General features: G+C 70.0%; 53 protein-coding genes (2 of these 53 cut by a window edge). 31 read left to right on the forward strand and 22 right to left on the reverse strand.

The features are described from left to right. Positions 1–655 carry the 3' end of a DUF5719 family protein gene (locus tag ITJ66_RS18185; protein WP_194645522.1) on the forward strand. The gene continues 779 nt to the left of window position 1, outside the view, so the window shows 655 of its 1,434 coding nt (coding positions 780–1,434); the start codon falls outside the window, past its left edge; its stop codon occupies positions 653–655. 16 nt (positions 656–671) lie between these two features. Here the strand turns inward: ITJ66_RS18185 and ITJ66_RS18190 are convergent, their stop codons facing one another. Next, entirely contained in the window at positions 672–1,109 is a 438-nt protein-coding gene (locus tag ITJ66_RS18190) for a metallopeptidase family protein (protein WP_064295223.1), read from the reverse strand. A 107-nt stretch (positions 1,110–1,216) separates the two neighbouring features. Here ITJ66_RS18190 and ITJ66_RS18195 point away from each other — a divergent pair, with 107 nt between their 5' ends. Continuing rightward, on the forward strand, positions 1,217–1,426 hold the full coding sequence (locus ITJ66_RS18195; protein ID WP_369808449.1) for a DUF3499 family protein: 210 nt from the start codon (positions 1,217–1,219) through the stop codon (positions 1,424–1,426). Positions 1,427–1,508: 82 nt separating this feature from the next. Further along, on the forward strand, positions 1,509–2,999 hold the full coding sequence (gene ahcY / locus ITJ66_RS18200) for an adenosylhomocysteinase (RefSeq protein WP_121292048.1): 1,491 nt from the start codon (positions 1,509–1,511) through the stop codon (positions 2,997–2,999). 22 nt (positions 3,000–3,021) lie between these two features. Here the strand turns inward: ahcY and ITJ66_RS18205 are convergent, their stop codons facing one another. After that, complete coding sequence (locus tag ITJ66_RS18205; protein ID WP_085513390.1) at positions 3,022–3,882, reverse strand: RDD family protein; 861 nt, start codon at positions 3,880–3,882, stop codon at positions 3,022–3,024. Positions 3,883–3,949: 67 nt separating this feature from the next. Between ITJ66_RS18205 and ITJ66_RS18210 the strand changes: the two genes are divergently transcribed. Beyond that, positions 3,950–4,945 carry a stage II sporulation protein M gene (locus ITJ66_RS18210; RefSeq protein ID WP_079707261.1) on the forward strand — a complete coding sequence of 332 codons (996 nt, stop codon included), beginning with the start codon at positions 3,950–3,952 and terminating at the stop codon, positions 4,943–4,945. A gap of 3 nt (positions 4,946–4,948) precedes the next feature. Here the strand turns inward: ITJ66_RS18210 and ITJ66_RS18215 are convergent, their stop codons facing one another. After that, positions 4,949–5,344, reverse strand: a complete 396-nt coding sequence (locus tag ITJ66_RS18215) for a DUF5997 family protein (protein WP_056012681.1) — start codon at positions 5,342–5,344, stop codon at positions 4,949–4,951. Positions 5,345–5,442: 98 nt separating this feature from the next. Between ITJ66_RS18215 and ITJ66_RS18220 the strand changes: the two genes are divergently transcribed. Next, positions 5,443–6,309 (forward strand): LysR family substrate-binding domain-containing protein, encoded by an 867-nt coding sequence (locus tag ITJ66_RS18220; protein WP_137243353.1) that lies wholly within the window; start codon positions 5,443–5,445, stop codon positions 6,307–6,309. Between the two features lie 49 nt (positions 6,310–6,358). Here the strand turns inward: ITJ66_RS18220 and ITJ66_RS18225 are convergent, their stop codons facing one another. The 5 genes from ITJ66_RS18225 to ITJ66_RS18245 are packed head-to-tail and all read right to left on the reverse strand — an operon-like array spanning position 6,359 to position 11,980. Next, positions 6,359–7,666: a DUF58 domain-containing protein gene (locus ITJ66_RS18225; protein ID WP_137243352.1), complete on the reverse strand. Its 1,308-nt coding sequence runs from the start codon at positions 7,664–7,666 to the stop codon at positions 6,359–6,361. After that, positions 7,667–8,656 (reverse strand): MoxR family ATPase, encoded by a 990-nt coding sequence (locus ITJ66_RS18230; RefSeq protein ID WP_137243351.1) that lies wholly within the window; start codon positions 8,654–8,656, stop codon positions 7,667–7,669. After that, the gene (locus ITJ66_RS18235; RefSeq protein WP_194645523.1) at positions 8,653–9,870 is read right to left on the reverse strand and encodes a DUF4350 domain-containing protein; all 1,218 of its coding nucleotides are present in this window, start codon (positions 9,868–9,870) and stop codon (positions 8,653–8,655) included. The genes ITJ66_RS18230 and ITJ66_RS18235 overlap by 4 nt, the downstream gene beginning before the upstream one ends. Next, on the reverse strand, positions 9,867–10,535 hold the full coding sequence (locus ITJ66_RS18240; RefSeq protein ID WP_086474019.1) for a DUF4129 domain-containing protein: 669 nt from the start codon (positions 10,533–10,535) through the stop codon (positions 9,867–9,869). Before ITJ66_RS18240 ends, ITJ66_RS18235 begins: the two co-directional genes overlap by 4 nt. Continuing rightward, positions 10,532–11,980: a hypothetical protein gene (locus ITJ66_RS18245; protein ID WP_194645524.1), complete on the reverse strand. Its 1,449-nt coding sequence runs from the start codon at positions 11,978–11,980 to the stop codon at positions 10,532–10,534. The genes ITJ66_RS18240 and ITJ66_RS18245 overlap by 4 nt, the downstream gene beginning before the upstream one ends. Positions 11,981–12,143: 163 nt before the next feature. On the opposite strand from ITJ66_RS18245, the gene mtrA reads away from it, so the two are divergent. From mtrA to hpf, 5 genes are all read left to right on the forward strand, one after another. Beyond that, complete coding sequence (mtrA, locus tag ITJ66_RS18250; protein ID WP_064295232.1) at positions 12,144–12,827, forward strand: MtrAB system response regulator MtrA; 684 nt, start codon at positions 12,144–12,146, stop codon at positions 12,825–12,827. A gap of 6 nt (positions 12,828–12,833) precedes the next feature. Then, complete coding sequence (gene mtrB / locus ITJ66_RS18255) at positions 12,834–14,525, forward strand: MtrAB system histidine kinase MtrB (protein WP_194645525.1); 1,692 nt, start codon at positions 12,834–12,836, stop codon at positions 14,523–14,525. Next, complete coding sequence (locus tag ITJ66_RS18260; RefSeq protein ID WP_194645526.1) at positions 14,518–16,251, forward strand: LpqB family beta-propeller domain-containing protein; 1,734 nt, start codon at positions 14,518–14,520, stop codon at positions 16,249–16,251. The genes mtrB and ITJ66_RS18260 overlap by 8 nt, the downstream gene beginning before the upstream one ends. 290 nt (positions 16,252–16,541) lie before the next feature. Continuing rightward, positions 16,542–17,048 carry a ComF family protein gene (locus ITJ66_RS18265; protein WP_161578603.1) on the forward strand — a complete coding sequence of 169 codons (507 nt, stop codon included), beginning with the start codon at positions 16,542–16,544 and terminating at the stop codon, positions 17,046–17,048. 141 nt (positions 17,049–17,189) lie between these two features. Beyond that, positions 17,190–17,834, forward strand: coding sequence for a ribosome hibernation-promoting factor, HPF/YfiA family (gene hpf / locus ITJ66_RS18270; protein ID WP_064295235.1), 645 nt, complete (start codon positions 17,190–17,192; stop codon positions 17,832–17,834). On the opposite strand, the gene ITJ66_RS18275 is transcribed toward hpf, so the two are convergent. Continuing rightward, the gene (locus tag ITJ66_RS18275) at positions 17,809–18,429 is read right to left on the reverse strand and encodes a PadR family transcriptional regulator (RefSeq protein ID WP_194645527.1); all 621 of its coding nucleotides are present in this window, start codon (positions 18,427–18,429) and stop codon (positions 17,809–17,811) included. The genes hpf and ITJ66_RS18275 overlap by 26 nt on opposite strands. A 226-nt stretch (positions 18,430–18,655) precedes the next feature. On the opposite strand from ITJ66_RS18275, the gene secA reads away from it, so the two are divergent. Further along, entirely contained in the window at positions 18,656–21,484 is a 2,829-nt protein-coding gene (gene secA / locus ITJ66_RS18280; RefSeq protein WP_137243342.1) for a preprotein translocase subunit SecA, read from the forward strand. Between the two features lie 93 nt (positions 21,485–21,577). On the opposite strand, the gene ITJ66_RS18285 is transcribed toward secA, so the two are convergent. Continuing rightward, positions 21,578–22,078, reverse strand: a complete 501-nt coding sequence (locus ITJ66_RS18285; protein WP_193555848.1) for an Rv3235 family protein — start codon at positions 22,076–22,078, stop codon at positions 21,578–21,580. 147 nt (positions 22,079–22,225) lie between these two features. On the opposite strand from ITJ66_RS18285, the gene ITJ66_RS18290 reads away from it, so the two are divergent. Then, positions 22,226–22,816 (forward strand): hypothetical protein, encoded by a 591-nt coding sequence (locus tag ITJ66_RS18290; protein WP_194645528.1) that lies wholly within the window; start codon positions 22,226–22,228, stop codon positions 22,814–22,816. Between the two features lie 33 nt (positions 22,817–22,849). Here ITJ66_RS18290 and ITJ66_RS18295 read toward each other — a convergent pair whose 3' ends face one another. Then, positions 22,850–23,146 carry a helix-turn-helix domain-containing protein gene (locus ITJ66_RS18295; RefSeq protein WP_064295239.1) on the reverse strand — a complete coding sequence of 99 codons (297 nt, stop codon included), beginning with the start codon at positions 23,144–23,146 and terminating at the stop codon, positions 22,850–22,852. A gap of 189 nt (positions 23,147–23,335) precedes the next feature. On the opposite strand from ITJ66_RS18295, the gene ITJ66_RS18300 reads away from it, so the two are divergent. The 4 genes from ITJ66_RS18300 (at position 23,336) to ITJ66_RS18315 (ending at position 27,441) form a co-directional block, all read left to right on the forward strand. Beyond that, positions 23,336–23,992, forward strand: coding sequence for a hypothetical protein (locus ITJ66_RS18300; RefSeq protein ID WP_194645529.1), 657 nt, complete (start codon positions 23,336–23,338; stop codon positions 23,990–23,992). Next, positions 23,992–25,257: a P-loop NTPase gene (locus tag ITJ66_RS18305; protein WP_194645530.1), complete on the forward strand. Its 1,266-nt coding sequence runs from the start codon at positions 23,992–23,994 to the stop codon at positions 25,255–25,257. The genes ITJ66_RS18300 and ITJ66_RS18305 overlap by 1 nt, the downstream gene beginning before the upstream one ends. 209 nt (positions 25,258–25,466) lie before the next feature. After that, a complete protein-coding gene (locus ITJ66_RS18310) occupies positions 25,467–25,802 on the forward strand; it encodes an Lsr2 family protein (protein WP_085513359.1) in 336 nt (111 codons plus the stop codon). Between the two features lie 139 nt (positions 25,803–25,941). Further along, positions 25,942–27,441: a sensor histidine kinase gene (locus ITJ66_RS18315; protein ID WP_079002802.1), complete on the forward strand. Its 1,500-nt coding sequence runs from the start codon at positions 25,942–25,944 to the stop codon at positions 27,439–27,441. Positions 27,442–27,518: 77 nt separating this feature from the next. Here ITJ66_RS18315 and ITJ66_RS18320 read toward each other — a convergent pair whose 3' ends face one another. Further along, positions 27,519–27,767, reverse strand: coding sequence for a WhiB family transcriptional regulator (locus ITJ66_RS18320; RefSeq protein WP_056012627.1), 249 nt, complete (start codon positions 27,765–27,767; stop codon positions 27,519–27,521). Between the two features lie 193 nt (positions 27,768–27,960). Here ITJ66_RS18320 and ITJ66_RS18325 point away from each other — a divergent pair, with 193 nt between their 5' ends. Beyond that, positions 27,961–28,386, forward strand: a complete 426-nt coding sequence (locus ITJ66_RS18325) for a hypothetical protein (RefSeq protein ID WP_137243338.1) — start codon at positions 27,961–27,963, stop codon at positions 28,384–28,386. A gap of 38 nt (positions 28,387–28,424) precedes the next feature. Here ITJ66_RS18325 and bcp read toward each other — a convergent pair whose 3' ends face one another. From bcp to aroA, 3 genes are read right to left on the reverse strand one after another with little or no spacing between them, the layout of a single operon-like run. Further along, positions 28,425–28,904 (reverse strand): thioredoxin-dependent thiol peroxidase, encoded by a 480-nt coding sequence (bcp, locus tag ITJ66_RS18330; RefSeq protein WP_194645531.1) that lies wholly within the window; start codon positions 28,902–28,904, stop codon positions 28,425–28,427. A 13-nt stretch (positions 28,905–28,917) separates the two neighbouring features. Continuing rightward, the gene (gene rsgA, locus ITJ66_RS18335) at positions 28,918–29,979 is read right to left on the reverse strand and encodes a ribosome small subunit-dependent GTPase A (protein ID WP_064295360.1); all 1,062 of its coding nucleotides are present in this window, start codon (positions 29,977–29,979) and stop codon (positions 28,918–28,920) included. Positions 29,980–29,983: 4 nt separating this feature from the next. Beyond that, positions 29,984–31,333, reverse strand: a complete 1,350-nt coding sequence (gene aroA / locus ITJ66_RS18340) for a 3-phosphoshikimate 1-carboxyvinyltransferase (RefSeq protein ID WP_137243336.1) — start codon at positions 31,331–31,333, stop codon at positions 29,984–29,986. A 43-nt stretch (positions 31,334–31,376) separates the two neighbouring features. Here aroA and ITJ66_RS18345 point away from each other — a divergent pair, with 43 nt between their 5' ends. Further along, the gene (locus tag ITJ66_RS18345; protein WP_079707243.1) at positions 31,377–32,066 is read left to right on the forward strand and encodes a sigma-70 family RNA polymerase sigma factor; all 690 of its coding nucleotides are present in this window, start codon (positions 31,377–31,379) and stop codon (positions 32,064–32,066) included. Next, positions 32,063–32,314 carry a zf-HC2 domain-containing protein gene (locus ITJ66_RS18350; protein ID WP_079707242.1) on the forward strand — a complete coding sequence of 84 codons (252 nt, stop codon included), beginning with the start codon at positions 32,063–32,065 and terminating at the stop codon, positions 32,312–32,314. The genes ITJ66_RS18345 and ITJ66_RS18350 overlap by 4 nt, the downstream gene beginning before the upstream one ends. A 16-nt stretch (positions 32,315–32,330) precedes the next feature. On the opposite strand, the gene ITJ66_RS18355 is transcribed toward ITJ66_RS18350, so the two are convergent. Both ITJ66_RS18355 and ITJ66_RS18360 read right to left on the reverse strand, forming a co-directional pair. Next, the gene (locus ITJ66_RS18355; RefSeq protein ID WP_085513347.1) at positions 32,331–34,034 is read right to left on the reverse strand and encodes a sodium:proton antiporter; all 1,704 of its coding nucleotides are present in this window, start codon (positions 34,032–34,034) and stop codon (positions 32,331–32,333) included. A gap of 136 nt (positions 34,035–34,170) precedes the next feature. After that, on the reverse strand, positions 34,171–37,941 hold the full coding sequence (locus ITJ66_RS18360; RefSeq protein WP_191941436.1) for a multifunctional oxoglutarate decarboxylase/oxoglutarate dehydrogenase thiamine pyrophosphate-binding subunit/dihydrolipoyllysine-residue succinyltransferase subunit: 3,771 nt from the start codon (positions 37,939–37,941) through the stop codon (positions 34,171–34,173). A gap of 134 nt (positions 37,942–38,075) precedes the next feature. Between ITJ66_RS18360 and ITJ66_RS18365 the strand changes: the two genes are divergently transcribed. Continuing rightward, positions 38,076–39,515, forward strand: a complete 1,440-nt coding sequence (locus ITJ66_RS18365; protein ID WP_071262471.1) for a GuaB1 family IMP dehydrogenase-related protein — start codon at positions 38,076–38,078, stop codon at positions 39,513–39,515. Between the two features lie 48 nt (positions 39,516–39,563). Further along, positions 39,564–39,863 carry a hypothetical protein gene (locus ITJ66_RS18370; RefSeq protein ID WP_194645532.1) on the forward strand — a complete coding sequence of 100 codons (300 nt, stop codon included), beginning with the start codon at positions 39,564–39,566 and terminating at the stop codon, positions 39,861–39,863. A 15-nt stretch (positions 39,864–39,878) separates the two neighbouring features. On the opposite strand, the gene ITJ66_RS18375 is transcribed toward ITJ66_RS18370, so the two are convergent. Then, positions 39,879–40,724 carry a LysR substrate-binding domain-containing protein gene (locus ITJ66_RS18375; RefSeq protein ID WP_079003972.1) on the reverse strand — a complete coding sequence of 282 codons (846 nt, stop codon included), beginning with the start codon at positions 40,722–40,724 and terminating at the stop codon, positions 39,879–39,881. 203 nt (positions 40,725–40,927) lie between these two features. On the opposite strand from ITJ66_RS18375, the gene ITJ66_RS18380 reads away from it, so the two are divergent. From ITJ66_RS18380 to ITJ66_RS18390, 3 genes are all read left to right on the forward strand, one after another. After that, positions 40,928–42,241, forward strand: coding sequence for an MFS transporter (locus tag ITJ66_RS18380; RefSeq protein WP_085513339.1), 1,314 nt, complete (start codon positions 40,928–40,930; stop codon positions 42,239–42,241). A 149-nt stretch (positions 42,242–42,390) separates the two neighbouring features. Next, complete coding sequence (locus ITJ66_RS18385; RefSeq protein WP_137243333.1) at positions 42,391–43,710, forward strand: hemolysin family protein; 1,320 nt, start codon at positions 42,391–42,393, stop codon at positions 43,708–43,710. Beyond that, positions 43,707–44,756, forward strand: coding sequence for a hemolysin family protein (locus ITJ66_RS18390; RefSeq protein WP_064295254.1), 1,050 nt, complete (start codon positions 43,707–43,709; stop codon positions 44,754–44,756). The genes ITJ66_RS18385 and ITJ66_RS18390 overlap by 4 nt, the downstream gene beginning before the upstream one ends. Positions 44,757–44,831: 75 nt before the next feature. On the opposite strand, the gene ITJ66_RS18395 is transcribed toward ITJ66_RS18390, so the two are convergent. Continuing rightward, on the reverse strand, positions 44,832–45,908 hold the full coding sequence (locus ITJ66_RS18395; protein ID WP_137243332.1) for an NADH:flavin oxidoreductase/NADH oxidase: 1,077 nt from the start codon (positions 45,906–45,908) through the stop codon (positions 44,832–44,834). A gap of 140 nt (positions 45,909–46,048) precedes the next feature. Here ITJ66_RS18395 and ITJ66_RS18400 point away from each other — a divergent pair, with 140 nt between their 5' ends. The 7 genes from ITJ66_RS18400 (at position 46,049) to ITJ66_RS18430 (ending at position 53,106) form a co-directional block, all read left to right on the forward strand. Next, complete coding sequence (locus ITJ66_RS18400; protein WP_137243331.1) at positions 46,049–46,912, forward strand: ADP/ATP-dependent (S)-NAD(P)H-hydrate dehydratase; 864 nt, start codon at positions 46,049–46,051, stop codon at positions 46,910–46,912. Positions 46,913–47,061: 149 nt separating this feature from the next. After that, positions 47,062–47,589, forward strand: a complete 528-nt coding sequence (locus ITJ66_RS18405) for an FMN-binding protein (RefSeq protein WP_194604983.1) — start codon at positions 47,062–47,064, stop codon at positions 47,587–47,589. 20 nt (positions 47,590–47,609) lie between these two features. Continuing rightward, positions 47,610–48,497 (forward strand): FAD:protein FMN transferase, encoded by an 888-nt coding sequence (locus ITJ66_RS18410; RefSeq protein ID WP_194645533.1) that lies wholly within the window; start codon positions 47,610–47,612, stop codon positions 48,495–48,497. Positions 48,498–48,555: 58 nt separating this feature from the next. Continuing rightward, positions 48,556–50,097, forward strand: a complete 1,542-nt coding sequence (locus ITJ66_RS18415) for an FAD-dependent oxidoreductase (RefSeq protein ID WP_194645534.1) — start codon at positions 48,556–48,558, stop codon at positions 50,095–50,097. Positions 50,098–50,186: 89 nt separating this feature from the next. Then, positions 50,187–51,416: a glycosyltransferase 87 family protein gene (locus ITJ66_RS18420; protein ID WP_228501984.1), complete on the forward strand. Its 1,230-nt coding sequence runs from the start codon at positions 50,187–50,189 to the stop codon at positions 51,414–51,416. 2 nt (positions 51,417–51,418) lie between these two features. Beyond that, positions 51,419–51,727, forward strand: coding sequence for a thiamine-binding protein (locus ITJ66_RS18425; RefSeq protein ID WP_064295260.1), 309 nt, complete (start codon positions 51,419–51,421; stop codon positions 51,725–51,727). Positions 51,728–51,804: 77 nt separating this feature from the next. Further along, positions 51,805–53,106, forward strand: a complete 1,302-nt coding sequence (locus ITJ66_RS18430) for an MFS transporter (RefSeq protein ID WP_191941432.1) — start codon at positions 51,805–51,807, stop codon at positions 53,104–53,106. A gap of 203 nt (positions 53,107–53,309) precedes the next feature. On the opposite strand, the gene ITJ66_RS18435 is transcribed toward ITJ66_RS18430, so the two are convergent. The 3 genes in view from ITJ66_RS18435 to ITJ66_RS18445 are tightly spaced (each overlapping or abutting the next) and all read right to left on the reverse strand, a layout consistent with a single transcriptional unit that may run on beyond the window. Beyond that, a complete protein-coding gene (locus ITJ66_RS18435) occupies positions 53,310–53,960 on the reverse strand; it encodes a response regulator transcription factor (protein ID WP_056012577.1) in 651 nt (216 codons plus the stop codon). Then, positions 53,957–55,189, reverse strand: coding sequence for a hypothetical protein (locus tag ITJ66_RS18440; RefSeq protein WP_194645536.1), 1,233 nt, complete (start codon positions 55,187–55,189; stop codon positions 53,957–53,959). The genes ITJ66_RS18435 and ITJ66_RS18440 overlap by 4 nt, the downstream gene beginning before the upstream one ends. Further along, a protein-coding gene (locus tag ITJ66_RS18445) for a sensor histidine kinase (RefSeq protein WP_194645537.1) crosses the window boundary here: on the reverse strand, positions 55,186–55,707 show its final stretch. 636 nt of this gene lie beyond the right edge of the window; the window shows 522 of its 1,158 coding nt (coding positions 637–1,158); its start codon lies beyond the right edge, outside the window; the stop codon is at positions 55,186–55,188. The genes ITJ66_RS18440 and ITJ66_RS18445 overlap by 4 nt, the downstream gene beginning before the upstream one ends.

The raw sequence follows: 55,707 nt of genomic DNA on the forward strand, positions 1-55,707 counted from the left end.
GCCGTCGACCGACCTCGTGATCCCGGGCGTCGTCGTCACGGCCCCGGCGGCCGCAGGGGCGAGCTCCGACACCGCGTCCGTCGACGACCGGGCCACGGCCCTCAGACTGTTCGCGCCGGGATCCGAGCCCGCCGACGTCGTCATCACCGCCACCCGCGAGAACGCGAAGGACGAGCCGATCGTCATCGACGCGACCATCCAGCCGGGCGTTCCCGGTGAGATCGCGCTCGCCGAACTCCCGGCCGGCGAGTTCTCGCTGGAGGTCACCTCGACCCGACCGGTGGTCGCGGCGGCCAGGACGAACTCGCGCGGCGGAACGCTCGAGGACTTCGCCTGGTTCGGAGCGACACCCGCACTCGACGACACCGCAGCCTTCACGGTCCCCACCGGGCCGGGGCAGAAGCTCCACGTCTTCAACCCGTCTGGCTCCGAGGCCGAACTCACGTTGACAGGGGCTGACGGCAAGGAGACCACGGCGAAGGTCGGAGCCGGCGCGGCGGTGACGCTCGGCGTCGGCTCGGGTCAGAGTTACGTCGTCGCCGGGGCCGACGGCCTCCACGCCTCGATCAGTCTCGCTGCGGCGGGGCGGCTCACGTCGCTCCCGGTCACGCCGCCGAACCCGCTGGCGGCTCCGATCAGCGTCTATCCGCGTTGACCGCGGCGGCCTCGGGTCAGAGGAACCGGTAGCGTTCCGGCCCGAGGTCCCAGGGGTCTTTGCCGAGGAGCTCGGCGACGGCGCGGAACACGCAGCTCTCCACCATCATGCGCTGGTGCAGCTCGTCGTTCCGGTGGAGCTTGCTCATCCGCTGGATGGGCAGCCGGTACAGGATGATGCGACGGCGTGCTCGGTCGACGAACCAGCGGTCGACGCCGTCCGTCCCGGAGTTCTGCGCCGGCATCGCGCCGACCTCGAACCGGACGTCGGCGAGTTCGGCGGGCCAGGCTCCGCGGAGGTAGTCGGCGGTGGTGGCGACCGTCAGGTCGAACTGGTCGATCCGGGTATCGATCGGTGGCACGTCCGGTCCGACGACGCTTGAACGACCGTTGCGACCGTGCCGTGATCGGCGGCGCGAGAGGGCGCCTCGCGTCTCCTCGTCAGCCTGCGCCATGCGTCCAGTCTAGGTGTGGTCGGCGGCCCGGTTCAGACCCGCTCGACCGGCGAGCCGGACGGTGCCGCCGGCGCCCGCGGGCTACGCTGGGGCAAATGGTGGACAGGATGTGTTCGAAGGTCGGCTGCTCGCGCGAGCCCGTGGCGACGCTGACCTACGACTACCGTGACTCGATGGCCGTCCTCGGTCCGCTGAGCATCGAGAAGAGCCCGCACAGCTACGACCTGTGCTCCATCCACGCCGTGCGGCTGAGCGTGCCGCAGGGCTGGAGCGTCGTGAAGCACAGCGTCCTCGGCGACGTCGGCTACGGCTCCTGACCAGCGGCATTCCACCGCGCCGTGCCGATCTCGGGGCCGACATGAAGGTCCACGACGCGTGACGGTCTGCGAGAATGGCGTCATGAGTTCTTCCGCACCGTCTGCCCCCACGACCACCCTGCCCTACAAGGTGGCCGACCTGTCGCTCGCCGAGGCCGGCCGACACCAACTCCGCCTCGCCGAGAACGAGATGCCCGGCCTGATGGCCCTCCGCGAGGAGTTCGGCGCGAGCCAGCCCCTCGCCGGCGCCCGTATCGCCGGTTCGCTGCACATGACGGTGCAGACCGCGGTGCTCATCGAGACGCTCGTCGCGCTCGGTGCCCAGGTCCGCTGGGCGAGCTGCAACATCTTCTCGACCCAGGACGAGGCGGCGGCCGCCGTCGCCGTCGGTCCGCACGGGACCGTCGAGGCACCGGCCGGTGTGCCGGTCTTCGCCTGGAAGGGCGAGACGCTCGAAGAGTACTGGTGGTGCACCGAGCAGATCTTCGACTGGTCGACCGAGGCGGCCACGGCCGGCGCCGAGTGGACCGGCCCCAACCTCATCCTCGACGACGGTGGCGACGCGAGCATGCTCGTCCACCAGGGCCGTCGGTTCGAGCTGGCGGGAGCGGTCCCCGACACGACGGACGCCGACAGCCACGAGTACAGCATCGTCCTCGACGTGCTCCGTCGCTCGCTCGCCGGCAGCAGCGACCGTTGGACGAAGGTCGCCGCCGACATCCTCGGCGTGACCGAGGAGACCACCACCGGTGTCCACCGCCTCTACGAGCTGGCGAAGCAGGGTGAACTGCTGTTCCCCGCGATCAACGTGAACGACTCGGTCACGAAGAGCAAGTTCGACAACAAGTACGGCATCCGGCACTCGCTGCCGGACGGCCTCAACCGCGCGACCGACGTGCTCATCGGTGGCAAGGTCGTCTTCGTCGCGGGCTACGGCGACGTCGGCAAGGGCGCGGCCGAGGCCCTCCGCGGCCAGGGCGCTCGGGTCATCGTCTCCGAGGTCGACCCGATCTGCGCCCTCCAGGCGTCGATGGACGGCTTCCAGGTCGCGACCCTCGAGAGCGTCGCCGACCAGGTCGACATCATCGTGACGTGCACCGGCAACTTCAACGTCGTCACCCTCGATCACATCCTCGCGCTCAAGCACCTCGCGATCGTCTCGAACGTCGGGCACTTCGACAACGAGATCGACATGGCCTCGCTCGAGGCGCTCGAGGGGGCCGAGAAGATCGAGATCAAGCCCCAGGTCCACGAGTGGCGCCTCCCCACGGGGCGCAGCGTCCTCGTGCTCAGCGAGGGACGCCTCATGAACCTCGGGAACGCGACGGGGCACCCCTCGTTCGTGATGAGCAACTCGTTCACGAACCAGGTGCTCGCACAGCTCGAGCTCTGGACGCGGATCGAGGAGTACCCGATCGGCGTGTACGTGCTGCCGAAGCACCTCGACGAGAAGGTCGCACGCCTGCACCTCGACGCGCTCGGCGTGCAGCTGACGACGCTCACGGGCGAGCAGGCCGACTACATCGGCGTGCCGGTCGAGGGCCCGTACAAGGTCGACCACTACCGCTACTAGGCGGTGCCGCCGGTTCCCCGCCTCAGCGGTCGGGGAACCGGTGCGGCTGACCGCTCAGCACCGGCTGGAGGAGTGACAGGCGCTGACGGGCCGCGAGCTGGGCCTGGTACTCGCGCTCCCGGCGGATGACGGAGACCCCGACGAGGAACGCCTCCGGCGGAGCGATCGGCAGGGGCGACACGAATCGGGACACCTCTGCCGCGAGTTCGGCCGCCAATCGGGTCCTCGTGGCCGGGGTGAGCGATCCGGCCTGCTTGAGGAACTGGGTGACGCGCCGCGCCAGCGGGTCGGGCAGTCGGGCCACGTCGGCGCCGCCGGCCCAGGCGGCGAGCTGCGGCGGGATCATCGCGACGGGCTCCACCACCCGCGGCAGACGCTCACGTTGGCTGTAGGTCCCGGCGAGCACGTCGCCCAGACGCTTCGAGCGAGCACTGAGCAGGCCGGTGAGTGCGGCGATGCCGCCGGCTGTGGCGTAGATCTCGAAGTACCCGGTGAGGGCACGGATGAACGCGTGCCGGAAGCCGGGTGCACCCCCGTCGTCTCGGACGATGCGGGCACCGACGACCAGTCTGCCGAGCGACCGTCCGCGGGTGGCGATCTCGACCGCCGCAGGCAGGACGACGAGGCAGAGCACCGTCAGGCCGAGCACGATGGCGGTGAACATCGCGGTGTCCATGGCGACCCCGGACAGGATCCAGGAGAACATCGCGAGCATGAGGCCGACGAACACGAGGATCGACACCACGTAGTCGATGATGGCGCCCGCCGCGCGCAGGATGAATCCGGTGGGCCGCACGTCGAGGGCGACCGCCTCGCCGGTGATCAGCTCGGTGCCGTCGTCCAGCGTCGTCTCGTGCAGCGGGACCCGGGCCGGTTCGGACATGTGCTCCATTCAAGCAGATGCGCGGGGGACCGGCCATGGAGCGCCACCAACGCGTAGCATGGCTGCGATGGACCTCGACGCCTACTCCGCAGCCCACCGCCAGGAATGGGACCGCCTCGACGCGCTCGGCAAGCAGCGGTTCTTCAGCGGGCCGGAGGCCGATGAGCTGATCGACCGCTACCAGGCCGGAGCGACCCAGCTCTCCGCGATCAAGACGACGGCCGGATCGACCCTCGTCGGCGACCGCCTCTCGGTGTCGCTGTCGCGGGCGCGCCTCCGGTTCACCGGCGCCAGCGCGAACGTGTTGTCGAGTGTCCCGCGGTTCTTCGTCCTGGCGCTGCCGGCCGCGCTCTACCGGGTCCGGTGGGTGACCCTCGCGGTCGCGGTCGCGACGGTCGTCATCGCGACCCTCTACGCCGTGTGGATCGCCGGCAACCCGCAGGTCCTCGCGAACCTCGGTACCGACGCCCAGCTCAAGCAGTACGTCGAGGACGACTTCGTCGCCTACTACTCCAACAATCCGGCGGCGAGCTTCGCCGGTCAGGTGTGGACCAACAACGCGTGGATCGCAGCGCAATGCGTCGCGTTCGGCATCAGCGGTGTCTGGGTCCCGTACATCATCGTCACCAACGCCCAGGGGGTCGGGCAGGCCGCAGGGGTGATGTTCGCCTACGGCAAGGGCGACGTGTTCTTCGAGTACATCCTCCCGCACGGCATGCTCGAGCTCACTGCGGTGTTCGTTGCGGCGGCGGCGGGTCTCCGCATCTTCTGGGCCTGGGTGGCACCGGGGCCACGGACGAGGGGCCAGGCGCTTGCCGAGGAGGGCCGAGCGCTGTTCACGATCGCCATCGGGCTGGTGATCGTGCTCTTCGTCTCGGGGCTCGTCGAGGGCTTCGTGACGCCGGCACCGTGGCCGTGGGCGGTCAAGATGCTCATCGGCGGGGGAGCGCTCGCCGCGTTCCTGACCTACATGTGCTGGTGGGGCGGTCGCGCGTACCGCTCGGGGGAGCGGGGCGACCTGGCTGAGTTCGAGGCCGGCGCGAAGCGGATCGTCGCCGGCTGACGGCTACTCGCCGGCTTCGGATCGTGCGCGGCGCTCGGCGTTCCTGGCGTTGACCCGGGCGTTCTCGGCGTTCACCTCAGCATGGACGGCGCGCTCCTGCACGAGCCAGGCGGGCAGCGTGCGGAGGAGCTCTTGGATCTGTTCGGTGGTCAACGCCTCGGTGATTTCGGCGCGAGCCAGACCGGAGGTCGACACGCCCAGCTTGCGGGCGACGACGTCGCGCGGGTGCGGTCCGTTCTTGCGGAGCTCGACGAGCCAGTCCGCCGGGTTCGCCTGCAGTTCGAGGAACGCCGACCGCGTGATCGGCTCCTCCTGGAACGACGCCGGGGTCGCCGGCAGGTAGACCCCGAGCTTCTTCGCCGCGGTCGCCGGTTTCATGATCTGTTCGCTCGCACCCATCCGCTCAGCGTACCTCGCTGCGGTGTCCTCGCCCAACCGGCCGGATCACCCGTCGACTGAGCTGCAGTAGTGTGGCAAGCCGAGCAGTGGAGGCTTCGATGGACAGGCAGGACGACCAGGTCGACGGGATCGAGGTCGGCGACGACGGGATCGGTGCCGACACGGTGCCGGAGATCGTCCCGCCGGCGCTGACCGTCGCCTACGCGCGCGGTGTGAACCCGGGGAAGTGGGCGCGCATCTGGAGCGAGCGCCGTCCGGAGGACGAACTCCGCCTGATCCGAGTGGACCTCGACGAGCAGCGAGCGGTCCTGGCCTCCGGTGCGGCGGACGTCGTGCTCGCCCGGGTCCCGATCGACCAGGACGGGCTGAACACGATCTCCCTGTTCGAGGAGCTCCCCGTCGTCGTCTTCGCCAAGGGCGCTGCCCTCGGAGCCGAGGACACGGTCGGGATGGCCGCGCTCGCCGACGAGCAGCTGATCATGACGCCGCTCGTCCTCGAATGGGCCGAACGTGCCGCCGTACTCGGGTTCGACGCCCCGGCGGCCCCGTTGACCGACGACCCGGAGGCAGCGGTCGAACTGGCCGCGTCCGAGGTCGGGATCGTCGTGGTCCCGCAGTCGGTCGCGCGACTGCACCAGCGGAAGGACGTGGAGTACCGTCCGATCGTCGGTCTTCCATCGATCCCGGTCGTGCTGGTCTGGCCGCAGGACCGCGAGGACGAAGCCGTGGAGGAGTTCATCGGCATCGTGCGCGGACGCACGGCCAACAGCTCGCGACGGTCCGCCCCGACCGAGCAAGCCGCCGCTCCTGCACCGCAGCAGGCTGCGAGACGACGGAAGAAGCCGAAGGCCGGTTCGACCCAGGGCACCGCCGCCGGGACGAGCCGAGGCGCCCAGCTCGCCGCGCGGAAGGCCAAGCAGGAGGAGCTCGCCCGGGAACGCCGCAAGAAGCGCAAGGGCCGCTGATCCGTCCTCCCGGGTCCCGCCGGCACGCGGAGGGACCCGACCGATCGGGCTAGAGCCGACCGGAGGCCTTGAGCGCGATGTAGGCGTCGGCGAGCGCCGGGGGCAGGGTCTCCGGCGAACCGGTGACCACGTCGGCCCCGAGCTGTCTGATCGCCGCCGACACGCGTTCGATGTCGAGCAGGGCGCGTTCGGCCGCAGCGGCGCGGTACACGGTCTCGCGGTCGCCGCGGTCGCGCGTGGCCTCGAGGGTCGCCGGGTCGACGACGCTCGTCACGACCACCGTGTGGCGCTGCGTGAGCTGGGGGAGGACGGCGAGGAGCCCGCGCGCGGCCCCCGGGGCGTCGATCGAGGTCTGCAGGACGACGAGAGCGCGCTGGTTCGTGATCTGTCTGACCTGGCCGGGGACCGCGTCCCAGTCGGTCTCGATGAGTTCCGGGTCGACGAGCGCCATCGCGTCGACCATCCTCGAGAGGAGTTCGGCACCGGTCGCGCCCTGGACGCGACCACGCACCCGACGGTCGTAGGCGAGATAGTCGATGCGGTCCCCGGCTCTCGTGGCGAGCGCGGCCAGCAGGAGCGCGGCTTCGAACGCCGTGTCGATGCGCGGCTCATCGGCGATGCGAGCAGCGGAGGTGCGGCCGGTGTCGGTGACGATGACGACCCGGCGGTCACGCTCGGGCCGCCAGGTGCGGATCATGACGTCGCCGCGTCGTGCCGTGGCACGCCAGTCGATCGAACGGACGTCGTCACCTCGCACGTATTCGCGGAGGGAGTCGAACTCGGTGCCCTGACCGCGGACCATGACGCTCGTCGCGCCGTCGAGTTCGCGGAGGCGTGCGATCCGGCTCGGGAGGTGCTTCCGGGAGTTGAACGCCGGCAGGACCCGGAGATGCCCGGCGCTGTTCAGCGTCGCCTGTCGTGCGAGGAGACCGAGCGGACCGAACGACCGCACCGTGACCTGGGACACCCGTCGCTCGCCCCGACGGAACGGGGTGAGCTCCAGGCTGACGCTCCGCCGCTCCCCGGGTGGGAGGTCGACGCGGAGGCGCTGGGTGGGCGCGCCGGCGGACGGCTGCCAGGCGTCGCGCACCAGCGCCCGGACGCGGCGACCTCCGCGGTTGGTGAGGAAGAGGGTGCTCGTCGCCGAGTCACCGAGCCTGACCCGGGACGGCAGCTGCCGTTGCAGGACGATGTCGCGAGGCGAACCGGCGACCACGAGGTCGAGCGCTCCGAGCGCGGCGGCGAGGATGAGCCACGCGATGAACGCCGGAGCGGCATCGCCCGTGAGCACGCCGAGCACCACGATCGGCACGATGCCGAACGCGACGAGCGCGACGAACCTCCCGGTGACGGCCATCTAGATGGGCACCTGCACCTGCTGCATGATCGACCGCAGGATCGCGTCGACCGAGACACCCTCGAGCTCGGCCTCGGGCCGCAGCTGCATGCGGTGGCGCCACACCGGGAGGACCATCGTCTGCACGTGGTCGGGGGTGATCGACTGGTAGCCGCTCAGCCAGGCCCAGGCCTTCGCCGACGCGAGGAGGGCGGTCGTCCCTCGAGGGCTGACCCCGAGCCGGACGGACGGGCTGCGCCGCGTGGCGCGCGCGAGGTCGACGATGTAGGCGAGGACGTCGGCGCTGGCACCCACGCGTCCGACCTCGAGCTGCGCCGCCCGCAGATCGGCCGCGCCCATGACCGGGGTGACACCCGCGGCCGTGAGGTCGCGCGGGCTGAACCCGGCGGAGTGCCGCCGGAGCACCTCCACCTCGACGTCGCGTTCGGGCACGTCGAGGACGAGCTTCAGCAGGAAGCGGTCGAGCTGCGCCTCGGGGAGCGTGTAGGTGCCCTCGTACTCGATCGGGTTCTGCGTGGCGGCCACGATGAACGGGTCCGGAAGTGGCAGCGAACGGCCGTCGACGCTGACCTGGCGCTCCTCCATCGCCTCCAGCAGGGCCGACTGGGTCTTCGGGGGCGTTCGGTTGATCTCGTCGGCCAGCAGGATGTTCGTGAACACCGGACCCTCGCGGAACTCGAACTCACCGGTCTTGGCGTCGTAGACGAGGGAGCCCGTGACGTCGCCGGGCATGAGGTCGGGCGTGAACTGCACACGCTTCGTGTCCAGACTGAGCGCATGGCTGAGCGATCGGACGAGCAGCGTCTTCGCGACGCCGGGCACACCCTCGAGGAGCGCGTGGCCCTTGGCGAGGAGCGCGATGACGAGCCCGGTGACGGCGGCGTCCTGACCCACCACGGCCTTGCCGACCTCGACGCGGACCTGGGCGAGTGCTCGCCGGAGGTCGTCGGGGTTCGGTGCGGTGGATCCTGGCACGGGGGCGTCGGTCATGGATGGTTCCTTCCGGTGAGGTCCGTGGCGCGCGCGACGGCGGCTTCGAGATCGAGCAGGTGATCGGACAGGGAGACGAGGTCGGCGTCGCTCGTCGGTACGGCGTCGAGCAGGACGGACCGCACGTGCCGAGGGTCGAGTCCGGCGAGTCCGGCGACCGTGTCGGCGACCTCGACGACGGAGGCGTGGCGCGAGAGGCCTGCGGCGACCGCGAGGCGGGACACGGTGCCGATCCGCAGCGCGTCGAGCGCCCGCTGACGGTTGCCGGACCGCTGGTAGAGGCGTGCGCGCCCCTCCATCGTCTCGCTCGCGCGGACCGCGACGGGCAGGTCCTCGATGACGAGCGGGCCGAAGCGTCGCCCGCGCCAGAACATGGCCAGGATCGCCGTGATGACGACGGTGCCGGTGACTCCGGCGACCCAGCTCGGCGTCAGCTCGTCGAGGCTCGGGGGACCGGTGACCGGAACGTCGGCGAGGCTCGGCAGGTACCAGACCAACTGCTCGGTGGAGCCGAGCAGGCCGAGCGCGAGGGCGGCGTTCCCCGCACGGTCGACGACGTCGTTCGTCAGGGCGTCGGCGGAGCCGAGTAGCACCCGTGCACCGTCCGTCTGCGTCACGACCGCGCTCCCGCCGCCGTCGGCGGTGAAGCAGCCCTCGGCGTCGGCGTCGGTGGTCGTGTACAGCGTCCACCCACCGGTGACCGTCCCCGCCCGCTCGGCGGTGGGGTCGCCGCAGTCGGACGACAGGACGTCGGCGGAGTCCGAGCTGCCCGCGAACGAGACGCCGGGGAACAGGGTGCGGAGCGCCGCGGCTCGCGGGGTGACGACGACGAGTCCGGCGTCGGCGTCGCTCAACCGCTCGAGCTGCGAGGCGTCGAGCAGTCCGCTGGGATCGAACAGGAGGACGGTGCTGTCGGTGTCCTCGACCGCCTCGAGTGTCGCGTCGAGCGTGGTGGTCTCCGTCACGGTGACGCCCTCCTGGCGGAGCACCTGCGCGAGCGCGCGGCCGCCGTTCGGGGTCTGGTTTCCGGGGCTGAGCAGCGCCGCGTCGATCGATGCGCCTCGCGTGGCGAACATGAGCACGAGGGCGATCCCGACCGCGAAGACCGCCGCGATGATCCAGAACCGGTTCCGTCGCAGCCGGGTCCGCAGCCGTGGTGTGGCGACGTCGGGCTCGGGCTCCCGCTGCACCGGGGGCTTCGTCGCGAGCGTCACCGGACCAGCTCCTCGGGGTCGGCGAGGAGCCGCGGCGCGGCGGCGGAGAGCCGGGCGTCGAGCGCTTCGAGCTCCCGGTACTGTGCCTCGGTGCCCGTCGCCTCGAGGTAGCGGACGGCGTCGAAGACGTCCGCGGCCTCTGCGAGCGCGCGTCCGTCCTGCGGGAACGCGGCCGCCGCCCGGGCGGCGAAACCGTGCGCCGTCGTGCCGGGGGTGACCACGACGATCGTCCGCTCGGACAGTCCGCGAGCGATCGCCCGATACAGCTCCTGGAGCGCGAGGGTCCAGTCGCCGGCCGCGGCGGCGGTCCTCGCGTCCTGGCGCAACCGCTCGGCGGTCCGATCGTCGCGTTCGCCGAAGAGGTCGAGCTGACGGGCGCTCCGCCGGTTGAGGCGGGGGACGCCCCACACGATGAACGCGATGACAATCCCGACGACGACCACGGTCATCGCGATGATCGGGAACAGGCCGGTGAAGGGGCCCTCACCCGGCACCCGGAGGGAGTTCACCCAGTCCCAGAACGCCTTCGACACGATGTCCCACAACGACGGTTGCGCTGTCTGATACTCGGGCTTCGACAGCTCGCGCTGCAGGAGGTCCCGGGCGCCCGGTGCATCCGGGACGAGCGGGACGTCGAGGCGCGACGCGAGGAACAGCGGGCTCATCGGGTCGCTTTGCCTCCGGCGGCGGCGGCGTCGAAGGGGTTGTCGACCGTCTCGCGACCGCCAGCGCGCGCCTCGACGAACCGCGCGAGGTCGAGGTCGAGCCCCTCCTTGCGCATCCGCAGGTCCACATAGATGACCGCCGACGTGGCACTGATGACGACGACCGTGATCGCGCCGATGATGACGGAGACGAGCAATGACAGGCCCTGCGCGGCGATGGTGGCGACGATCATGGTCGCCTCCGAGTCCACCCCGACGAACAGCACGGGGACGAGACTCGCGAGCAGGCTGATCGGGGTCGCGACGACCTGCGACGCGACACTGACGACCGAGGAGACGAGGAACTGGACGCCGAAGGTCCGCCAGAAATAGCCGTCGGTCAGGCGCCAGGAGCGAGCGAGCGAGGGGAAGACCTTGCCGTTCTCGAGGACGATGATGCTCGGTGTGAGGGAGAACTTCGTCCCGAGCCACACGGAAGCGGCGATCAGGACGAGCAGCGCTCCGATGCCCATGACCACCGTCAGAACCACGCCCGCGGTCCCGCCGAGACCGGTCAGCACGAATCCGAGGCCCACCGCGACGGCGATGAACACCGTCACGACACCGATCAGGAGGAAGGTGTAGCCGATGAGCGGCAGGAAGCGCCCCTTCGTGCGCCGCCAGAGCACGCCGAGCGGCAACTTCTCGCCGAGGGTGCCGCGAGCGACCTCTTGCGCGATGATGCCCTGCAGGATCGCGCTGCCGGCGATCGAGACCGCCACCGGGATGAGGAAGGACAGGATGATGGCCGTGATCGCCCCGGCGCTGATGGCGTCCTCCTCGCCTGGGGCCGCCTGCGACAGCCGGCTCAACGAGAGCCAGGTGACGACGCCGACGATCACGAGGGAGAGGACGGCGGTGAGACCCTGCAGCAGGAGGGCGCTCCCGAACGTCGCCTTCGGGTTGCGTCGCAGCACGAGGAAGGGCGCGCCGAACAGGTCGCTGAAGGACAGTGGCCGGAGCGGGATGAGCCCCGGCTTCGGCGGTGGTGCCCAGCCCTGCTGGGGACCCGGGGCCCAGGGCGCGCCGGTCGCGTACGGATTCGCGTCGTAGGCGGCGGTCGGAGCCGAGGGAGGGGTCCCGTACCCGGGCTGCTGAGCCTGGGGGTACGGCTGGGTGTACTGGGGCGGGACCTGCTGCGGATACGGCTGCTGGCCGTATCCCGGCTGTGGATACGTCGCCTGCGGCGGGTACCCGGGCTGCTGCGGGTATCCCTGCTGCGGCGGATACCCGGGTTGCTGTGGGGCTCCCTGCGGCGGCAGCGGCGGATAGCCGGGCTGCTGTGGATACCCCGGCTGCGGTGTCGCCTGCTCCGGCGCCACCGGCTGCTGTGGCCCCTGCGGCGTCGCCCACGGGTTCGGATCCTGATCGCCCATCTCGCCCCCGGCTCGCTGTTCCGTGTCCATCAGCAACACCCCCTCGCCGTCTCGAACCCCTCCATGTTGTCACACCGAGCCTGCCCGCGACCGGCGGTTCGGCGGTTCTCCTGGACACTTCGACTACGCTGAGGCGAGACGTAAGGACACCGGTCAGGCAGCGCGGCCGGCCGGTCACACCCGAGACGGAGCTATGAACGCACGCATTCTCGTCGTCGACGACGACACCGCACTCGCCGAGATGATCGGCATCGTGCTGCGCACCGAGGGCTTCGAGCCGTCGTTCTGTGCGGACGGCGGCGGCGCGCTCCAGGCGTTCCGCGACACCAAGCCCGACCTCGTCCTCCTCGACCTCATGCTCCCGGGGATCGACGGGATCGAGGTGTGCCGCCTGATCCGTCAGGAGTCCGGCGTCCCGGTCATCATGCTGACCGCGAAGTCCGACACCGCGGACGTGGTGAAGGGGCTCGAGTCCGGCGCCGACGACTACATGGTGAAGCCGTTCAACCCGAAGGAGCTCGTCGCCCGGATCCGCACGCGGCTGCGCGCGCCGGCCGCCGACCTCGCGGAGACCCTCCGCATCGGCGACCTCACCGTTGACGTCGCGGGCCACGAGGTCCGTCGCGCCGACGGCGTCATCGGGCTCACGCCGCTGGAGTTCGACCTCCTCCTCGCACTGGCCAGCAAACCCCAGCAGGTCTTCACCCGCGAGATGCTGCTCGAACAGGTCTGGGGATATCACTACAAGGCCGACACCCGACTCGTGAACGTCCACGTGCAGCGGCTCCGCGCCAAGGTCGAGGAAGACCCCGACAACCCGAAGATCGTCATGACGGTGCGTGGCGTCGGATACCGCGCCGGCGCGGTCACCGGCTGATCCGACATGGCCTCCCGACTCGCCGGCTGGGCGGCCGACTGGCGGCTGTGGCGGAGGTGGCCGCAGCAGGTGCGCTCGCAGTGGCGGCGCTCGCTGCAGTTCCGGACGGTCGCCATCACGGTCGGCCTCTCGGGACTCGCCATCCTCCTGACCGGCGCCTACCTCTCGTTCAGCATCGGCAACGACCTCTTCCAATCCCGGCTGCAGCAGGCGCTCGGCGGCTCCGGTCGCGCCATCGCGTCCGCGCAGAGCATCCTCGACGCGTCCGACGCCAGCGAGCGGGTCGCCCTGCAACAGCTCATGGGGACCGTGCGGACCGATCTCCAGACGACGTCCGGCAGCAGCCTCATCGCCGCCTACCGAGCACCGGGCCAGGACTTCAGTCAGGTCACACCCCCGGGCTTCGAGTCGCCGGGGCTCGGCGGCGGTGTCATCTCCGACGCGCTGACCGAGGCGGTCCGGGCCGACCCGGACACCCTCCAGTGGCAGTCGGTCACGCTCACCGCGGCCGACGGCTCGTCGACGGCCGGCATCGTCGTGGGCTCGGAGGTCTCGATGCCGACCGCCGGCTCCTACGAGATCTACCTCGGCTACGACCTGAGCGAATCGGAGCAGACGCTCGGCTTCGTCCAACGGACCCTCTTCGTCGCGGGTGTCGGCCTCATGATCCTCGTCGGTGGCGCAGCGTGGTTCATCGTCCGCTTCGTCGCGACACCGATCCGGTCCGCCGCCGAGACGAGTCAACGCCTCGCCGGCGGCGACCTCGACGTGCGGATGCCCGAGAAGGGCGAGGACGAGCTCGCCATCCTCGCCCGCTCCTTCAACGGGATGGCCGCCAGCATGCAGAAGCAGATCAAGGAACTCGCTGAGCTCTCGCTCGTGCAGCAGCGGTTCGTCTCGGACGTCTCCCACGAGCTGCGCACGCCCCTGACGACCATCCGCCTGGCCGGCGACGTGCTCTACGACCAGCGCGACTCCTTCCCACCGGCCACCGAGCGGACGGCCGAGCTCCTCCACGACCAGGTCGGGCGGTTCGAGATCCTGCTGGCCGATCTGCTGGAGATCAGCCGCTACGACGCCGGGAGCATCGAACTCGAACTGGAACCGACGAGTCTCGTCCATCTCGCCGAGGAGGTCGTGGAGGAGCTCCGCCCGCTCGCGGAACCCACGGGTTCGGACCTCCGGATCGTCGCACCGGGTGGCTACTCGGCGGTCCCGATGGACCCGCGGCGCATCCGGCGGATCGTGCGCAACCTCGTCGGCAACGCCATCGAGCACGGCGAGGGCAAACCGATCGTGGTGTCGGTGGACAGCAACGAGTCCTCGGTCGCGATCGCGGTGCGCGACTACGGCCAGGGGATGACGCGTGAGGCCACCGAGCGCGTGTTCGACCGCTTCTGGCGCGCGGACCCGTCCCGCAAGCGCACCATCGGCGGCACCGGGCTCGGACTCGCGATCTCCCTCGAGGACGCGGTCCTGCACGAGGGGTGGCTGGAGGTCTGGTCGGAGCCCGCCGCCGGCTCGTCCTTCCGCCTCACCATCCCACGCGAACCCGGGACGGAGATCGTCCGCTCGCCCATCAGCCTGCCGCCCGACGATGCGATCGAGTCCATCGTCGACGAGCTCACCGCGCCGACGACCCGCTCACTCCCGACCGTGCGATCGGCCGACGACGACAAGGAGGATGCTCGTGGTTGACGTCCCCGCACGATCGCCGAGACGACGATCCGCAGTGCGTCGGATCGCTGCGGCGGCGCTGCCGATGCTCCTCGTGGTGGTGCTCAGCGCCTGCGTGGGCATCCCGCGGGGCGGTTCCGTGCAGGACGGCGGCACGGTCGAGGGGGACGGCGGCGACGTCGACGTCAACTTCATCGCGCCGGGCCCAGCCGAGGGGGCGACGCCGGAGCAGATCCTCCGTGGCTTCATCGACGCCGCCGCGAGCCCGCAGAACAACTACGAGATCGCGCGCGAATTCCTCGCACCGGCGCTCCGGTCCGACTGGGACCCCGACGCCGGAGTGACCATCGACCAGGGCGGCCGCACGTTCGCCCCGGTCGCCGACACGGTGCAACTCACCGTCAGCCCCGTCGCGGCGGTCGACGACCGGGGTGAGTACCGCGAATCGGGGAACTCGTCGCCGCTCAGCTGGACCTACTCCTTCGAGCAGGTGCGGGGGGAGTGGCGGATCGCGGCGGCTCCGCCGGGCATCGTCCTCGAGTCCTCGACCTTCGCCGACGTCTTCGCGGCCTACTCCTTGAGCTACTTCGACCCGAGTTTCACCCGACTCGTCCCCGACCAGCGCTGGTTCCCCTCGCGGGCGTCGACCGCGACGAGGATCGTGGGGGCGTTGCTCGACGGACCGGCGGAATGGTTGAAGGGCGCGGTGGCGACGGCGTTCCCCGAGGGGACCTCGCTTACGAGCGACGCCGTTCCGGTCGAGGCCGGGACCGCACGCGTGGACCTGACCAAACCGGCCCTGCAAGCGGACGCGGTCACGCTCCAACGGATGCAGCTCCAGCTGAGCAGCAGTCTCGTGCAGCTGTCGGGCAGTGTCGGCGGGGTCGCCGCCGTCTCGAACGTCGCGATCACCGTCGTGGGCAACTCCACGCAGACGGTCTCGCCGCTGTCGCTCGCCGCACCGCGGGTCGACCCCCGCGCGCTCGTCCAGCGCGGGGACGAGTTCGGCTTCGCCTCGGGGAACCGGCTCGAGGCCGTGCCGGGGATCTCGACGGCGGTCGTGGCGGCCGGGGCCGACGCGGCCGTGTTGTCCGCCGACCATGACCAGGCCGCGGTCCGTTCCGCCGCCGGCGTCACGGTGATCCAGGCGGACGGCGACGTCCGGCTCGTCGACAACCGCCCGGGCCTCCTCCCGCCGACGATGGACCCGTTCGGCTTCACCTGGACGGTCCCGGCAGCAGCGCCGTCCGCACTGCTCGCGCACGACGCCGCGGGTGGCACGGTGCAGGTCGCGACGAGCTGGACCGGCGCGTCCACGATCGATTCCATCCAGGTGTCGCGGGAGGGTACGCGCCTCGTCGCGCTGCTCAGGGACGGGACGCAGTCGCGGCTCGTGGCCGCCGCGATCATCCGCGGTGACCGGAACGCGCCGTTGCGACTCGGCGATCCTGTCGAGCTCCGCGTCATGTCCACGGAGGTGACGACCGTCACCTGGGTCGACGACATCACCGTCGCCGTCCTGCTGGGCGGTGGTGACGGGACGACGATCGTCACGCAGCAGATCGGCGGCCGCTCCGCCCCCGTGCCGAAGCTGGCGGACGTCACGAACCTGGTCGGGGGCAACGGACCGACGCAGCTGCGTGCCCTCACGAGTGACGGCCGGCTGCTGTTGCCCCGTGGATCGAGCTGGCAGGAGGCGGGCAGTGACGTCCGGTTCATCGCGACCCAACTGGGGTCGCCCGACTGAGTGAGCGCGCTCCACAGCGCGTCCGGAGCGCCGGAGCCGTCTGCGTCTCGGACGATGCGCCACCGGACGCGCCGCGTGGGCGCCACCATCGGATGATGCGATCCTCGTCGAGTCGAAGTGCGCCCCTCGCTCATGCCCGCGAAGCCTGCCTGGACGCGTGGGCCCTCCTGGTCCCGGTCACGTGCGCCGGATGCGGTGCGCCGGACCGTGGGCTGTGCGACGACTGCCTCGGGCGTCTGGTCCGGCCGGCGGCCTCCGACGACGACGCCCACCTCGTGCGGTGGAGCGATGTGGACGGTACCCCCGGTCTCGCCGCCCGTCGCTACGACGAGTTCGTCGGCGCCGTCCTCCTCGCCTACAAGCAGGACGCCCGGACCGGCCTCGTCCGACCGCTGGCCGCCGCGCTCGAACCGGCGTTCCGGTCCGCCGTGCTCGAGGCGAGCCGGGCGATGGGTGGCGTCTCGCCGGAGATCGCGACGATCCCGGCCAGGCGACGCGCCGCCCGCGATCGGGGCTTCCACCCGGTGGAGCAGCTCGTGCGTCGGCTCGGCGCCAGACCGTCCCGCCCGCTGCGATGGGCACGGGAGCCAGCCGACCAGCGGGACTTCGGCCGGGCTGAGCGTCTGGACAACCTCGCCGGGGCACTGGTCGCGGCGCGGCGGCTCGACGGGCGCCGCTTCCTCCTCGTGGAGGACGTCGTCACGACGGGGGCCACCGTCGGGGAGGCCGTCCGGGCGGTGCACGACGGTGGTGGTCTCGTGGTCGGTGTCGTGGCCCTCGCCAGGGTCGGACCGTGAACGGACGGCGGGTCACGAGGCCGGAAGATGAACGTTCCCTGAACACCGCTGATGACTTCCGCAGGCTCGGGCACTACGGTGGCAGAACGGCGTGAAAGGACCGCCCGGGACCGGGTGGTCAGCCGGATGAGGAGGTCGAACGTGGATATCAACATCGTCGGACTTGGACTCGGCATCACCGATCGGTTCCGCGAGTACGCGACCGAGAAGGCGGAGAAGGTCGCCCATCTGGTCGAGCAGGCGCAGTCGCTCGACATCAAGGTGTCCCGCCATCACGACGCCAACGGACGCAAGGGCGAGGACCGCGTCGAGCTGACGCTCGTCGGCCCCGGGCCGTTGGTCCGTGCGGAGTCGACCGGCTCCGACAAGTACGTGGCCTTCGATCTCGCGATCGCGCGGATGCTCGAGCGGGTCCGCCGCTCGAAGGACCGCAAGAAGGAGCACCGTGGCAAGCACCGCACCTCCCTGCACGCCGCCAGCAGCGAGGGGTTCAGCGGCGTCGACATCACGCCTGCCGCACCGGAGCTGCTCGAGCAGGTCGCGACCGGGAGCGTCGCGACGCTGACCCACGAGGACGAGGAGCAGGAGGCGTACTCACCCGTCGTCATCCGCACGAAGGAGTTCCCCGCGGAGTGGATGAGCGTCGAGGACGCCGTCGACCGCATGGAACTCGTCGGCCACGACTTCTTCCTGTTCATCGACGCCTCGTCGGAGCGGGCGAGCGTCGTGTACCGCCGCAAGGGCTGGGACTACGGCGTGATCAGCCTCGAGGACGGCTCGAACTAGCGTCCTGCACCCCGACCGACGCGGTCGCCCGGTTCGCCGGGCGGCCGCGTCGTGGCATGTCGGTGCCGACCTCGAAGACGGCGTCGTGCACGCGCAGGCGTGCCGAGGTCGCCTCGAGCCAATCGAGCTCGGCCAGGGAGCGTCGCCGTCTGGCTTCGAGCCCGATCCACGCGATGTCACCCTGCGGCGTCGGGGGGAGGGCCGACAGGTCCGCGTCGAGCTGCTGCACGAGATCGAGCGCCCACGCGCGTTGGACGGCGATGACCCCGAACACGTCGACGCCGTCGAGTGACGCCGCGAGGGCGACCTTGTTCGGGAGTTCGTCTCGCGATGCGCTGGCCGTGACGGGTGTCGCCCACCAGCGGTCGAGGACGTCGCGCCCGTCGGCGGTGATGCGGTAGAAGACATGCCCCTGCGCATCCACGGCGGCCCGCTCGACGAGCCTGTCCCGCTCGAGACGATCGAGGGTCGCATAGGCCTGGCCGACGTTGAGTGATGTGTCGGGTGTCGTCCGCCGGTCGAACTCACCGCGCAGACGGTACCCGTAGTCGTCACCGAGCGCGAGGATCGCGAGCAGACCGTGCTTGACCGACATCGAACCTCCAGGAAATGCCTACGCCGTAGGTGTCGCCAGCCTAGTGACCCGTCCGTCCCGCGCTGCGGCGGCGCTCCGTCGACATCCGTCCGCCCCTCGATACACAGCGTCCACTCAAGGGACTCCCCGCTAACATGTTCAGAGGACTGCCCCGTTCTGGTGCACCCCGTCCGTCCCGGTCAGTCGACCAGGACGGAGATCAGGAACACGTAATGGAGAGCAATTCGTGGCCTCACCACTTGAGAAGATCCTTCGCGTCGGCGAAGGTCGCATCCTCCGGAAGCTGACCAGCCTCACGAAGGCGGTCAATGCCCTCGAGGACGACTTCACGGAGTTGAGCGACGAGGAGCTGAAGAGCGAGACCGTCGAGCTGCGCGAGCGCTTCGAGAACGGCGAGACCCTCGACGACCTCCTCCCCGAAGCCTTCGCCGCGGTGCGCGAGGCTGCACGCCGCACGATCGGCATGCGTCACTTCGACGTCCAGATCATGGGTGGCGCCGCGCTCCACCTCGGCAACATTGCCGAGATGAAGACCGGTGAGGGAAAGACGCTCGTCGCGACCCTCCCGGCCTACCTCAACGCCATCGCCGGCAAGGGCGTGCACATCGTCACGGTGAACGACTACCTCGCGTCGTACCAGTCGGAGATCATGGGGCGCGTCTTCCGCGCGCTCGGCATGACGACCGGCGTGATCGTCGAGGGGCAGACGCCGGAGCAGCGCCGCGAGCAGTACGCGGCCGACATCACCTACGGCACGAACAACCAGTTCGGGTTCGACTACCTCCGCGACAACATGGCGTGGCAGGCGAAGGACATGGTCCAGCGCGGTCACTTCTTCGCCGTCGTCGACGAGGTAGACTCCATCCTCATCGACGAGGCACGGACCCCGCTCATCATCTCCGGGAAGGCCTCGGGCGAGGCGAACCGCTGGTTCCAGGAGTTCGCCCGGCTCGCGGTGCGACTCGAGCCCGGTGAGGACTTCGAGGTCGACGAGAAGAAGCGCACCGTCGGCGTGCTCGAGCCCGGCATCGAGAAGGTCGAGGACTACCTCGGCATCGACAACCTCTACGAGTCCGCCAACACCCCGCTCATCTCCTTCCTGAACAACGCGATCAAGGCCCGCGCGCTCTTCAAGAAGGACAAGGACTACGTCGTGATGAACGGCGAGGTGCTCATCGTCGACGAGCACACCGGCCGCATCCTGGTCGGACGTCGCTACAACGAGGGCATCCACCAGGCGATCGAGGCCAAGGAGGGCGTCGCCGTCCAGGCCGAGAACCAGACCCTCGCGACCGTGACGCTCCAGAACTACTTCCGTCTCTACGAGAAGCTTTCCGGCATGACCGGTACGGCCGAGACCGAGGCTGCCGAGTTCATGTCGACGTACAAGCTCGGCGTCGTCCCGATCCCGACCAACCGCCCGATGCAGCGCATCGACCAGTCGGACCTCGTGTACAAGAACGAGGAGGCCAAGTTCGCGCAGGTCGTCGAGGACATCGTCGAGCGCCACGAGCAGGGCCAGCCGGTCCTCGTGGGTACGACGAGCGTCGAGAAGAGCGAGTACCTCTCGAGGCTCCTCGCCAAGAAGGGCGTCAAGCACGAGGTCCTCAACGCGAAGAACCACGCGCGTGAGGCCGCGATCATCGCCCAGGCCGGTCGACTCGGCTCGGTCACCGTCGCCACCAACATGGCCGGTCGTGGAACCGACATCATGCTCGGCGGCAACGCCGAGTTCCTCGCCGTCGCGGAGATGAACGCCAAGGGGCTCAGCCCGATCGACACCCCCGAGGAGTACGAGGCCGCGTGGGACGACGTCTTCACCGAGGTGAAGGCAGCGGTCAAGGAGGAGGCCGACAAGGTCATCGACGCCGGCGGACTCTACGTCCTCGGTACCGAGCGCCATGAGTCGCGCCGCATCGACAACCAGTTGCGCGGTCGTTCCGGCCGTCAGGGCGACCCGGGCGAGAGCCGGTTCTACCTGTCCCTCACCGACGACCTCATGCGCCTGTTCAACGCCGGAGCCGCGGAGAGCCTCATGGGGCGTCAGAACGTGCCGGACGACCTCGCGATCGAGTCGAAGATCGTCAGCCGCGCGATCCGCAGCGCCCAGTCGCAGGTCGAGGCGCGGAACGCGGAGATCCGCAAGAACGTGCTCAAGTACGACGACGTCCTCAACCGGCAGCGCGAGGCGATCTACTCCGACCGCCGCCACATCCTCGAGGGCGACGACCTCCACGACCGCGCACAGCAGTTCCTCGAGAGCGTCGTCGACGACGTCCTCGACGAGCACACCGGCGAGGGCAACGGCGACGACTGGGACTTCGACGCACTCTGGGCCGAACTGAAGACGCTCTACCCCGTCGGCCTGACGATCGACGAGGTCGTCCAGGAGGCCGGGACGAAGGGGCGGATCAACCGCGACTTCATGCGCCGGGAGATCCTCTCCGACGCCAAGCTCGCGTACACCAACCGTGAGGAGTCGCTCGGTGCACCGGCCATGCGCGAGCTCGAGCGTCGCGTCGTCCTCCAGGTGATCGACCGCCGCTGGCGCGACCACCTGTACGAGATGGACTACCTGAAGGACGGCATCGGTCTGCGGGCGATGGCGCAGCGCGATCCGCTGGTCGAGTACCAGCGCGAGGGTTACGCGATGTTCCAGCAGATGATGGGGCAGATCCGCGAGGAGAGCGTCGGCTTCCTCTTCAACCTCGAGGTCGAGGTCGCCGGAGAGGTCGACGCAGGCACCGCCGCGCCGGCGATCACGGCCAAGGGCCTGACGCAGGAGACCCCCGACACCGAGAAGCTCAGTTACTCCGCTCCGAGCGAGCAGGGTGGGGTCGAGGTCCGCAACCAGCGCGGGCAGATCGAGAAGGCGGCCACCGAACGGGCACAGCGTCTCCAGCAGACGAACCGTCCCGCCGGCGACGCGGCTCCCGCCACGAAGGCCGCCCCGGCCGCGAAGGCGTCGCGTGGGGCCTTCGGCCAGCAGTCGGAAGCCCCTGCGGCTGCTCCGAGCAACCGTTCGGACCGTCGCAAGCAGGGCAAGAAGAAGTAGGCGTACGCCGTCACGAACGGGAGCCCTCCGGACCATGGTGCCATCGGTCCGGAGGGCTCTCGTCTGTCGGGTGCTGCGCAGATCCAGCGGCGGTCAGAGCACGCTCACCGAGGTCGCCCGCCAGCGGCCGTCCAAGCCCTCCAGCCGGATGGCCACGGCTCGGGACCGGGCTCGTCCGTGGACGATGACCACGGACTCGACGACGCCGTCGCGTGGCTCGGAGACGGTCACGGTCCCGATCGAGACGACCGGGACGGTGCCCGGGACGCCGCGGACGCGTCGTGCCCGTTCGGCGAGGATCACACGCTTCAGCAGGACGGTGTGCACGTCGGCGGTGATCCAGCGCGCGAGCTGCGTGAGGTCGCGGGCTCCGGCGATCACCTCGATCACGCTCCGAGTCAGGTTCTCGAGCAGTGGTCGCGGATCGGGGAGCTCGGCTCGGGGCGCCGGTTGGGGCGCGAAATAGTCGTCCGCACCGGGGCGGGCGGCCGCCCGTACCTCCCGCGTGCGTCGCTCGGGTAGCGGAGGCGCCGGCCGGAGGCGAGCCGTGTGTGCTTCGGGCTCGTCGTCGTCGTGCCGGGCAGCGGTGCTCATGGGGCCTCCGAGGGGTGGGCGGCCGCCACGAGTCGGGCGACCAGAATCTGACATGTCACACTCATCATGTCAGTTCTCCGGTGTCCGGTACCAGGGGTCTGTGGAGAACGCAGGACGCGGCCGACCTCGGCGCACTACCGTCGGCGTATGCGTTGGGACAGCCTGTTCGACGATCTCGCCGGTCAGCTCGACGACGAGCTCGCCGTCGACGACGACGCCGTCCGCGTCGAGGCCGAGCGGCTTCGGCGTGCGCGCCTCACCCTCCGTGAGCGGCTGGCCGCCCTCTGCGGCGATGCCGGCGCACCAGGACCGCTCGTCGTGGAACTCGTCGACGGGACGACCTGGCGGCTGCGGGTCCGGAGCATCGGGAAGGACTGGCTGCAGGCCGATTCCGGCACCCCGGGCGGCCGGGAGGTCGTCGTGCCGCTCGATGCGATCGCGGCGGTCGCCATGACGCAGACCCAGGTCGATTGGAGTCTCGACGACGTCGTGGTCCGCGAACCGCGACTGCTCGACCGCCTGACCGTCTCGTTTCTGCTCCGTGATCTGTGCCGGCGCCGTGCTGCAGTGGTCGTGCGGACCCGGACGGGGAGCTGGACGGGCACGATCGACCGGGTGGGCCGCGACCATCTGGATCTGGCCGTCCACGAGCCGGGGTCGCCGCGCCGCAGCCGGAGCGTCGAGCAGATCCGCATCGTCGTGCTGTCGGAGGTCGTCATCGTCGAGCGGGCTGACTGAGGCGTGGCGTCGGGCGCCTGCCGGGGTCGGGGCTCAACCGAGTGGTGGCACGGGCCGGAGCATCGGTGCGCCGGAGAACTCGGCGAGTTCGGTGAGCTGGGCCTGATGCCAGAGGCCTGCACGACGTGCCTCCTCGTACTGACCGCTGATGAAGGCTTCGAGTGCCGGGAACTCGATGCGCCACGGTCCGCTGCGCCCGATCCGGATGGCGGGCAGCTCACCGCTCGAGATGAGCTCGGCCACGTGCTGGGCCGAGACGTTCAAGACCTCGGCCGTGTCGGCGACGGTGAGGAAGCGACCGAGCGGGGCCGCATCGCGCTGCGATTCCATTCCTCGATTATCCTCTCGCGCGGGCGGCGTCCGCCGGGCTGTGGATAACTTCGGCGCGATGTCCGCAGCCCGGGCAGCATGGGACCGGAGGCGGCGCACGGGGTGCCCATGAAGGAGGAGACGGTGCGGGGAAGCGAGCGGGGACACGGATCGGAATCGGGAGGAGCGCGAAGCGACGGCGGCGAGCGGATGAGCGACCGTCTCGCCGGACTGCGTCATGGTGTCGGCGGACGGCCGGTGTCCCGGTCGCGCATCTGGGTGGACCCACGCTTCCTCGTGGGCCTCATGCTGGTGGTCGTGTCGATCCTGGGGGTGTGGTGGCTCGTCACGACCTCGAGCCGGACGACCCCGGTGTATGCGGCCTCCGAGACGCTGACGCCCGGAACGCGGCTCGACCGCTCCTCACTCCAGGTGATCGACGCACGTCTGGGATCGGTCGAAAGCGGGTACCTCGGAGCCGGAGCGGCACCGCCGGCGGGAATCGTCGTCACGCGGACGATCGCGGCGGGGGAGCTCGTGCCGCTCGACGCGCTCGGCGAGGCGAGCGCCGTCGGCGTGACCACGCTCGTCGTCGAACCGGCCGGACGGCTCGGCGCCGACATCGTGCCGGGGACCGTCGTCGACCTGTGGGCGGCCGCGCCGGACGGCGACGGGTACGGAGTGCCGGAGGTGTTGGTCTCGGCCGCGACGGTCGTCCGGGTCGGCGAGGACGAAGGGCTCCTGTCCGGCCGCGGCTCGGTCGCCCTCGAGCTCGCCGTCCCACGCTCGGCCGTCGCGACGGTGCTCTCGGCGACGGCGGCGGCGCACCTGCTGTCCGTGGTCCCCACCGAGCCCGGCGAACGCTGATGCTGCGCGTCGGACTCGCCCTCGACCCACGGGTCGAGGGCGAGATCCTCGCGACGATGCTCGACCTCGGGCACCGCGTCGCCTGGCGCTGTCACGACGGCGCCGAACTCGACGAGCGCATCGGTGCCGGGACGCCCGTCGACGTACTGCTCGTGTCACCCGGGGTCGACCGCCTGCGCGCCGACCTCATCGACCTCGCGGACCGCGTGGGTACGAGGGTCGTGGCGCTCGCGTCCGGTGAGTCCGAGCGTCGCCATGCGGCGGGGCTGGGCCTGGTCGACATCGTCCTCCTGCCGGTCGATCCCGAGGAGCTCGATCGGAGCATCGCGCCGCTCGACCTCGGCGGCGACGGCCCTCGTCCGGTCGCCCAGGCCGCGGGGCGGGTCATCGCCGTGTGGGGCGCGGCCGGGTCGCCCGGCACGACCACCGTCGCCGCGGGCATCGCCAGCGAGCTGGCCGCGCGCGGACGCCGGGTCGTCCTCATCGACGCGGACACCTACGGGTCATCCGTCGCGGCCATGCTCGGCCTCCTCGACGAGGCGCCCGGGTTCGCCGCGGCCTGCCGATTGGCCGGAAGTGGGGCGCTCGACATCGAGCAGCTCGAGCGGATCGCGGTCGTCCATCCGTCGCCGTCCGGCGCGTTCCGGGTCTTGACCGGCATCTCCCGTGCGGCACGCTGGACGGAACTGTCGACGGAGCGCGTCGCGACGACCATCGAACGGTGCCGGGCGTGGATGGACGACATCGTGATCGACACGGCGTTCTGTCTGGAGGCGGACGAGGAGATCTCGAGCGACCTGTTCGCGCCCAGACGGAACGGGGCGGCGTTCGCCGTCCTCGGGTCCGCGGACCGGGTGGTGGAGGTCGGTGCGGCTGACCCGGTCGGGGTCACGAGGCTGCTCCGCGGGCACGCGGAACTCGTCGAACTCGTCGACCCGTCGCGCATCTCGGTGGTGGTGAACCGGCTGCGTGGCGTCGCGCTCGGTACCGGCCCGGCCGGTCAGCTGGCGTCCACGCTCTCCCGCTTCGGCGGGATCGAGGCGGCCGCGCTCCTGCCGGAGGACCAACGGGTGGTGGACGCCGCGGTGATCGCGGGGAGGACCCTCCGCGACCAGGCCCCGCGCGGGGCGCTTCCCGTCGCGTTGCGGCGGTTCGTGTCCACCGTCCTCGACCAGGAGCCGGCGCCGGTGCGGGACCGCTCGCGGCGCTCGTCGGGTGGAGCACGTGGGCGTCGTGCGCGGAGTCGGTCACGCCGAGCGGAATAGTCCCGACGAAGTCACTCAATACAATTGGGTGATCAACCGAATATGCATTTGCTCGCCCATATATGCATCTGCATTCTTCTCCGACGCATCGTTATCCGTTGGGTGATGAATTACTCCGGTATCGTGTCGGTATTCAGATTCGCTTGGTGGTGTTCGATATGATCGGATAACCGTCGGACTCACCACGGATATCTTCAGGAGGACCCCCCATGGCTCAGAAAGTCATCACCACATACATCGACGATCTCGACGGCAGTGAACTCGCTTCCGGTGCAGGAGAGACCGTCCGGTTCGCGATCGACGGAACCGAATACGAGATCGATCTCGGTGCAGACAATGCGAAGAACCTCCGCGAGTCGCTGAAGCCCTATATCGGAGCCGGACGCCCGGTCAAGCGTGGGCGCCGCACCTCGAGCACCAGCACCCGCAACAGCGCCGAGAACCTCGCTGCGATCCGCGAGTGGGCCGCGAAGAACGGGCACGCCGTGTCGTCGCGCGGACGCATCCCCCAGGCGGTCCAGGACGCCTACCGCGCGGCCAACTGACGCATCACGTCCGGCGACGGCGCTCAGCGGCCCCCCACGGGCCGCTGGGCGCCGTCGTCGTTCCATGCCTGCCCGACCAGTGGGCATCGGGGCACTCCCGGCGCACTCGGTGTCGGCCGGCCGAGCCTAGACTGGAATCGTGTCGACGCTCAGTGATCTCGTTCTCGCCCAGGGCCGCTCCAGTGCGGCCGACGTGGAGTGGCTGCACATGCTGCTCGCGGACAGCCAACTCCTCGCGGATCTGGCGTTCGCCGATATCGTCATCTGGGTACCGACCGATTCCGGCAGTTTCATAGCGGTCGCACATTCGCGTCCGTCGAGTGCCGCGACACTCTTCTATCGCGACTTCGTCGGGCAATCCATCAAGCAGGAATGGCGCAAGCAGGTCACCGACTGTTTCGAGAGTGGACGGATCATCGAGTCGTCCGCACCGGACTGGTACGAGGAGACCCCGACCAGGGTTCGTGCCGTACCCGTCGCCCGGCGGATATCTCCGACCGAGACGACCAATGCCGACGGACCGATCGCGGTCATCACCCGCCACACCAATCTCGGCGAGGCTCGCACGCCCAGCCGCCAGGAACTCACCTTCAACGACTGCGCGAGCGACCTGTTCGAGATGATCGCGGTTGGCGACTTCCCGGATCTCGGAGCGCCGACCGGACCGCGCCGGGGCGCGCCGCGCGCGAGCGACGGCCTGATCCGTCTCGATGTCGACGGTACCGTCACCTTCGCCAGCCCCAACGCGCTCTCGGCCTTCAACCGGATCGGATTCGCCGAGGAACTCGAGGGCGAGTCGCTCGCGGACGTCACGACCCATCTGCTCTCCGGGACGGGGACCGTCACCGTCGACGAGTCCCTGCCACTCGTCGTCACCGGTCGGGCGCCGTGGCGGACCGACATCGAGGACAAGGGCGTGACGGTCTCCCTCCGGGCGATCCCGTTGCGGAGCCGCGGCGAGCGGGTCGGCGCGATCGTGCTCTGCCGCGACGTCAGCGAACTGCGTCACCAGGAGCAGGAACTCATCACCAAGGACGCGACGATCCGCGAAATCCACCACCGGGTGAAGAACAACCTCCAGACGGTCGCGTCGCTCCTGCGGATCCAGGCCAGGCGGACGCACTCGGAGGACGCCCACGACGCCCTCACGCAGGCCATGCGGCGCGTGGCCGCCATCGCGGTCGTGCACGACACGCTGTCCGAGGGGCTCAATCAGAACGTCGACTTCGACGAGGTCTTCGAGCGCGTGCTCCTGCTCATCGCCGAAGTGGCGAGCTCCCACAACACCACGGTCCGCCCGAAGTCCTCCGGCTCGTTCGGCGTGCTCCCGAGCGAGTACGCGACGCCACTCGCCCTCGCGCTCACCGAACTCGTCACCAACGCGGTGGAGCACGGCCTCAACGGCCGCGACGGCGACGTGGAGATCACGGCCGACCGCACGGACGAGCTGCTGAGCGTGCAGGTCCGCGACAACGGCGTGGGGCTCCCGGAGGGGAAGGTCGGGTCCGGCCTCGGCACCCAGATCGTGCGGACGCTCATCCAGGGGGAACTGGGCGGGACGATCGACTGGCACACGCTCATGGGGAGCGGAACCGAGGTCACGATCGCGATCCCGATGCGCTGGGTCGCCAAGAGCTGAGGTCCTGGGCCGTCGCGAACGGCCGCGGACATGCGAGAACCCCGGGGCCGTTCGGCACCCGGGGTTCTCGTCTGCGACTAGGAGGCGCGGCGGGCGCGAGCCGCGCGACGCTTGAGGGCGCGGCGCTCGTCTTCGCTGAGGCCGCCCCACACACCGGAGTCCTGGCCGGTCTCGAGCGCGTACTGGAGGCACAGCTCCGTGACACTGCAGGTGGCGCACACGGCCTTCGCCTTGTCGATCTGATCGACCGCCGGACCGGTGTTCCCGACCGGGAAGAACAATTCCGGGTCGACGGTCAGGCAGGCAGCTTTATCGCGCCAATCCATAGGGGAGCTCCTTTTATTGCATGGTGAGATTTCTTCAACCGAGTGAGGGGTCTCGGGAAGCGAAAGCCGAAATGCGAGGGGGATGATCGTCCGGGATTCGGGATCTGTCCACACCCTCGTGGACCTCATGTCGGCCTCAAACATGGTTTCATATCGGTAAGAGCAAATCAATAGTCAAGTTTGGGTGAACCCTGTGAGTACCGATCGAAACGCCGCCTCCGCTCCGAACCCGGAGGAGCGTCGTCGTCCGGCGGTGCTGGCCTTCATCGTCCTGCTCGTCGCGGAGGCGTTGCTCATGATCGGGCTCTCGGCCTGGTTCCTCTTCGAGCTGGTCGCGGCGACGCCGGCCTCGTTCACGAGCGCACTGGCGATCTTCGTGATCCTGCTCATCGCCACGGCGTTCGTCACGGCGCTCGCCCTCGGCGCGATCCGCGGACGGAGCTGGATCCGCGGGGGAGCGGTCACCTGGCAGCTCGTGCAGATCGCCGTCGCCGTCGGCGCGTTCCAGGGGGTCTTCGCGCAACCCGCGATCGGGTGGTTCCTGCTGTTGCCGTCGCTGGCCGTCCTCGGGCTCCTGTTCACGCCGGCCGTCGCCGCCGTGACCCGACGCGAGATCTGAGCGCGACGCGTCGGTCCTGATGGTCCAGCCGCGACGCGTCAGGCGTCGAGGCCGAGGGCCTTGCGGAGGCTCTTCACGTGGCCGGTGGCCTTGACGTTGTACCGGGCGAGGGTGAGGTTGCCCGTCTCGTCGATCACGAACGTCGAGCGGAGGACCCCCGTGACGATGCGTCCGTACGAGTTCTTCTCACCGTAGGCTCCGTACGCCTGGTGGACCGTCAGCTCCGGGTCGCTGAGGAGCGGGAACGTGAGCCCGTCCTCCTCCTGGAAGGCCTTGAGCTTCTCGACGGAGTCCTTCGAGACGCCGAGCACGACGTACCCGGCACCGCCGAGCGATGCGAGGTTGTCGCGGAAGTCGCACGCCTGGGTGGTGCAGCCGGGCGTCATCGCGGCGGGGTAGAAGTAGAGGATCACCCGTCGTCCGGCGAAGTCGGACAGGGACACGCTCGTGCCGTCCTGGTCGGTGAGGGTGAACGCGGGGGCCGGGTCGCCGGCGGAGAGACGGAGGGGTTCAGGCATACCCCAAGCCTAGTCAGGAGTACTGGTCGGCTTTGATCGTCGCGAAGGTGCCCAGCAGCCGCTGGAGCGAGTCGAGGCGTGCGGGGCCGTTCTCTCCGAGCCGTCCCTCGGCGACGGCCTCGATGATCGCGCAGTCGGGGGCGTCGGGCAGATGGGTGCAGCCGCGTGGGCACTCGAGCGCGATCTCCGCGAGGTCGGTGAACGACTTCAGGATGTTCGCGGTGTCGACGTGTCCGAGACCGAACGAGCGGACGCCCGGGGTGTCGATGACCCACCCGGATCCTCCGGGCGCCTCGATGCGCAACGAGACGGTCGACGAGGAGGTGTGGCGGCCACGGCCGGTGACGACGTTCACATGCCCTGTGGCGCGCTCAGCGGTCGGGACGAGGGCGTTGACGAGGGTGGACTTGCCGACGCCCGAGTGGCCGACGAAGACCGTGTCATGGCCGATCAGGGCCTCGGTGATCTCGGCCAGGGGGACGTCGTCCTCCCGGCTGCGGAACACGCGCAGGCCGAGCCCGGCGAAGTTCGCGAGGAACTCGTCGGGGTCCTGGAGGTCCGTCTTCGTGATGCAGAGGATCGGGGTGATCCCCGCGTCGTAGGCGGCGACGAGGTAGCGGTCGACGAGTCGGGCCCGTGGTTCGGGGTTCGCCGCAGCCACGACGATGAGCATCTGGTCGGCGTTGGCGACGACGACGCGCTCCATGGCGTCGGTGTCGTCGCCACTGCGGCGGAGCAGCGTCGTGCGCGGCACGATCCGCACGATGCGCGACAGCGTGCCCTCGGCACCCGAGGTGTCGCCGACGACATCGACCCGGTCGCCGGTCACGATGGCCTGCTTACGGAGTTCACGAGCACGGGTCGACGTCAGGACGCGCTCCTCGGGCGTGCCTTCGTCGAGGAGCACGGTGTAGCGACCGCGGTCGACCGCGAGGACGCGTGCAGTCAGTGCATCGAGGTGCTCGGGCCGCGTCTTCGTCCGTGGGCGGTTCGCCTTCGGGTTCGGCCGCATCCTGATGCTCGACTCGTCGAGTTCCGGCTCGTCGTCGTCGACGCCGTCGTCCCACCAGCTCATCGGCTCAGCCCCCGAGCATCGCGTGCCACAGTTCGGTGAACTGTGGCAGCGTCTTCGCGGTCGTGGCGACGTTCTCGATGGTGACCCCGGGCACGACGAGACCGAGGATCGCTCCCGTGGTCGCCATGCGGTGGTCGTGGTAGCTCGACCACTCGCCGCCGTGGAGGGGGCGCGGTTCGATGCGGAGACCGTCCGGCAGCTCCGTGACGGCGCCACCGAGCTTGTTGATCTCCGTCGCGAGGGCCGCGAGGCGGTCGGTCTCGTGGTGACGGATGTGCCCGATGCCCGTGATGGTCGACGGTCCGTCGGCGAGTGCCGCGAGCGCGGTGAGGGCGGGCGCGAGCTCACCGCCGGTGGTCAGGTCGAGGTCGACCGCGGTGATCCGCTCGCCGCCGGTGACGGTGAGGCGGTCGCCGTCCAGGGTGACCGTCGCGCCGAAGCGGGGCAGGAGGTCCGCCAGGTCGGCACCGACCTGGGTGGTGGAGGTGGGCCAGCCGCGGAGCGTGACGCTTCCGCCGGTGACGAGCGCCGCGGCGAGGAACGGTGCGGCGTTGGAGAGGTCGGGCTCGAGGTCGACGTCGAGCGCGGCGATCGTGCCGGGGGCGACGACCCACTCACCGACGGCGGGCTGTTCCACGGTGACCCCCCGGGCCGCGAGGGCCGCGATGGTCATCTCGATGTGCGGCAGGCTCGGCAGACGCTCGCCCTCGTGGACGAGGTGGAGGCCCTGCTCGAAGCGGGCTGCGGCCAGCAGGAGGCCGGACACGAACTGGCTCGACGACGACGCGTCGATCGTGAGCTTGCCACCCTTCACCGTGCCCGTGCCGTGCACCGTGAAGGGGAGCGCCTTCCGGCCGTCGTCGCTGATGTCGACGCCGAGCGCCTGGAGCGAGCCGATCATGGTGGCCATCGGCCGGTTCCTGGCCGAGGGGTCGGCATCGAACACGGTCGGCCCGAGCGCGAGGGCGGCCAGCGGCGGGACGAACCGCATGACGGTGCCGGCGAGCCCGCACTCGACGGTCGTGCTGCCGAACAGCTCGCCCGGCGTGACGAGCCAGTCCTTGCCGAACGCGCCCGACGCCGGTCGCTCGACGATGGTGGTCCCGAGTGCGCGGAGCGCCTCGACCATGTTGGTGCTGTCCATCGAGTGGAGCGGGGCGCGCAGGAGGGAGGGCCCGTCGGCCAGAGCGGCCAGGACGAGCTCGCGGTTCGTGAGCGACTTCGAGCCCGGAAGCGAGACGGTCGCATCGACCGGACCGCCCGCGACGGGCGCCGGCCAGGCTGCGTCGTCGTGCTCGGGTTCGGCATCGCCGTACACGTCGAAATCTGGTGCGGAATACGGATTGGTCAACATTGGTTCCAACAGTAGTCGGGGTCGAGAGCAGAAGGAGGAGCGGATGTCCACAGCGGTACTGGAACGACCGGTGACGGAGGCCGATCACGGCCGTCTGGCGCTGGCCGTAGACTGGCCGGTGATGACCTCCGTCGACCCAGAAGCCCTTCCGGCCGAGCCGGACCCCCGATCACTGTTCGAAGCACAGGCACTGCCGTTCATCGATCAGTTGTACGGCGCTGCCATGCGCATGACGAAGAACCCGTCGGACGCTCAGGACCTCGTCCAGGAGACGTTCGTGAAGGCCTTCGCCGCGTTCGCGCAGTTCGAACAGGGCACCAACCTCAAGGCGTGGCTCTACCGCATCCTCACGAACACGTACATCAACACGTATCGGAAGAAGCAGCGCGAGCCGTACCAGGGCACCATCGACGACCTCGAGGACTGGCAGTTGGGCGGCGCCGAGTCGATCAGCGCCACCTCCAGCCGCTCCGCCGAGGCCGAAGCGATCGATCACCTGCCGGACAGCGACGTCAAGAACGCGTTGCAGGCCATCCCGGAGGACTTCCGCCTCGCGGTGTACCTCGCCGACGTGGAGGGCTTCGCCTACCAGGAGATCGCCGACATCATGAAAACGCCCATCGGGACCGTGATGAGTCGTCTGCACCGTGGCCGACGACTCCTGCGCGACCTGTTGGCCGACTACGCCGAGTCCCGGGGGTTCACCGTGACGAAGCAGGGGAGCAAGAAATGAGCGACTGCGGCTGCGACAAGGCCAAGAAGGACCTCGAGGAGTACCTCCGTCACGAGGTGTGCACGACCGAAGCGGCAGACATCCGCGAGCACCTCGCGAACTGCCCGGAGTGTCAGAACGAGGCGCTCGTCGCGCAGACCCTCACCGAGGCCGTCCAGCGGGCGTGCAAGGAGACGGCACCCGAAGACCTGAAGAACCAGGTCCTGGCGTCGCTGCGGGCCACCCAGGCCACCCACGAGAGCGCCTGACGACGGACCGACCGCATCAGCCGGCGCCGTCGAGGCGTGACTCCTCGACGTCCAGCATCCGCTGCGCTTTCGCCAGCACCTCGGAGGAGTAGCTCCCGGTCGCCCGCGCATCGAGGAGCGCATCGCGTTCGGCGTCGAGCACCCGGCGTCGCAGTTGTCGGAACTGCTCGTGCGGGCCCACGCCGGCATCGGTGCGTTCCGCCGCCGACTCGACGCGGATGAGGCTGCTCGTGCGTACCCGGTCGACGACCGCGGAGTCGAACGGCTCCCCGCCGTCCGTGCGCAGCTGCGGGTCGTCGAGGGCGGCCACACCGACGGTCGAGATCTCCTCGACGAGACCGGCCAGTTCCGCCATCGCCGCCTGCTCGTCCGTCCCGCCGACCCGGGTCAGCCGGATGACGAGCGGGAGGGAACCACCCTGGAGCAGGAGGGTGACGATCGCGACCGTGAACGCGATGAGCACCAGCTCCGCCCGATACGGGGTGTCGAGTGGCAGCGACTGCGCGGCGGCGATCGTGACGACGCCACGCATCCCCGCCCAGGCGAGCACCGCGCCGCCCCGCCATCCGAGGCCCTCGCGTTGCAGGAAGTCCAGGTCGGCGCTCCGCCGGGCGATCGACCTCGAGAAGGCGGCCTTGCGTTTGGCTGAACGCGCGTTCTCCGTCGGATGCTCCTCGAGGCGTGCGGAGACCTGCTCCAGTCTCGGCCGCCGGGCGAGGGCCTCCCGTTCATCGCGTCGCAACGACCAGACGAGGACGCCGACGAACACGATGCGGACGACGATGAGGGTGATCGCGGTCAGTAACCCGAGGCCGATCGACGACCAGATGCCGAGGTCGTCCTGCTCCACCTGCGAGACGATGGCCTCGAGCTCGAGCCCCATGAGCAGGAACACCCCGTTCTCGAGGAGGAACTGCGTCGTCCGCCAGTTGATGCGCTCGCTGATCCGGTCCTGGGCGGTGAAGTACTTCGCGCTCTGATGCCCGGTGTAGAGCCCGGCGACCACGACCGACAGGACGCCTGAGGCGTGGAAGTGCTCGGCGGGCAGATACGCGATGAACGGCACGGCGAAGGAGATGACCGTCGTCAGGACCGGGTCGCCGAGGCGGGAGCGGATCCGGACCGTGATGAACCCGACGACGATCCCGATCGCGATCGCGAGCGCCACGGCATAGGCGAAGTCGCCCAGGACACCCCACAACGAGACCGTCCCGGCGGTCGCGGCGATGGCGGAGCGCAGGAGGACGAGGGCCGAGGCGTCGTTCACGAGGCTCTCGCCCTCGAGGACGCTCACGAGGCGCGACGGCATGCCCAGCCGCTTACCGATGGAGGTCGCGGCGACCGCGTCGGTCGGGCTGACGACGGCGCCGAGGGCAATGCCGGCGGCCAGGCTCAGGTCGGGGAGGATCGTCGACAGGATCCAGCCGATGAGGACCGACGACACCACGACGAGGACGACCGAGAGCCCGGAGATCGCTTTGAGGTTGCGGCGGAAGTCGACCAGGGGCACGTTGACGGCGGCCGAATAGAGGAGCGGTGGCAGCACGCCGGCGAGGATCCACTCCGGCTTGACCTCGACGTCCGGCACGAACGGCAGATAGCTGAGGGCGAGCCCGACCAGGACGAGGATGAGCGGGGCTGCCACGCGCAGCTTGTTCGCGAAGCGGGCCACCGCGACGATGGTCACCACCGCGACGACGGCGAGGAATGCGAAGTCCATGGCGTCAGCCTATTGGCGGTGGCTCACCGCCCACTCACGGATCGCTGTCGCCGTGCTGACCACCCGCGTCCAGACGACGACACAGACGACGACGACCGCCTGTCGGAACAGGCGGTCGTCGGTCGTGCGGCTGAGGTCAGAGCGCCAGCGCGGTGCGGAGGAGCTCCGCCTGCTCGGCGGCGTGACGCTTTGCCGAACCCGTTGCGGGGGAGGCGGACGCGGTGCGCGACACGTTGCGGATCGTCCGACCCTCGAGGTGCTTGGCGGCCTCCAGGCAGATGAACGGCCACGCGCCCTGGTTCTCCGGCTCGTCCTGCACCCACACCAGTTCGGCGTTCGGGTACTGCGCGACCACAGCGTTCAGCTCGGCCACCGGGACCGGGTAGAACTGCTCGACGCGGACGAGGGCGATCTCGTCGTTCGGCTGCTTCTGCAGCTCGCTCAGGAGGTCGTAGTGGATCTTCCCGGAGTGCAGGAGCACCCGCTTGACCGCGGCCTTGTCGGTGATCCGTGCGTCGTCGATCACCGGCTCGAAGCGACCGGAGGTGAAGTCCGCCACCGGGCTGGTCGCGCCACGCAGACGCAGCATCGCCTTCGGGGTGAAGACGACGAGCGGCCGACGCGGGCGGGCGTACGCCTGGCGACGCAGCAGGTGGAAGTACGACGCGGGGGTCGACGGCCGTGCGACGGTCATGTTGTCCTCGGCGCAGAGCTGCAGGAACCGCTCGATCCGCGCGGACGAGTGGTCGGGGCCCTGGCCTTCGTAGCCGTGGGGGAGGAGGAGCGTGACACTCGACCGCTGCGACCACTTCTGCTCGGCGGAGGAGATGAACTCGTCGATGATCGTCTGCGCGCCGTTGGTGAAGTCGCCGAACTGCGCCTCCCACAGCACGAGCGCGTCGGCACGTTCGACCGAGTAGCCGTACTCGAAGCCCATGACCGCGTACTCGCTGAGGAGCGAGTCGTAGATCCAGAAGCGGGCCTGGTTGTCGCTGAGGTTCGCGAGCGGCAGCCACTCCTGGCCGTTGACCCGGTCGTGGAGGACGGCGTGGCGCTGCACGAAGGTGCCGCGGCGGGAGTCCTGTCCGGACATCCGCACCGGGGTGCCCTCGATGAGCACCGATCCGAGCGCGAGCAGTTCTCCGAAGCCCCAGTCGATGTTGCCGTTGCGGCTCATGTCGAGACGCTTCTCGAGGAGCTGCTGCACCTTCGGGTGCACGGTGAACCCGGCGGGCTTGTTGTTGAACGCGTCGCCGATGAGCTGCACGACGCCCTCGGAGACACCGGTCGTCTCGAGTTCGCCGGAGTAGCCGTCCTCGTCGAGGACCTCGGTCGGGATCGGCGTCGGCGAGGTCTGCTCGGCGTGCGTCTCCATGAAGGCGCGCTCGAGGCGGTCCTGGAAGTCGCGGTGCGCGGCCTCGTACTCCTCCTCGGTGATGTCGCCACGGCCGACGAGCGCCTCGGTGTACAGCTTGCGGACGGAGCGCTTCGCCTCGATGAGGCTGTACATGAGCGGCTGCGTCATCGACGGGTCGTCGCCCTCGTTGTGGCCGCGTCGGCGGTAGCACACGAGGTCGATGACGACGTCGCGCTTGAACTCCTGGCGGTACTCGAAGGCGAGCTCCGCGACCCGCACGACGGCCTCGGGGTCGTCGCCGTTCACGTGGAAGATCGGCGCCTGGATGGTCTTCGCGACGTCGGTGTTGTAGATGGAGGAGCGGCCCTCGCCAGGAGGCGTGGTGAAGCCGACCTGGTTGTTGATGACGACGTGGACCGTGCCGCCCGTACGGTAGCCGCGCAGCTGGGACAGCTGCATCGTCTCGAGGACGACGCCCTGACCGGCCATCGCCGCGTCGCCGTGGATGAGGATCGGGAGGGTACCGAACGCGCCGATCGGCCCGCGGTCCTGCTTCGCGCGGACGATGCCCTCGAGCACGCCGTTGACGGCCTCGAGGTGCGAGGGGTTCGCTGCCAGGTAGACCGGGATCTCGCGGCCGTCCTCGGCCTTGAAGGTGCCCTCGGTGCCGAGGTGGTACTTCACGTCGCCGGAACCGTGGCTCGCAGGGTCCTGCGTTCCCTCGAACTCGCGGAAGATCTGACCGTACGTCTTGCCGGCGATGTTCGTGAGGACGTTGAGGCGGCCGCGGTGGGCCATACCGATCGCGACCTCGTCGAGCTGGGCCTGCGACGCACCCTGGAGGATGGTGTCGAGGAGGGCGATGGTGGACTCGCCGCCCTCGAGGCTGAAGCGCTTCTGGCCGACGTACTTCGTCTGCAGGAAGGTCTCGAAGGCCTCGGCCTCGTTGAGCTTGCCGAGGATGCGCATCTGCTCGTCGTGCGTCGGCTTCTCGTACTTGCGCTCGACCTTGCTCTGGATCCACTTGCGCTGCGCGGGGTCCTGGATGTGCATGTACTCGATGCCCGTGGTGCGGCAGTACGAGTCGCGGAGGACGCCGAGGATGTCGCGCAGCTTGGCCGTGCGGGCCGAGCCGAAGGCGCCCGTGACGAACTCGCGGTCGAGGTCCCAGAAGGTCAGGCCGTGGGTCTCGATCTCGAGGTCGGGGTGCGAGCGCTGCACGTACTCCAGCGGGTCGATGTCGGCCATGAGGTGGCCGCGGACGCGGAACGCGTTGATGAGCTCCTGGACGCGGGCGGTCTTGTCGACGGCGTCGGCGAGGTCGACGCTGATGTCGGGCGACCAGTGGATCGGGTCGTACGGGATGCGGAGCGCGGCGAAGATGTCCTGGTAGAAGCTGCGGCTGCCGATGAGCAGCTCGTGGACGACCTTGAGGAACTCGCCCGAGCCGGCACCCTGGATGACGCGGTGGTCGTAGGTGCTCGTGAGCGTGATCGTTTTGCCGATCGCCAGCTCGTTGAGCGTGCGCTCGGAGGCGCCCTGGAACTCGGCCGGGTACTCGAGGGCGCCGGCGCCGATGATGCAGCCCTGGCCCTTCATGAGACGGGGGACCGAGTGCACGGTCCCGATGCCACCCGGGTTCGTGAGCGAGATCGTGACGCCCTGGAAGTCGGCTCCGGTGAGCTTGCCCTTGCGGGCGCGGGTCACGAGGTCCTCGTACGCCGAGAGGTACTCGTTGAAGGTGAGGGTGTCGGCGCGCTTGATGCCCGGCACCATGAGGGCGCGGGAGCCGTCGGGCTTCGGGAGGTCGATGGCGATGCCGAGGTTGATGTGCGCCGGGGCGACGACCGTGGGCTTGCCGTCGGCCTCCTCGTAGTAGACGTTCTGGCTCGGGAAGTCCTTCAACGCCTGGATGAGGGCCCAGCCGATGAGGTGGGTGAAGCTGACCTTGCCGCCTCTGGCGCGCTTCAGGTGGTTGTTGATGACGATGCGGTTGTCGATCATCAGCTTCGCCGGGATGGTGCGCACGCTCGTCGCGGTCGGGACCGTCAGGCTCGCGTCCATGTTGGTGGCGAGCGACTTGGCCATGCCCTTCAGCACGGTGACCTTGTCGACGTCCTCCGGAGCGGGTTCGGTCTGGTCGCTCTTCGGCTGCTGGACCTGGTTCGGGCTCGTCATCGGGGCGTCGGCCGGGATCGGGGCCGGCTTCGCCTGGACCGAGGTGGTGCGCGCGACCGGCTGCGCGCCGATGACCTGGATCGGGGCCGTCGGCGGGTTGACCCGGGCCGCCGCCTCGTCCGCCGCCGCAGGGGTGGGGGCCGACGCCGTGGCGCCGGCGGCTGCCGCATCGTCGTCCGACTGGCCGCCCGTCGTTCCCTGGGCTGCGCCGTTCACCGGCCGGTAGTGCTCGAGGATCGGCCACCAGGAGCGGTCCACGGAATCCTTGTCGACGAGGTACTGCTCGTACATCTCGTCGACGAGCCATTCATTGGCTCCGAATTCGTTCGTTGCGCCGTCATCGGCGCCCACTCCGGTCATCTGGCTCGACACCGTCGATCGCCCACTCTCTCCGTTGAATTCTCACTGTTTGCAGGCAGGGAACATGCCCGCACGATCCAGTCATCAAGCCTAAACCCATTCCGTCGTCGGTGCGGCTCGGACGCCGGTCGGGATACGGTGTTCTCATGCGGTTCATCGGTGAGATTCCCAGCCACGACCTGACGTACTCGGACGTGTTCCTCGTCCCCAGCCGCTCCGGGATCACGAGTCGACTCGACGTCGACCTGGCTCCGGACGACGGCACCGGCGCCACGATCCCGATCGTCTCCGCCAACATGAACTCCGTCACCGGGCCACGCCTCGCGGCGGCACTGGCGCGGCGCGGCGGACTCGGCGTCCTGCCGCAGGACATGCCGCTCCAAGAGCTCGACGCGGCGATCCGCTGGGTCAAGGAGCAGCCGGTCGCCTTCGACACGCCGCTGATCATGCGCGCCGATCAGACCGCGGCCGACGCCCTGCGCCTGATCCCCGCGGTCGCCGGTCACGGCATCGTGCTCCACGACGAGCGCGACGCCTTCGCCGGCTGCATCCCGGCCGCACGTCTCGCCACGGCGCTGCCCGACGCACGGCTCGGCGACCTCGCTCGCGGGTCGCTCGCCTCGATCGACGCCGACGACGTGACCGGTGGCCGGGCCGCGTTCGACCTCATGGTCGCCGCCGACCTCGAGTTCGCGCCCGTGCTGCACCACGGCGCCGTCGTCGGCACCCTCAGCCGGACGAGCGCGCTCCGGTCGACCATCTACACGCCGGCGCTCGACGCGTCGGGCCGGCTCCGGGTCGCCGCGGCGATCGGCATCAACGGCGACGTCGCCGTCAAGGCGCAGGCGCTCGCCGCCGCCGGGGTGGACGTCCTCGTGATCGACACCGCCCACGGGCACCAGGAGGGCATGCTCCGCGCGATCGCGGCCGTCCGTGCGCTCGGTCTCGGCCTCCCGATCGTCGCCGGCAACGTCGTGTCCGCCGTCGCGGTGCAGGACCTCGTCGACGCCGGTGCGGACATCCTCAAGGTCGGTGTCGGACCCGGTGCGATGTGCACCACGCGGATGATGACGGCGGTCGGACGTCCGCAGTTCTCGGCCGTGCTCGAGACGGCCGCGACCGCCCGCGCACTCGGCGCGAAGGTCTGGGCGGACGGTGGCGTCCGCTACCCCCGCGACGTCGCCCTCGCCCTCGCGGCCGGTGCGTCCTCGGTCATGATCGGGTCCTGGTTCGCCGGCACGATCGAAGCCCCCGGTGAGCTGCAGCGCGCCGCTGACGGGTCGCTCTACAAGGAGAGCTGGGGCATGGCGTCGACCAAGGCCGTGCACGAGCGCTTCGGTCGACTCGACCCGTTCGAACTCGCGCGGAAGACGCTCTTCGCCGAGGGCATCTCGTCCTCCCGCATCACGATCGACCCGCTCCGGCCCTCGGTCGAGGACCTCCTCGACATGATCACCGCCGGTGTGCGCTCGTCGTTCACCTACGCGGGTGCCGACTCGGTCCCCGGCTTCCACGAGCGCGCCATCGTCGGCGTCCAGTCGGCCGCCGGGTACGAGGAGGGCAAGGCGCTGCCCGTCTCCTGGTGAGCCGGGGCGCTGGTGCGGCGCGCACGACCGCGGTGGGATGATGGGCCCATGGTGGTGAACGGTGGGACGCACGGGTTCGGTGTCGGCATGCAGGTCCTCGTGCTCGTGGACCCGGCGTCCGATCCCTCGACGGGGGAGCGTGCCTCCGGGGTCATCGTCGCACCCGGCCGCCAGCGTGCCGCGGCGTTCGTCTCGGTGTGGACCGAACAGCTGACGACGTGGATCGTCGAGTTCGACGAACCCTTCACCGCGCCGGACGGCAGCGGCCCGCACGAATCGGCCGAGGTCCGCGAGACCTACCTCATCCCGGCGCCGTTCGCCGAGGCGTCGGAGTCCGTCGACGCCTGACCGCCGCGTGCTCGCTCAGGCGAGCGACCGGTCCATGATGGCCGAGGAGAGCGCCTCCACCGGGCCGGCCGCCGCCAACGGGTTCGCGAGCAGGGTGAAGTCGACGCCGCCCAGGGTCGGGAGTTCCAGCCGGTTGCTCAGCATGACGAGGTCGCTCGGGATCAGGCTGCGCGGGAAGACCGCCACGCCGAGCCCGGCCCGCACCGCTGCGAGGACGCCGTTCACCTCCCGGGTGCTGCAGGTGATCCGCCAGGTGCGCCCGGCGGCTTCCAGGGCGTCGATCGCCAGCTGCCGGGAGAGACTCGGATCCTGGTAGGCGATGAGGGGGACGGGCTGGCCCGGCTCGATCGTGGTCTTCTCGAGACCGACCCAGACCATCGAGTCGGTCCGTACGAGCTTGCCCTCGTTCTGGCCGGGGTGCATCTTGATGAAGATGAGGTCGAGGGCGCCCGCCTTCAGCCGACGGTAGAGCGGCCCGCTCTGGTTCACGGTGAGTTCGAGGTTCAGCTGCGGGTGCCCCTGACGGAAGTGCCGCAGGATCCGGGGGAGCTGGGTCATCGCGAGGTCGTCGGCGGCCCCGAAGCGGAGGCGACCGCTCATCGCCGAGCCGGTGAAGTAGCTCTCCGCCGAGGCGTGTGCAGCGAGGATGGTCCGCGCGAACCCGGCCATCGCGTCACCGTTGTCGGTCAGGCGGACCGCCCTCGTGTCCCGGACGACGAGCCACCGGCCGGCGGCCTCCTCGAGCCGTCGGATCTGCTGACTGACCGTCGGCTGGCTCAACCCGAGCTGCGCGGCAGCGCGCGTGAAGTTCTTCGTCTCGGCGACGGCAAGGAAGGTGCGCAGCAGTGCGGGGTCGAACATGCGTGAGCCGATCATTCGGGAATCGAATAGGACTGATAGGGATCATCCTGCTCGGAAATGGCCGCGTCGGCAATAGCGTGGATGGGAGCCGACGGCCTCCGCGGCTCCACCCATACGACACGCACTCGACATACGAAACGCTGGCTCTCTCCGTGACCCCTCCCTCCGACACCGCCGTCGCTCCGCCGCCGCCCACCGCCCCCATGCCGATCGTGGGGGAGCGCCCCGCCTGGCGGGACACCTTCTCCTCGCTCCGCGTCCCGAACTTCCGACTCTTCACGATCGGACACATCGTCGCGACGACCGCGATCGGGATGCAGCGCATCGCGCAGGACTGGCTCGTCCTCGAGCTCTCCGGCAGCGTCGCCGCCGTCGGGATCACGGTCGCGATGCAGTTCGCGCCCATGCTGCTGTTCGGACTGCTCGGCGGGGTGATCGCGGACCGCTACTCCAAGCGCGTGCTGCTCATGATCACGCAGTCGCTCGCCGCCGTCCTCGCGGTCGCGCTGTCGATCCTGACGCTCAGCGGCGCGGTCGAGGTGTGGCACATCTACGTCATCGCCTTCATGCTCGGCCTCGTCACCGTCGTCGACAACCCGGCGCGACAGGTGTTCGTGAACGAGCTCGTTGGGCCGGCGAGGCTGCGGAACGCCATCAGCCTCAACTCCGCCGTCTTCCAGCTCGGCCAGCTCGTCGGTCCGGCCGTCGGCGGTGTCCTCATCACCGCCGTCGGTTCCGGGTGGTCCTTCGCGATCAACGCGCTCGCCTGCTCCGGCGTCGTGCTCACCCTGGCGCTCATGCGTGTCTCGGAACTCGTCCCGACCCCGGTCGTCGCGAAGGCGAAGGGCCAGCTCAAGGAGGGACTCGGATACGCCATGCGGAAGCCGGCCATCCGGTGGACGGTCATCATGGTCGCGTTCATGTCGGTGTTCGCCTTCAACCTGCCGGTCCTGCTCGCCGCCTACGCGTCGGACGTCTTCGACATCGGCGCGAGCGGCTACGGGTTCCTCAACGCCCTCGTCGCCGTCGGCGCGCTCACCGGGGCGCTCGCGTCGACGAGGCGTGGGGGTGTGGACCTGCGCATCGTGATCGTCGCGGCGGCGGCGGTCGGCGTCCTGCAGGCGGCCGCCGGGGCGATGCCCGTGCTCCTCCCGTTCGCCCTCTTGCTCGTCGCGGGCGGGGTCGCGAACCTCCTCTTCATCACGGCGGCGAACTCACTCGTCCAGCTGTCGTCCAACATGGCGATCCGTGGCCGTGTGATGTCGCTGTACATCCTCGTGCTGCTCGGCGGGCAGTCGATCGGCGGCCCGCTCATGGGCTGGCTCGTCGAGGTCGCCGGGGCGCACGTGGGCATGATCGTCTCGGGCGGGGTCCCGGCGCTCGCCGCGGCGTGCATCGGCGTGCGGTTCCTCCTCGTGCGGCGTCGGAAGCGTCGCGCGGCCGAGGAGCGCCGGCGTCTCGCAGAGGCTGAGAAGAACCCCGGAAATCCGGGGTCCACAGCCGCGGATGTCCGATAGACTCGTCCGCACAATGGACGACCCTCCTTCAGACAGATCCCCCGGCCACCATCCCAGCCCCGTGCTGACCCGATCACGGGAGACGACCGCCCAGCCGGGCGACGGTACCCCCACTCCGGCATCGCCCGCTCAGCACGGACGGGATCGTCATGTCTGAGTGGATCATGCTCGGCGTCGGCCTCGTACTGACCATCGGGACGGGCTTCTTCGTCGCATCCGAGTTCGCGCTCGTGAACCTCGACCGCGCCGATCTCGAGGCCCGCCGCGACCGCGGCGAGACCCGCCTGACGATGACGATCGCAGCACTCAAGATCACCTCGACGCACCTGTCGAGCGCGCAGCTCGGGATCACCCTGACCACCCTCCTCACCGGTTACACCATGGAGCCGGCGCTGTCGTCGATGCTCGCCGGTCCGCTCGGCTCCATCGGGATCCCCGAGGGCGTCGTCGCCGTCGTTGCGACGATCGTCGCGATCACCCTCGCCACGCTGCTCAGCATGATCATCGGCGAGCTCGTCCCGAAGAACTTCGCGCTCGCGTTGCCCCGACAGACGGCCAAGTTCGTCGTCCCGTTCCAGACGGCCTTCACCTGGGTGTTCAAGCCCGCCATCGTCGTCCTCAACGGCAGCGCCAACGGCTTGCTGCGGTCGATGGGCATCGAGCCCAAGGAGGAGCTGTCCGGAGCCCGGACGGCCGAGGAGCTGTCGTCGCTCGTGCGTCGATCGGCGCTCGAGGGCACACTCGAGGCCGACACCGCGACCCTGCTCAACCGCACCCTCCGCTTCTCGAGCCACGATGCGTCGGACGTCATGACGCCCAGGCCGCGCATCGCGTCGATCCAGCGTGGCGAACCCGCCCAGGCGGTGCTCGCCCTCGCGAGGTCGACCGGCCACTCGCGCTTCCCGGTCACCGATGCCGACGTCGACGACATCACCGGTGTCGTGCATGTCAAGCAGGCCATCGCGGTCCCGCGCGACCGACGCGGCGAGGTGCCCGTCTCGGCCCTGCAGTCGCCCGCCCTGCGCGTCCCCGAGACGATGAAGCTGGACGTGCTGCTCTCGCAGCTGCGCGGACGCGGCTACCAGATGGCCGTCGTGGTCGACGAGTACGGCGGCACCGCCGGCGTGACCACCCTCGAGGACCTCGTCGAGGAACTCGTGGGCGAGGTCGCCGACGAGCACGACCGTTCGCGTGCCGGAGTGGTCCGCGGACGCGACTCCACGACCTTCCCGGGCAGCCTCCGTCCCGATGAGCTCCTCGAGCGAGCCGGCGTGCGCGTCCCCGAGGACGGCCCGTACGAGACGGTCGCGGGCTACGTCATGAGCGAGCTCGGACGACTCGCGGTCTCGGGCGACGAGCTCGAGCTCGAGGACGGCACGCTCCGCGTCGAGCGACTCGACGGCCGACGGATCGATCGGATCCGATTCACCCCGAGACCCGTCGTGTCGGAGGACGGTGGTGACGTATGAGCGACTGGGCAGGAATCGCCTGGCTCGTGGTGCTGCTGCTCGCGAACGCCTTCTTCGTCGGTGCCGAGTTCGCGGTCATCTCCGCGCGTCGGTCGCAGATCGAACCCCTCGCCGAGCAGGGGAGCCGGAGCGCCAAGACCGCGCTGTGGGCCATGGAACACGCCACGCTCATGTTGGCGACGAGTCAGTTGGGCATCACCGTCTGCTCGCTGCTCATCCTGAACGTCTCCGAGCCGGCGATCCACCACCTGCTGGAGGTGCCGTTGGCGCTGACCGGCTGGCCCGAGGAGACCATCGGCACGGTGGCGTTCATCATCGCGCTGCTGCTCGTCTCCTATCTCCACGTGGTCTTCGGCGAGATGGTCCCGAAGAACCTCTCCTTCTCGATCCCGGATCGCGCGGTCCTGCTGCTCGCTCCGCCGCTCGTCTTCGTGGCGCGCGTCTTCCGTCCGATCATCGTGTCCCTCAACGCGACCGCGAACGCCGTCCTCCGCCTGTTCCGGGTGGAGCCGAAGAACGAGGCCGCGAGTGCGTTCACGCTGGACGAGGTGGCGACCATCGTCGACCAGTCCACCCGCGAGGGTGTGCTCACCGACTCGACGGGTGCGCTCGTGGCGGCGTTCGAGTTCACCGAGAAGAAGGTCCACGACGTGGCCCTGCCGCTCGGGAGCCTCATCACGCTCACGGAGGAGGCCACCCCCTCGGACGTCGAGCGCGCCGTCGCCAAGTACGGCTACTCGCGGTACGTGATCGTCGACGACGAGTCGGTGCCGATCGGCTACCTGCACCTGAAGGACGTGCTGCGGTACGACGACCTCGACGGCAGTGGCGACGAGGAGCGGCCGGTGCCCGCGAAGCACATCAGGCAGCTCGTGTCGGTGTTCGAGGATTCGGACGTCGAAGACGCGCTGACCACGATGCGCCGCTCGGGAGCGCACGTCGCCCGGGTGTTCGACGAAGCGGGCGCCACCACCGGGGTCCTCTTCCTCGAGGACATCATCGAGGAACTCGTCGGCGAGGTCCAGGACGCCACCCGGCGTCGCTGATCGGACGCCTGAGCGCTGACACGACGACGGCCCGCACGCGATCGCGTGCGGGCCGTCGTCGTGTCGGGGTCGCGCTCAGGCGCGCGGCTTGGCCCGCTCGTACTGGCCCGGCCAGGCGACCTCCACGCCGAGCTCGGTCGCGGCGCGCAACGCGAAGTGCGGATCACGGAGCGCCTCGCGGGCGACCATGACCGCCTCCGCCTGCCCGTCGGCGACGATGGCCGCGGCCTGCTGGGCGTCGGTGATGAGCCCGACGGCGCTCGTGTCGACACCCGTCGACCCGATGTGCGCGGCGAACGGGACCTGGTACCCGGGGGAGAGCGGGATGCGGACGCCGCCGACGGCTCCACCGGTGGAGATGTCGAAGAAGTCGGCCCCGCGCTCGGCGCACCAGGCGGCGACGGTCGCGGTCTGGTGTTCATCCCATCCGTCGTCCACCCAGTCCGTGGCCGAGAACCGGACGAACAACGGGAGACCGGCCGGGAGGACCCCGCGAACCGCTTCGACGACCCGCAGGAGGAGCTTGGCCCGGTTCTCGAGCGAGCCGCCGTAGCCGTCCTCGCGGTGGTTGACGAGTGGTGAGAGGAACTGGTGCAGCAGGTAGCCGTGCGCCGCGTGGAGTTCGATCACCTGGAAGCCGGCGTCGACCGACCGGACGGCCGCCGCGCGGAAGTCGTCGACGACGCGGTCGATCCCCTCGTCGTCGAGGGCCTCCGGAACCGCGTAGCCCGGGAAGGCCTCGGGCGATGGAGCGACCGTCGACCAGCCACCCTCCTCGATCGGCACACTGCCGTGTCCGTCGGTGCCCCAGGGGGCGAACGTGGAGGCCTTCCGGCCGGCGTGCGCGAGCTGGATGCCGGGGACGGAACCCTGCTCGGTGATGAACGCGGTGATCCGTCGCCAGGCGTCGCGCTGTTCGTCGTTCCAGATGCCTGCGTCCTGGGGCGAGATCCGACCCTCGGGGCTGATCGCCGCCGCCTCGGAGATGACGAGGCCGAAGCCGCCCGCCGCGAACTGGCCGAGGTGCATGAGGTGCCAGTCGGTGGGGACGCCGTCCTGGGCGGCGACGCTGTACTGGCACATCGGGGCGATCCACAGGCGGTTGGGGATGGTGAGGTCGCGGATGGTGATCGGATCGAACAGCTGGGGCACGGAACTCCTCGGGTCTCTGGGCGACGGGCGTCGCCACCCGGCTCAACGTCCCGGCGCGCGCTCGGATTCCCGTCTCCGGGATGACCGACGATCGACGGCTCAGCGTCAGTCCGCCGCGACGACTGGCCTAGGGTGATGGCATGGCCGAACCGCGACTCTGGACCCCTGCCGACGCACGCGACTGGATCGCCGTGCCCGACGCCGAATCGGACAAGTACTCCCGGGGTGTCCTCGGCGTCGTGACCGGGTCCGACCGCTACCCGGGTGCCGCCGTCATCGGTGTCGAGGCGGCGATCCGCACCGGCGTCGGCATGGTCCGTTACCTCGGCGCGGACCGACCGGCGAACCTCGTGCTGCAGCGCCGCCCCGAGATCGTGACGGCGGAGGGGCGCGTGCAGGCGTGGCTCATCGGCTCCGGCATGGACCCCGGCAAGCTGACCCGCGAGGAGAGCTCCCTGCTCGACGCCGCCCTGCACGGGGGCGAGCCGGTCGTCGCCGATGCCGGTTCACTCCGTCGCGTCGCCGCAGGTGCCCACCAGCGGGCGTTCGGTGTCGACGAGTCGTGGCGCATCGTGGCCACACCCCACGTCGGTGAACTGGCGACCATGTTGAGCGGCCTGGGGAGCCCGGCCGAGGTCGAGGCCATCCGTGCCGACCCGGTGTCGTACGCGGCCGACGTCGCCGCCCGCCTCGGCATCGTCGTGGTGCTGAAAGGCGGCACGACCCACGTGGTCGCGCCTGACGGCGACGCCATCACGGTCTCCGGCGGATCGCCCTGGCTCGCGACCGCCGGCACCGGCGACGCCCTGGCCGGGATCATCGGGGCGCTCGTCGCCACGAACGCCGAGCGCGTGCTCGCCGACCCCGGCTGCCTGGCGAGCGTGGCCGCCAGCGGGGTGCTGCTGCACGCGGCCGCCGGGGACGCCGCGGCAGCCGAGGGCCCGCTGGCCGCGCTCGACGTGGCCGAAGCGGTGCGCGGCGTCGTCGGTGGTCTCCTCCGCTGAACGATCGTTCATCGGTGGACGAAGGACAACTCCCAGAACGCTCATAGCTCGCCCATAGGGAAGCTCAGGACACTGGTGCCACCGCGGCAGAGACCTCGCCGCGGCGGCCGCCGCACCGCGGCACACACATCGCCCGAGGAGATTGAACGATGCGCAACCCCACCACCACCCAGCCTCCCGTCCGCACGCCACGCCTGTCCGTGGCGGCGAAGAAGACGACCTTCGCGGCCCTGACCGGCCTCACCCTCGTCGGCAGCCTGGCCGGTTGCTCGGCGGCCGACGCCGGCAGTTCGACCACGACCACGTCGCCCGAGACGAAGAGCACGGCGGCGCCGGAGGCGACCACCTCCACCGACGCCGCGGCGGGCTCCGGCTCCACCGACTACCAGGACGGCTCCTACACCGCGGACGGCAGCTACCAGTCGCCGAACGGCACCGAGTCGATCACGGTGACCGTCACACTCGCCGAGGACAAGGTCACGGCGGTCGACGTCGTCTCGCACGCCGAGAGCGCGAACAGCAAGCGCTACCAGGCGGAGTTCATCTCCGGGATCGCCGCCGAGGTGGTCGGCAAGGACATCGACAGCCTCAAGGTCTCCAAGGTCGCCGGTTCCTCCCTCACGAGCGGCGGCTTCAACGCGGCCATCGACACGATCAAGACCGAAGCGAAGGGCTGAGCCGCGGGGCCGCACCGACGATGAGCGAGACGACACTGCGCTTCGAGGCGATCGGCACCGGATGGGAGCTCGACACGGCTCTGCCGCTCGAGCCCGAGACCGCAGAGGCCGTCGCCGCGTGCATCGACCGGTTCGACCGGACCTGGTCGAGGTTCCGGGACGACGCGTTCATCGCGCGGTTCGCCGCCGGCCCGGTCTCGACCGCCTTCCCCGATGATGCGCGCGAGGATGCGGTCGCGCTGCTCGACACGTACCGGCGTCTGCACGATGCCACCGCCGGAGCCGTGACGCCGTTCATCGGCACCTCGCTCGAACGGCTCGGCTACGACGCCTCCTACTCGCTCGTCCCCCAGGGCCCGGCGGTCGCCGCCCCGCACTGGGACGACGTGGCCCGATGGGACGGCGAGGTGCTCGAGACGAGCCGTCCGCTCGTGATCGACATCGGCGCGGCCGGCAAGGGGCGGCTCGTGGACCTCGTCGCGGACCTCCTCCGCAGCCACGGCCACGAGTCCTTCACGGTCGACGCCTCGGGCGACCTGCGTCACGAGCACGGGTCCCGCGTGGCGGACCCGCTCCGCATCGCGCTCGAGCATCCGTACGATCCCAGCAAGGCCATCGGGGTCGCGACGGTCGACGACGGAGCCCTGTGCGCCTCCGCGACCAATCGTCGTGCCTGGGGCGACGGGCTCCACCATGTCATCGACGGCCGGACCGGTGAACCGACGAGGACCGTCGCGGCGACCTGGGTCACCGCCCCGGACGCGATGGTCGCCGACGGACTGGCCACCGCGCTGTTCTTCACCGATCACGAGACCCTGGCGGAGGCGTTCACCTTCGAGAGCGTCCGTATGTTCACGACCGGTCTCACCGACCGGTCCGTCGGGTTCCCCGGCGAACTCTTCACCTGAGTCACGCGCCACAGGGCCTGAGCCCGGACGGCACCATCTCCCAGAAAGCAGACCGCACATGAACGGCCGCACCGGCTCCTTCTTCGGCACCGTCCTCGGGCGGGTCACCATGTACCGCCTCGTGACGCTGTCACTCGGCACCCTCGCGATCTACGCCTTCGTGCTGTCGCTGTTCGGGCAGGTGTTCTACAAGCCGCTCGAGCTCCTCGCCACCCTGGCAACGCTGCTCGTCGTCGGCTACCTGACGAACCGCCTGTTCGGCGCGCTGTTCCAGGTGCAGCCGCACAGCGAGTCGTCCGTCATCACCTCCCTCCTGCTGTTCTTCATCCTGTGGCCGACGAGCGAGCCCACCGCGCTGGCCTGGATCGCCCTCGCCGCCACGGTCGCCTCGGCGTCGAAGTACCTGCTCGCGATCCGAGGCCGACACGTCCTCAACCCGGCGGCCATCGCCGCACTCGTGATGAGCGTGCTGGCGAGCTACGTCACCCTCCCCGGCGTGTCACCGTCGGTCTGGTGGGTCGCCAACCCGTGGCTGCTGCCCGGTGTCGTCATCCTCGGCGGACTCGTCCTCATCCGGACGAAGCGACTGACGATGGCACTCGTCTTCATCGTGCTCTCCTGGGCGCTCGTCACCGTCCGGCTCGTCACCGGCGGTCAAGAGCTGGGACCGGCACTGCTGGCCCCACTCACGTCGTACCCGATCCTCTTCCTCGCCGCGTTCATGCTCACCGAGCCGCTCACGCTTCCACCGCGGCGGTGGCAGCAGCTCGCCGAGGCGGCGATCGTCGCAGTGCTGTTCTCCATCCCGTTCATGCTCGGCCAGGTGGCGTCGACCCCTGAGCTCGCGCTCGTCGTGGGCAACGTGCTGGCTTTCGCCGTCGCCCGTCGTCGGGGGATGCGACTGACGCTCGAAGGCACCCGCGCGCTCACCCCGACGGCGGTCGAGTACCAGTTCAGCTCGAAGCGCTCGATCCCGTTCGCGGCCGGCCAGTACCTCGAGCTGTCGTTGCCGCACCGCGGGGCCGACGTCCGCGGTTCGAGGCGCGTCTTCAGTATCTCCTCGCCGCCCGACGACGACCGTACGATCCGCGTGGCCATGCGTGTGCCCGAGCGGGCCAGTAGCTTCAAGCGGGCGCTGAGCGCGCTGCCGGTCGGCGCGAGCCTCTCGGCGACCGGCGTGTGGGGCGACTTCGTCCTGCCGAAGGACGCGAACAAGCCGATCCTGCTCATCGCCGCCGGGATCGGGATCACCCCGTTCGTCAGCCAGCTCTCCCGGCTGCACCTCCGTGCCGACCAGCGTGACGTCGTCCTCGTCTACGTCGTGTCCGACCCGCAGGAGCTCGCCTACGCGGCCGAGCTCGAGACCTGGGGGACACCGGTGCTCGTCGTGGGACCGACCGACGACGTCCGGCTGCCGGACGGCTGGCGTGGCCTCGGACCCGGGCGCCTCGACCACGAGCGCCTCGCCGAGGCCGTCCCCGACCTTGCTGAGCGGGAGGTCTTCATCTCCGGTCCGCCCGCGATGATCGAGGCCCTGAAGCCCGCCCTGCGCGGGATCGGCGTCGGACACGTCCGCACCGACGCCTTCAGCGGGTACTGATCAGCAGGCTCGCGGAGCCGACCCACTCGGGCGTCGAGCGAGTGGCGGACCGGTCCCATCGGCGGCACGAGCCTAGGATGGTCCACGTGATGCGGCGTTGGCTCCTCTGGTGCGGGTTCGGCCTCGTGCACCTCCTCGTCGGGTGGCTGTGCCTCGTGGCGGAGGGCCTCCCGCTCGGCGACGTCGTCCTCGTGTACCGGCCGTGGGTCGAACAGGCGACGTCCGGTGGCCCGATCCCCGCCATCGACCAGCCCTGGGTCTATCCGATCCTCGCGATCGTGCCGATGCTGATCCCGCTGCTGCTCGGCAGTGCCGGGTACGGCGTCGGCTGGCTCCTGCTGGTGACCGCGATGAACGCCGGGGCGTTCGCGGTCCTCCTCGGCAACGGCCACTCGCGCCCACGGCTGATCGCGGCATGGTGGTGGCTCGCGTTCCTCCTCCTGCTCGGACCGATCGCGCTCGCCCGGATCGACTCCGTGACCGTCCCCATCGCGATCGTCGGGCTCCTCTGGGTCGCCGGCCGCCCGCGGGTCGCCGCCGTCCTCCTGACGCTCGCCGCCTGGATGAAGATCTGGCCGGCGGCGCTGATCGGCGCGATCGTCCTGGCGCACCGCCATCGCGGTCAGGTCCTGGTCGCGGCGGCGGCGACGTCGGTCGTGGTCCTCGGGGTCGGCCTCGTGCTCGGCGGTGCGAACGCCGTCAGCTTCGTGACGGAGCAGACCGGACGTGGTCTCCAGATCGAGTCGCCCATCGGCAACGCCTACCTGTGGCTCGCCGTCCTGGGTGTCCCGCAGAGCTTCGTCTACTACGACCGCGACATCCTGACCTTCCAGGTGACGGGCCCGGGCGTCGACACGGCGATCGCCGTCATGACGCCGCTCCTCGGCCTCGCCGTCGCCGGTGCGGTGCTCCTCGGGGTGCTCGCGGTGCGGTCCGGACGCCCCCTCGTGCAGGTGCTCGCGCCGTTGTCGCTCCTCTTCGTCCTCACGCTCATCATCTTCAACAAGGTCGGGTCACCGCAGTTCGCGATGTGGTTGGCGGCACCGGTGATCCTCGGGATCGTCCTGCAGCGTCGGCGCTTCCTCGCGCCGGCCGTGCTCGCGCTGATGATCGCCGCGCTCACGCAGCTCGTCTACCCCTACCTGTACCTCTGGTTGCTCAACGTCGACCCGGTCCTCGTGACGGTGCTGACGGTCCGCAACCTCGCCTACCTGGTCCTCGCAGGCTGGGCCGTCCACGCACTGTTCACCCCGTCCCACCATGACGAGGACGTCTCCTCGGCGTCCATCCCCGTCCCCGCTCGAACCCACAAGGAGTGACCATGCTCGTCGCCTTCTCCGTCGCCCCCAGCGGCACCGGCAACTCGGACGGTTCCGTCCACGACGCGGTCGCCGCCGCCGTGCGGATCGTCCGAGAGTCCGGCCTGCCCAACCGGACCGACTCCATGTTCACGACCATCGAGGGGGAGTGGGACGAGGTGTTCGCGGTCATCAAGGACGCCACCGAGGCGGTCGGCGCCTACGGTAGCCGGGTCTCACTCGTCCTCAAGGCCGACATCCGTCCCGGCTACACGGGTGAGCTGACCGCCAAGCTCGACCGCCTCGACGCCGCGCTCGAGAACGACGGCTGAACCCACCGGGAGGCGGTGGTCCGGTTTTGCCGCTCGGGGGACTCGAATCGATTCGAGGATTCCCGTACACTCGATCCATGCCCACCATCCTGGACGGGTCGACGCAGCTGTCGCCGACCCGTGTTCGTCTTGCCATCCTCGCGCTCGCCGTCGGGGCGTTCGGCATCGGTACGACCGAGTTCGTGGCGATGGGTCTGCTGCCGAACATCGCGACCGACCTCCTGCCCGAGCTGGCCGCGCGCAGCCAGGAGCAGGCGAACGCGCAGGCCGCCTGGTTGATCACGGCGTACGCGCTCGGCGTCGTCGTCGGTGCGCCGACGATCGCCGCGCTCGTCGCGCGATACCGGCGTAAGACCGTCCTCCTCTGGCTGGGCGTCGCGTTCACCGTCGGCACGCTCGCGTCTGCGCTCCTGCCGAGCTTCGGCCTCGTCCTCCTCGCACGGTTCGTCGCGGCGCTGCCGCACGGCGCCTACTTCGGCATGGCCGCCCTCGTCGCCGCGAGTCTCATGGGGCCCGGGAAGCGCGGCAAGGGCGTCGCGCTCGTCATGACCGGGCTGACGATCGCGAACGTCGTGGGCGTGCCGTTCGCGACCTGGGTGGGCCAGGAGTTCGGGTGGCGCTCCGCCTACCTCATCGTCACCGGCATCTTCGCGCTCGCGACCGTGACCATCTGGTTCGCCGTGCCGGTGCAGGCGGGCAACCCGCAGCAGACGATGCGTCGGGAGCTCCGTGTCTTCCGTCGCGGCCAGGTGTGGTTCGTGCTCGGGTTCGGGTCCATCGGGTTCGGCGGGCTCTTCGCCGTCTACAGCTATCTCGCGCCCCTCGTGACCGAGGTCGCGGGGGAGTCGGCGACACTCGTCCCGTGGGCGCTCGCGACCATGGGGGTCGGCATGACGATCGGCAACCTGGTCGGCGGGCATCTCGCGGACCGCGGGGTGAAGCGGGCCCTGATCGTCTTCTTCGCGCTCATGATCGTGGTCCTGACCGCCTTGGCACTCACCGCGACGTGGACCCCGACCATGTTCCTCTTCGTCTTCGCGGTCGGCTTCGCGTCGCAGGGCCTCGGTCCGGCGATCCAGACGAGGCTCATGGACGTCGCGGGTGACAGCCAGTCGCTCGCCGCCGCGCTCAACCACTCGGCGCTCAACATCGGCAACGCGCTCGGGGCGTTCCTCGGCGGTGTGGTCATCGCCGGTGGACTCGGCTACCTCGCCCCGGTCTGGACCGGCGTGGTGCTGACCGTGATCGGCCTCGGGATCGTCATCACGAGCTTCACGGTCGAACGACGGCAGCTCCGGCGCGAACTCCTGCGGGCGAACGACGCCGAGGAGCGCAGGATCGCGGACCGCAATCCGCCGACGGCACCGATCCCCGTCTGACCGATACCCGGCGCCCGTCCCGGCCCGTGGGGTGGGGTGCCAGCGCGGTGCGCTCGCACGAGCGCACCCCGCACGCGTGAGCGCGGGTCTCCGGAGATGCGCGCCGACGTCTCCGGGTAGCGTTCACGCCGAACAATGCGGTCTCGCGTCAGCGCACCGCGCTGGAACCGATACCCGCGCGCTCGCGTCGGCGCACCGCGCTGCTAGTCGACGATGATGCCGTCGAGGATCGCCCGCTTGCGCAGGGCGACCTTGGTACCGACGTCGATGCCGGCGTTGCGGTACTTCTCGCGGATGCGCTTGAGGTAGCTCTTCGCGGTCTCGTCGGAGATGCCGAGGCTCTCGGCGACCATCTTCACCGGCTCACCCGCGGCGTACAGCGCCATGACACGACGCTCCTGCGCGCTCAGGCGGGGGCCGGTCCCGGAGGCGCCGCTCGCCAGGGCGAGGTCGAGCTCGGGGGAGATGTAGGACTCACCGCGTGACGCGGCTCGGAGGGCGTGCACGATGGTCTCGGCGTCCTCGCTCTTCGCGAGGTAGCCCAGGGCGCCGGCGGCCAGCGCCTCGCGGACGACCGCCGGGTCGCTGTAGGTGCTCATGAGGACGGTCGTGACGCCGGTGGTCTTCAGCGTCGCGAGCTTCACGGCGACCGGGACGTTGTCCTTGAGGTCGACGTCGAGCAGCAGGACGTCGACGGGGAATGCGGGGTGCGTCAGCAGCTCCGGCCAGGACGGGGTCACGACGACGAGTTCGATGTCGTCGGCGACGCTCCTGATCCATTCGGTGAGCGCGCCGAGCAGCATCCGGTGGTCATCGACGATGCCGACCCTGATGCGAGACTCCTGTGACGTCATTGACGTTCCCCTTTCCGCTGGCCCGCAGCAGGATTGTCGACGGTGCTGTCGATCTCGATCCTGATCCGGGATTTCTGGTACGTGTCCGTAGAGCTGCCCACGCGTCCGAGCGCTTCCCACACCGCGGGATCCACCTTGGCGCGTTGCACTCCGACCGCTTCGAGGACGATCGGGATGACGAGCGCACCAGATCGGCCCGGTCGTTCGGAGCGGTCGACCGGTCCGAGCGTCAGCACAGCTCTGGCACTCTGCGCATCTGCTTCCCCGAGGAGCAACCATACTGCAGAGAGCAGGCCATCCCGCTGATCCGTTGCGAGATACGTCGCAAGTCGCTCGGGGTCGCGCAGGGTCGCGCGGTCCGACAACACGGACGACTCCTGGAACGCATGCTCGAGCCAGGACTCCTTGCCCTCGGACATGAGATGACGCCGGAGCTCGGTCGCGAGGCGGGAGGCCCGCGCCGCGAGCTCGGGGCTGAGCGGGAGGTCGACCGAGCCGTCGGCGACACCGACGAACAATTCCTCCGCTTCGAGGTCGAGGGTGACGAGTTCCTCCGAGTCGAAGAACCCGAGTGCGTCACGGACGCTCGCGACCGTGGAGGCGACCATGACCCGGTCGAGTTCGAGGCGGACGATCCGGCGGTACTGGGAGACGATCGCGCAGGCGATGAGCGGGGGGACGACGGCGACCGCGGCGAAGAGCAGCTCCGCCCCGAGCGTCGCGGTCTGGGTCCGCGTGATCGTGAGGATCGACCCCACGAGCATCAGTCCGAGCACCACGGTCGCGGCGGCGATGTCGCGGACCGGTCGGAGGGTGACGACCGCGAGCAGGACGCCGCCGACCGCCGCGGCCGCCGTCGGATAGACGCCCACGGCGTCGCGACTCCAGACGCTCGCCAGGTCGAGCGCTGCGACCACCACCAGCTGGATCAGCAGCGCGACGAACAGTCGATCCGAGAGGTGGAACGCGGAACGACGGAGCAGGAGGAAGGTCGACGCGATCGCCGCGGTGAGCAACAGCCACGCGACGGCGCTGAGCAGTGGTCGCGGGTAATGGTGGACCGACCCGACGAAGCGGATCGCGGCGTAGACGATGAGGATGACGCCGGACACCGAGAGACCGATGCCGAGCTGTGTCGTTCCGAGTGATGAGCGTTGCCGGTCGATGGCGCGCCGATGGCGGTAGCGCCGGGTCGGTCCGGTGGTCTCCTCGAGGGCGTCGACACTCATGCTTGCGGGACCTCCAGGATGACGGTCGTCCCGGCCCCGGGGGCGGAGAAGACACGGGCCTGTCCGCCGACCTCCTGGATGCGCGCGACGACCGATTCCGCGACGCCGAGGTGGCCGTCCGGCACCGCCGACGGGTCGAACCCGGTGCCGGTGTCGGTGATGAGGAGTCGGGCCGTCACCTCGTCGATCGAGACCGTGACGTCGGCCGAATCCACACCGGAGTGACGCCGGACGTTCTCCAGGCACTCCCCGAGTGCGAGGAGGAACGACTCGCGCACGCGTGGGTCGAGGTTCGCCTGTCCACCGCCGTAGACGTTGACCGTGAGGCCGAGCCCGGCGAACCGGTCCGTCACGGCCTCGATACCTTCGTCGAGGGTGAAGTCGGCACCGCGCTGCAGGATGTACGAGCCGGAGGAGACGGGGCTGAGCTCCTCGCCGAGGCGGAGGCTGCGGAGCAGGTGCGCGTCGTTCCCGGCCTGCGAGCGGAGGGCGGCGGCATCGACGCCTCGTCCGGAGTG

Source organism: Plantibacter sp. VKM Ac-2885 (genome assembly GCF_015351205.1).
Taxonomy (GTDB): domain Bacteria; phylum Actinomycetota; class Actinomycetes; order Actinomycetales; family Microbacteriaceae; genus Plantibacter; species Plantibacter auratus.

What these genes read in the sequence shown, in the direction of transcription:
- ITJ66_RS18290 (WP_194645528.1), top strand. Translation starts at nt 22,226, where the DNA reads ATGCGTTGGGACAGCCTGTTCGACGATCTCGCCGGTCAGCTCGACGAC.
- bcp (WP_194645531.1), bottom strand. Translation starts at nt 28,904, where the DNA reads ATGCCTGAACCCCTCCGTCTCTCCGCCGGCGACCCGGCCCCCGCGTTC.
- ITJ66_RS18370 (WP_194645532.1), top strand. Translation starts at nt 39,564, where the DNA reads ATGGTGGTGAACGGTGGGACGCACGGGTTCGGTGTCGGCATGCAGGTC.
- ITJ66_RS18380 (WP_085513339.1), top strand. Translation starts at nt 40,928, where the DNA reads ATGCCGATCGTGGGGGAGCGCCCCGCCTGGCGGGACACCTTCTCCTCG.
- ITJ66_RS18385 (WP_137243333.1), top strand. Translation starts at nt 42,391, where the DNA reads ATGTCTGAGTGGATCATGCTCGGCGTCGGCCTCGTACTGACCATCGGG.
- ITJ66_RS18435 (WP_056012577.1), bottom strand. Translation starts at nt 53,960, where the DNA reads ATGACGTCACAGGAGTCTCGCATCAGGGTCGGCATCGTCGATGACCAC.
- ITJ66_RS18420 (WP_228501984.1), top strand. Translation starts at nt 50,187, where the DNA reads ATGCGGCGTTGGCTCCTCTGGTGCGGGTTCGGCCTCGTGCACCTCCTC.
- ITJ66_RS18220 (WP_137243353.1), top strand. Translation starts at nt 5,443, where the DNA reads ATGGACAGGCAGGACGACCAGGTCGACGGGATCGAGGTCGGCGACGAC.
- ITJ66_RS18425 (WP_064295260.1), top strand. Translation starts at nt 51,419, where the DNA reads ATGCTCGTCGCCTTCTCCGTCGCCCCCAGCGGCACCGGCAACTCGGAC.
- ITJ66_RS18415 (WP_194645534.1), top strand. Translation starts at nt 48,556, where the DNA reads ATGAACGGCCGCACCGGCTCCTTCTTCGGCACCGTCCTCGGGCGGGTC.
- mtrB (WP_194645525.1), top strand. Translation starts at nt 12,834, where the DNA reads ATGGCCTCCCGACTCGCCGGCTGGGCGGCCGACTGGCGGCTGTGGCGG.
- ITJ66_RS18285 (WP_193555848.1), bottom strand. Translation starts at nt 22,078, where the DNA reads ATGAGCACCGCTGCCCGGCACGACGACGACGAGCCCGAAGCACACACG.
- mtrA (WP_064295232.1), top strand. Translation starts at nt 12,144, where the DNA reads ATGAACGCACGCATTCTCGTCGTCGACGACGACACCGCACTCGCCGAG.
- ITJ66_RS18300 (WP_194645529.1), top strand. Translation starts at nt 23,336, where the DNA reads ATGAGCGACCGTCTCGCCGGACTGCGTCATGGTGTCGGCGGACGGCCG.
- ITJ66_RS18405 (WP_194604983.1), top strand. Translation starts at nt 47,062, where the DNA reads ATGCGCAACCCCACCACCACCCAGCCTCCCGTCCGCACGCCACGCCTG.
- ahcY (WP_121292048.1), top strand. Translation starts at nt 1,509, where the DNA reads ATGAGTTCTTCCGCACCGTCTGCCCCCACGACCACCCTGCCCTACAAG.
- ITJ66_RS18275 (WP_194645527.1), bottom strand. Translation starts at nt 18,429, where the DNA reads ATGTCGGTCAAGCACGGTCTGCTCGCGATCCTCGCGCTCGGTGACGAC.
- ITJ66_RS18390 (WP_064295254.1), top strand. Translation starts at nt 43,707, where the DNA reads ATGAGCGACTGGGCAGGAATCGCCTGGCTCGTGGTGCTGCTGCTCGCG.
- ITJ66_RS18410 (WP_194645533.1), top strand. Translation starts at nt 47,610, where the DNA reads ATGAGCGAGACGACACTGCGCTTCGAGGCGATCGGCACCGGATGGGAG.
- ITJ66_RS18350 (WP_079707242.1), top strand. Translation starts at nt 32,063, where the DNA reads ATGAGCGACTGCGGCTGCGACAAGGCCAAGAAGGACCTCGAGGAGTAC.
- ITJ66_RS18440 (WP_194645536.1), bottom strand. Translation starts at nt 55,189, where the DNA reads ATGAGTGTCGACGCCCTCGAGGAGACCACCGGACCGACCCGGCGCTAC.
- ITJ66_RS18215 (WP_056012681.1), bottom strand. Translation starts at nt 5,344, where the DNA reads ATGGGTGCGAGCGAACAGATCATGAAACCGGCGACCGCGGCGAAGAAG.
- ITJ66_RS18295 (WP_064295239.1), bottom strand. Translation starts at nt 23,146, where the DNA reads ATGGAATCGCAGCGCGATGCGGCCCCGCTCGGTCGCTTCCTCACCGTC.
- ITJ66_RS18210 (WP_079707261.1), top strand. Translation starts at nt 3,950, where the DNA reads ATGGACCTCGACGCCTACTCCGCAGCCCACCGCCAGGAATGGGACCGC.
- ITJ66_RS18240 (WP_086474019.1), bottom strand. Translation starts at nt 10,535, where the DNA reads ATGAGCCCGCTGTTCCTCGCGTCGCGCCTCGACGTCCCGCTCGTCCCG.
- ITJ66_RS18320 (WP_056012627.1), bottom strand. Translation starts at nt 27,767, where the DNA reads ATGGATTGGCGCGATAAAGCTGCCTGCCTGACCGTCGACCCGGAATTG.
- ITJ66_RS18310 (WP_085513359.1), top strand. Translation starts at nt 25,467, where the DNA reads ATGGCTCAGAAAGTCATCACCACATACATCGACGATCTCGACGGCAGT.
- ITJ66_RS18375 (WP_079003972.1), bottom strand. Translation starts at nt 40,724, where the DNA reads ATGTTCGACCCCGCACTGCTGCGCACCTTCCTTGCCGTCGCCGAGACG.
- rsgA (WP_064295360.1), bottom strand. Translation starts at nt 29,979, where the DNA reads ATGAGCTGGTGGGACGACGGCGTCGACGACGACGAGCCGGAACTCGAC.
- ITJ66_RS18245 (WP_194645524.1), bottom strand. Translation starts at nt 11,980, where the DNA reads ATGGACACGGAACAGCGAGCCGGGGGCGAGATGGGCGATCAGGATCCG.
- ITJ66_RS18400 (WP_137243331.1), top strand. Translation starts at nt 46,049, where the DNA reads ATGGCCGAACCGCGACTCTGGACCCCTGCCGACGCACGCGACTGGATC.
- ITJ66_RS18345 (WP_079707243.1), top strand. Translation starts at nt 31,377, where the DNA reads ATGTCCACAGCGGTACTGGAACGACCGGTGACGGAGGCCGATCACGGC.
- ITJ66_RS18355 (WP_085513347.1), bottom strand. Translation starts at nt 34,034, where the DNA reads ATGGACTTCGCATTCCTCGCCGTCGTCGCGGTGGTGACCATCGTCGCG.
- ITJ66_RS18230 (WP_137243351.1), bottom strand. Translation starts at nt 8,656, where the DNA reads ATGACCGACGCCCCCGTGCCAGGATCCACCGCACCGAACCCCGACGAC.
- ITJ66_RS18365 (WP_071262471.1), top strand. Translation starts at nt 38,076, where the DNA reads ATGCGGTTCATCGGTGAGATTCCCAGCCACGACCTGACGTACTCGGAC.
- aroA (WP_137243336.1), bottom strand. Translation starts at nt 31,333, where the DNA reads ATGTTGACCAATCCGTATTCCGCACCAGATTTCGACGTGTACGGCGAT.
- ITJ66_RS18225 (WP_137243352.1), bottom strand. Translation starts at nt 7,666, where the DNA reads ATGGCCGTCACCGGGAGGTTCGTCGCGCTCGTCGCGTTCGGCATCGTG.
- ITJ66_RS18305 (WP_194645530.1), top strand. Translation starts at nt 23,992, where the DNA reads ATGCTGCGCGTCGGACTCGCCCTCGACCCACGGGTCGAGGGCGAGATC.
- ITJ66_RS18205 (WP_085513390.1), bottom strand. Translation starts at nt 3,882, where the DNA reads ATGTCCGAACCGGCCCGGGTCCCGCTGCACGAGACGACGCTGGACGAC.
- ITJ66_RS18190 (WP_064295223.1), bottom strand. Translation starts at nt 1,109, where the DNA reads ATGGCGCAGGCTGACGAGGAGACGCGAGGCGCCCTCTCGCGCCGCCGA.
- ITJ66_RS18195 (WP_369808449.1), top strand. Translation starts at nt 1,217, where the DNA reads ATGTGTTCGAAGGTCGGCTGCTCGCGCGAGCCCGTGGCGACGCTGACC.
- ITJ66_RS18430 (WP_191941432.1), top strand. Translation starts at nt 51,805, where the DNA reads ATGCCCACCATCCTGGACGGGTCGACGCAGCTGTCGCCGACCCGTGTT.